This window comes from Shewanella insulae (genome assembly GCF_009831655.1).
GTDB classification, from domain to species: Bacteria; Pseudomonadota; Gammaproteobacteria; order Enterobacterales; family Shewanellaceae; genus Shewanella; species Shewanella insulae.
Map to the genome: position 1 here is coordinate 114,760 of NZ_WRPA01000011.1, position 57,671 is coordinate 172,430.

Sequence of the window (57,671 nt, forward strand, 5' to 3'; positions counted from 1 at the left end):
TCCTCGACCTGGGTTGGGACTCGAAATATATCTCAGAGGGGCGCAGCAACTTAGACAAGGGCGGCATCTACTGGGCGACGGCCGCCGTGCAGATAGACGATCTCACCCTGTTTACCACTGTAGGGCGTGGCGATAGCCAATACTATATCGAGTGGAACATGGGGCTGGAATATGGCTTCGAGCTGGGCGACAAGCTAAGCGCCGCACTAGGTTATCAGCGCATCGAGTCCTACGGCGATGAGCGCTGCGGCGACAACGAGCTGTTTGCCACCCTGGAATACACTGGCATCACCTGGTTAACCCCCTCGCTGAGCTACACCTACTCCACCGAGGCTGCGGGTTACTTTGTCGAGGCCAGCCTGCACAGCGAGTGGCCAGTCTCAGACAGACTGACACTGACACCCTATGTCACCCAGGCGTTTGACTTCCAGTATGTGACCGAAGCACACAACGGCCCTAACCATTTTCAGTTTGGTGTAGAGGCCCAATATCAACTGGCCAATCGCCTGGTACTCTCTGGCCACCTGAGCCGCACCCTGGCCCAGGAAGATATTAAGCAGGAAAACCCAGACGCCAAGGGTAGCCTCAACAACACCTATGCGGGCCTGCACCTCACCTTTAGCTTCTAGGCATTAGCTTCTAGGCTTTAGCCGACAGCCCAAACCGTGTCCTTCATTGAAAGCTGGCTCACCATGAACTAGCTTTACCTAAGGCTAGCAAGGAGTGCTAGCCCTGACTCGGAGGACACGGAATGTCTGGCCACTATCGAACGCTTACCTATTTCACCTTAAACGCCATCGCGCTCTCGCTGCTATTCAGCTGTACCGCAGAGGCCAAAGATAAGGACACGCCGCTCACGCAAGAGACTGTCCTCCACGAGACTATGACCCTGCCCGTCGACGGCGCGCTGGATAGCGAAGGCAATCCACTCGCCATCCCAGACAATCCCACCGGCGCCCTTAACTATCGCGCCAGCCATGCGCAGCCCAAGTCGCGCCGAGATAAGAAATCGCCCTCAAAATCCAAGAGCAAGCGCAGCAAAAAACAAAACCGCAAAACGCCGAGCCGCAAACAGCAGCTTGCCAGTCGCCAGCATGTGGCCGACGACCCCAGCTGCCGCTGGCTGGACAAACGCATGTCGCACCTGGAGAAGAGCCTCAAGCGGCAAGCGAAACGCCAGTACGGCTATCAGGACAAGGAGCTACGCGTCCGTCAGAGCGAATGGGTCTGCATGAAGTGCGGCGCCGAGGGCCCAAGCCAGAGCGATCACCACAGGTGCCAATACAGGCGCTAAACGCAAACTCATTTGAAAGTCATACGCCCTGGCGCGGGTCTAGTGCTAAAGGGCGCACACGCCTCTGGTTTGCTTGTCGCTTTACCCCTACAATGACCCCCATATGCAATCCTTCGAATTTGGAGAAAAAGATGGCTCAACATTTTGACTATATCTGTTTAGGCGCCGGCAGCGGCGGCATCGCCTCGGCCAACCGTGCGGCCATGCGCGGTGCCAAGGTACTGCTGATCGAAGCCAAGGCACTGGGCGGCACCTGCGTTAACGTCGGCTGCGTCCCTAAGAAAGTCATGTGGTATGGCGCTCAAGTCGCCGAGGCCATGCACCTGTACGCCAAAGACTATGGCTTCGACGTATCGGTCAATAAATTCGATTGGAGCAAGCTGGTCGAGAGCCGCGAGGCCTATATCGAGCGCATCCACGGCGCCTACGACAGAGGCCTGGACAGCAACGGCGTCACCCTGGTGCGCGGCTATGGCCGCTTCGTCGACAACAACACCATAGAGGTGAATGGCGAGCACTACAGCGCCGACCATATCCTGATCGCCACCGGCGGCATCCCGACCATTCCAAGTATTTCGGGCGCCGAATATGGTATCGACTCAGACGGCTTCTTCGCCCTCAACGAGCAGCCTAAGCGTGTGGCCGTAGTCGGCGCAGGCTATATCGCCGTCGAGCTGGCGGGTGTACTCCATGCCCTGGGCAGCGAGACTCACCTGTTTGTGCGTAAGCACGCACCGCTGCGCAGCTTCGACCCTATGCTGAGCGAGGCCCTGATGGAGTCTATGGCCACAGACGGCCCTAGCCTGCACACCCACAGCATTCCAGAGTCTGTCACCAAGAACGCCGACGGCTCACTGACCCTCAAGCTGGAAAATGGTGAGAGCTATGAGATCGATACCCTGATCTGGGCCATCGGCCGTCGTCCGTCCACCGACAAGATCGGCCTGGAAAACACAGACGTTAAGCTAAACGACAAGGGTTATGTGGTGGTCGATGCCCAGCAGAACACCACGGCCAAGGGCATCTACTGTGTCGGCGACATCATAGAAGGCGGCATAGAGCTGACCCCGGTTGCCGTGAAGGCGGGTCGCCTGTTGTCTGAGCGTCTGTTTAACGGCATGACAGATGCCAAGATGGATTACAGCCTGGTGCCAACCGTAGTATTCAGCCACCCGGCAATCGGCACCATGGGCCTCACCGAGCCAGAGGCGATCGCCCAATATGGCGAGGAGAACGTCAAAGTCTACAACTCGGGCTTCACCTCTATGTACACTGCGGTCACCGCACACCGTCAGGCCTGTAAGATGAAGCTGGTCTGCGCTGGTAAAGAAGAGAAGGTCGTGGGCATTCACGGCATCGGCTACGGCATGGATGAGATACTGCAAGGCTTCGGCGTCGCCATCAAGATGGGCGCCACCAAGGCCGACTTCGACGCCGTGGTCGCCATCCACCCCACAGGCGCCGAAGAGTTCGTTACCATGCGTTAATACGCTTATTGCTTGATTGAGAGAACAGCAAAAGGCCAGACAACTGTCTGGCCTTTTTAATGCTACCTCGATGAAAATTGGTACTCATCTTGTGGAGATATCGGCTAACGCCGCGTTAAGGGGCAGCCAACGCTGCTACCAAGCTTCAGCATAACATCGTAATCACACAAACCAACACATAATAAAAATGCCACGCGTTGGCTGTCCCTCTTGAATGGGGCAAGTGCTTTCCTACACTCTGCTCAGTGAAATGCCAGAGTTAGGAAAACTAAACCGAAAAGAAATTGCCGCCCTAGTTGGTGTGGCTCCTATGAACCGCGAAAGTGGCTCTTACAAGGGGAAACGCAGGATCCGTGGTGGTCTCCATAGAATACGCACAGTCATGTTTATGGCGATGATGTCAGCCATACCGTGTAATCGTGTTTTTAAGCGCTATTACCAGCGTCTCAAAGCGGCTGGCAAAATGCCGCAAGTAGCACTGATCGCCTGCATGCGAAAGCTCATCGTGATCTTGAATACCATACTTAAAAGCGAGGAACTGTGGTGCGTAAAAAACGGATAAATATATTGACTAAACACCACAGTCGCTTGTTATGTATTTTTTTTAAAAGAATACTCTTCTGTTTCACTTACAGACCGCAAGGTAATCTCCCCATCTTTATTTTCTAAAGATGAAGAACTTAGTCTCCATACATCTTCTTTTCCAACGCCTTTCATTAAACTAAAAACATGCATTAGATCATGTTTTCTTTCAGGCTCTATATTAAACCTAAAATTCAGCCTATCATTTACATCTCGATTTTCATCAACTAATAAAGCTATAAACTCTCTTCTATTTCGATGTTCTACAAGATGAACTTTTTTAGAATCTCTGTTAATTTCAATACTTTTAAACCAAGCATAAGAATTGAGGTTACTGAGTTCAAATTTAACAATTTTAGAATATTCATAACTTGGTGTATCGACTTTTTCTTCAGGGGGATAAGGCGCGTAGCATAAATGATTGCTCCACTCGTTAAAGCCCAAAAGAATAAGGGAGTCTTCAAATTGACTACAATCTATCGAGTTTTTATTAAAAATTGATTTAAAGTTTTTTTTATTCTTTATGTGATTGCTCTGAATGAAATCTTCCGCAGTTTTTTTTACGTCCAACAAATGGAGTTCGGCTAAAAGGTCTCGCTGCTGTACAAACTCAACTTCATCATTTAAAAGGTAGATTTCATAGGGTTCCAATAATAAAAATTGACCTCTATTTTCATCTTTCAATAAAAACTGAATTGCTGACTTAATTACATCTGATGCATAAACAGAAGAAACAATTTCATTAAAATAACAAATATTTTTTATTGCGGTTTCATAACTGATAGATAGTGCTAGAGGTTCATCTAAATCCCAGATTAAAGATTTACATTCCACAGCTTTCCCTCCTGAAAAAAGTATCTTATATAGAAGAGGGATTTCTGAGTTCCATTCGGACAAACCAGTTAATACTAGTGAGTTACTATCACTAGGTTTTCTATTAGATGAAAATAGATAAGAACGATTTGACAAATGATACTCCTAAATACATAACGCTTATTAGCGAGAATGCCGCCTATGTAAATCACCACCACCTAATACAGATCGCGGCAAAATTCTTTAACCATCTGAAATTTATATCAATAATGACACAGCATAACAAGGGAAAAGTGAGCTACCCAAGACAAAGCGGGACCCACTTATTTTAAGAAAAGGGCGAGATCTGCAATGCTTCCCATTAAATAGGCAACACGATAATCCAAATCCTTATATGCATCACAATACGCAAAGCGGGTTATCAAATTGACAGTGTACTAGGCAGATTTATCAGCCTCATCCTTCACTCCAGCCTTAGTCTACTCCTGGCGACGAGTCACTGAAAATCAGTCAAAAGTACGACTTGCGCGGCACTGCAAAGTGAGTCAAATCCAGCGTAGATGACACTCCTGCCATGGCTTGGCCTTTGCAACAAAATCCATTGTGGTGACGACAAAAAAAATTAGCTTTTCTCCGCTGGGGTTTATCAATAAGGTCGCGCCCTAAACAGGCGATGGAAATCCTCAGACAATCGAATGAAAACCAAGGAAAAAAGTCAGCGCCGCCACGGTGGTGGCCAATTATGACTATAGTTAAGCCAACTGAGCTTTTTCGCTGACAGCACGCCGCGCTTAGGTGATCTCACCCCCCACGCGGCGCCTGGCGTCGTCGCTCTCGATTGTTCGCCCTGAGGCCAACAATCACTTTGAATTTGAAAGCATTATTTTTAATTACTAAAGATTTACCACTAAGGAATGTAGAGATGCGTATTGCAATCTTATCTCGTAACGAAAACTTATACTCCACCCGACGCCTGAAAGAAGCCGGGGAGGCGCGCGGCCACGAGGTGGATATCATAGACACACTGCACTGCTACATGGATATCACCAGCAGCAACCCGACGGTGCGTTACATGGGTAATGTACTGCCTAAGTATGATGCTGTGATCCCTCGCATCGGCTCGTCGATCACCTTCTACGGCACGGCCGTGGTGCGCCAGTTTGAGATGATGGGCACCTTCTGTGTCAACGAGTCTGTGGCCATCAGCCGCTCTCGCGATAAGCTGAGATCCCTGCAGCTGCTGTCACGCAAGGGCATCGGCCTACCGCGTACCGGATTTGCCAGCAAGCCCGACAAGATCCAGGATTTGATCAAGAATGTGGGCGGTGCCCCCCTGGTGATCAAGCTATTGGAAGGCACCCAGGGCATAGGCGTGGTATTGGCCGAGACCAATAAGGCGGCCGAGAGCGTGATCGAGGCCTTCATGGGCCTCAAGGCCAACATATTGGTACAGGAGTTCATCAAGGAGGCGGGCGGCGCCGATATCCGCTGCTTCGTGGTGGGCGATAAAGTCGTCGCGGCCATGAAGCGTCAGGCGGCCGAGGGCGAGTTTCGCTCTAACCTACACCGTGGCGGTATGGCCCAGTTGGTTCGTCTCTCTAAGGAGGAGCGGGCGACGGCCCTCAACGCCGCCAAGGCAATGGGGCTCAACCTCTGTGGTGTGGATATCTTGCAATCGAACAACGGCCCCGTGGTGATGGAGGTGAACTCCTCGCCAGGACTGGAAGGGATAGAGCAGGCGACCGGCAAGGATGTGGCCGGGCTGATCTATGAGTTTATCGAGAAGAAGGCGAAACCCAACGCCAACAGAACCCGCGGAAAAGGCTAAATGAGCGAAGCACTAACCATTGCCGGAGTAGACATTCTGCCCGGCTCCGAGCATCAGCTCGAGCTCCCCGTGGCCAGCCTATATACGGACACTCAGGTCTCGATACCTGTGCATGTGATCCGTGCCAAGAAGGAAGGCCCCAGGGTATTTGTCAGCGCCGCGGTGCATGGCGACGAACTCAATGGCGTCGAGATCATCCGTCGGCTGATCCAGAGCAAGCTCAAGCTGCTCAATGGGACACTGATCCTGGTGCCCATGGTGAATGTCTATGGGGTGCTGAATCAGAGCCGTTACATGCCCGACAGACGCGACCTTAACCGCTGTTTTCCCGGCTCGCCCAAGGGCTCGCTAGCCGGGCGGGTGGCGCACACCTTCTTGAGCAGCATAGTGCAGCACTGCGACTATGGTATCGATCTGCACACCGGGGCGATTCACAGATCTAACCTGCCGCAGATCCGCGCCAACCTAGATGACGAGCAGACCCTGGCCCTGGCTCAAGCTTTCGGCGTGCCAGTGCTGCTTAACGCCAACGTGCGCGACGGCTCGCTAAGGGAATCCGCCGTAAACAAGGGGGCAAGGGTGCTGCTGTATGAGGCTGGTGAGGCGCTTAGGTTCGACGAGCTATCGATACAGACGGGCGAACGAGGTATTCGCAATGTGCTGTCGGCGCTTGGGCTGATCCGCAAGCGTCAGCAGCGCAAGAAGATAGCCCCCTTCATTGCCAACCGCAGCGACTGGACCCGCGCCTCGGCAAGCGGCTTCGTGTGCGAGTTTGCCAAACTGGGCAGCTATGTGGAGAAGGGCGAGGTGCTGGCGGAGATCAATAGCCCACTGGGCGAGCTGATTCAGAACGTGATATCGAACCGGGCGGGTATCGTCATCGGCAAGCAGAATATCCCCCTGGTACTGGAGGGAGACGCCATGTTTCACGTGGCCTACTTTGGCAGCGCCGCCGACGAGGTGGCGGAACATATTGAGATAATGAACGATCAGATAATGCCGCTGACCACACAGGCCATCTAGCAAGATTAAGGGATACAAGCGATGAATAAGATCATCATAGGCAACTTAGAGGCATGCGATCTGCCGGATCTAGGCATCAAGGATCTGCATGTGCGTATCGACACGGGCGCCAAGACCTCCGCCCTGCATGTGGACAACCTCAAGCGGATCAAGGTGGGCGGGCGCCCCTATGTCGCCTTCGACCTGCACCCGGATGTGTATGACCTGGAGCAGATAGTCCACTGCAAGGCGCCGGTACACGACTCACGCCGCATCAAGTCCTCCAACGGCGAGGTGGAGCAACGCTGCGTGATAGAAACCACCCTCAAGCTGGGGGAGCAAGAGTGGCCCATAGAGCTGACCCTGAGCAACCGCCAGGATATGACCTACCTGATGCTGCTGGGCCGTGAGGCGATGGGCGATCGCGTCCTGGTGGATCCTTCCGAGAGTTTTCTGATCAACGCCTAGCCAAGGAGTGCCTGTGAAGGCAGGCACTCGCGACACCCTGCCGACCAAGGGTCAGCGTTTCAATGGTTTAGTTAAGTTCTTTCCCTTACACTGTCCCCCAAGCGCAACCGAGGACATCCCCTATGACAATGCCAGAGCCCACACCACAAACCGATCAGACGGCCAGAGACGATTTACTCGCCCGCGTCATCGACATTGTCAGCCACCCCGAGGCAGAAGAACTCCCCTCCCTCGGCTTCATCAGCGATTATTCCGATGCCGACCTGGCGGACCTGCTGGAGTCGGTAAGCGACCAATATCGTTCGCCCATCTGCCGTAAGATCCCCATAGACAGAGGCTGGCCCATATTGCACCTGCTGCACTATGAGACCGCCCGTCATGTCTTAGATCTGCTCAGCCCGGAGCAGCTGCAGGGGCTGGCACGACGCATCTCTGAGATAGATATCCTCACCTTCGCCGAGATCTTGCCCGGCGATATCGTCGAAGACTATCTGGATCAGCAAGAAGCCCTCACCACGGAGCAGATGCAGCAGGCGCTGAGCTACCAGGATGAGGCCGTCGGCCGTTATCTCAACAACAATATCCTGCGCTCGCGCCCCACGGCCACTGTCAGTAGGGTGCTGGAACGCCTAGGCAAGCAGAAACAACGGGAATATGTGGCCGTCTATGGCGTCGATGCCGAGGGTCAGTTTCACGGCGGCTGCACATTGGAGCAGCTCTATCGCGAGGATCCCGCCAGGCCATTGTCTGAGTGTCTCACCGAAATGGAGGTCCTAGGCGACGAGCTGGACATCACCAAGGCGGCACAACTGTTTAATCCTGTGGCAGGCTTTGCCTGGGTGCCGGTAGAGATAGAGGGCAAGATCATCGGCGCCATCGCCCTGTCGACCCTGATGCACCGCCTCAAGGAGCGAAGCCTGGAGGTACTGGTGTCTGAGACCCCCCAGGATGAGGAAGACCTCTTTACCCCTGTGGGCGTGGCGGCGCGTATGCGGGCCATCTGGCTGACCACTAACCTGCTGACCGCCTTTCTCGCCTCCTGGGTGATCGGCCTGTTTGGCGACGCCCTGCAACAGGTAGTGGCTCTGGCGATCCTGATGCCTGTGGTGGCCAGCATGGGCGGCATCGCCGGCAGTCAGACATTAGCCGTGGCTCTGCGGGGGATTGCGTTGAACCACTTGAAGCGCAGCAACCTCACCCTGCTGCTGGACAAGGAGCTGAAGATCGCCGCCTTCAACGGCGTACTGCTGGGCGCCCTCATAGGTGTGGTGGTCAGTTGGTGGTTCTCCTCCCTGGCACTTGGGGGCATCATCTTCGTGGCGATCGTATTCAACAGCCTGGCGGCGGCCTCATCGGGCACTGTTATTCCCTTTGTGCTCAAGCAGATGCGTATCGACCCTGCGGTGGCGGGCTCGGTGATCCTCACCACAGTTACAGATGTGGTAGGCTTCTTCATCTTCCTCGGCCTGGGTAGCCTGCTCCTGCTTAGCTAGCGCCTGGCTGGGTGTTGATTTGAATTGAGGCGCGTGGCGTAGCAAAAGACGGCGCAGCGAAACCTGACACAGGTAAGGTTAATTAGAGCGAATCTGTGGTAAAACACCCGGCATTCGATAGCGGTGGGCAGGCCATATCCTGGCCACCCGGTTAAACAAGATATGAATTGATGAAAGCATTGTTTCAAAAGTGGCCCTCTCCCCCCGCTCAGGCGATCTTCTTTGTCGCCGGCGCCCTCTGTCTGACGCCGGTGATCTCCTCGCCCATCGCCCTGGTGATCGGCTTCACCCTGGCCAGCCTGGGCCTGGTGCCCCAACAACTGGATATCGGCGCCCTGACCAAGAAGCTGCTGGCCTACGCCATTATCGGCCTCGGCTTCGGCATTCAGCTCGATGCCGCCGTCAGTGCCAGCAGCCAAAATATCGGGCTGATCTTAGGCTCCATCGTCTTCACCCTACTGCTGGGAACGGCCCTAGGTAAATTGTTGAGCGTCGATGCCAAGCTGAGCCATATGATCGCCTCGGGCACCGCCATCTGCGGCGGCAGCGCCATCGCCGCCGTGGCCCCGGCCATCAAGGCCAACAGTCAAGATACGGCCATAGCGTTGGCGACCGTGTTCGTGCTCAATTCCATCGCCCTGTTTCTGTTTCCGGCATTGGGCCATCTGCTGCAGCTGAGCCAGTACCACTTTGGGGTCTGGAGTGCCATCGCCATCCACGACACCTCGTCGGTCGTGGGCGCCGCCTCGGCCTATGGCGATGAGGCGCTACGCACCGCCACCACGCTTAAGCTAGCCAGGGCCCTATGGATAGTGCCGGTGGCGCTGGTGAGTGCCATGGCGTTTGGGGGCAATCGACGCAAGGTCGCCGTGCCTTTCTTTATTATCTTCTACTGTCTCGCCATACTGCTGGCGCACTTGGTGCCCCAGGGACAGGTGCTGTATGACGGCATATTCGCCTTGTCTAAGCGGGTGTTGGTGCTGTGTCTGTTTATGATAGGCGCGGGGATCACCATAGGTAAGATGCGCCAGGCAGGAATGCGGCCGATGGCCCTTGGGTTACTGCTCTGGTTGATTATCGGCGCGGGATCTCTGCTCTACATCGTCAACTTTAGCTGAGGCGCTGTAGCGCCACACCAGGGTCACTATGGTGACAAAGGCCGCCAGCTCCACCAGGGAGCGGGAGAGCCCGGTAGTGAACCAAGACGCCAACAGGAAGGCGCAACATAAAAGCACTAGCCACTTCTTCATCTTTGCCTCCTTAATGTTTGACCAAATGGTCTGGCGAAATGATGGAGTGGCTATTATTTATTGCCGCCTAAATCTCAGCAAATATCCGTTTTTACTAACAAATAGCTGAATCGGCTAAGCACTAAATCGACTAACTTATGACGGCGTAAGGGTCCTTGTCGGCGTCGCTGTTCCATTGATATTCGGTGAGTGTCTCTATCTTCCTCGCCTGGGCCTCACCATAAGTTTGCGCAATAAAAAAGAGCGCCGCATCTATGCCCGCCGACACCCCAGAGGAGGTGAGGAAACGACCATCATCTACCCAGCGGGCGCTAGGCTGCCAGATCACCTTGTCGTTTAACCCTGTCACCCAGGAATAGGCCATCTTGTTGGTGGTGGCGCTCACGCCATCGAGCAGATCTGCCTTGGCCAGCAGGGCAGCGCCGGTGCAGACGGAAAATATCTTGTTAGAAACTTTGGCCTGACGCTTTAGCCAGTCCAGTAGGCGAGTATCGTCCACCAGCTTGCGCGTACCCATGCCGCCGGGGATCAGCAGGAGATCACACTCGACCACGGCATCGAGCAGGCGATCGGCCACCACTCTCGGCCCCTGATAGCTACGTACGGTTGGCTGAGGGCCTATCAGGGTGATCTCGACGCTAGGCAGATGCCCCAGCATCTCTAGCGGGCCGTGGAGATCTAAGGTTTCATAGTCGTCAAACACCAGGGCCAACACCTTGAGCGGCGCCTGAGTTTGCACACCAGTCTGGGCATGTGTGGCAGTAGGACTCGCGGCAAATAGCTTGGGGGAGAGACCGGCGGCGAACATGGCGCTACCGGCCAGGATAAATTCTCTTCTGTTCATCGATGACTTAAGCCAATTTCAGTAATAGATTGGCGCCAGTGTAACCGCCCACGGCGCGCCATACAGCACGGCACTGGACTTCTGCAAGCCAGCGCGCAAAACCCTTGAAACCTTGATGCCCGTTGCAGGCTGAGTCAGTAGAAGGGGCTTGGGTCCACATCCAGGCTGCTGGGCGACACGCCGCGCTCGATATGCAGATCCGATTTAAGCAGATCCACCATGGCCACCTCTGTGTAATGCTTGTGCTTCACCGAATAGAAGGTCTTGATCACCGGGTGCAAGGCATCTCTGTCTTTTGCCTCCCAGACGATTCCCACCCTGCCATCGGAGAGCTGCACCAGGGAGCCAACCGGATAGACACCGACACAGCGGATAAACTCATACACCAGCTTCTCGTCCAGATGAAAGGGGGTCAGGCTGAGCAAGATCTTAAAGGCCGCAGCCGGGCTCATCGCCTCCTTGTAGCAGCGGGTAGCAGTCAGGGCATCGAATATATCCACGATACAGCTCATGCGACCATGGAGGGAGAGTTCCTCCCCCTTGAGGCCATTGGGGTAGCCCTTACCGTCGAGCTTCTCATGGTGCATCAGGCAGACGTCGCGACTGATCTGCGACAGGCCCGTAGTTTCGGCCAGAATCTCCTCGGCATAGACCTGATGCAGCTTCATGTGCTCGAACTCTTCCGGCGTCAGGCGTCCGGGCTTATGCAAAATGCGGTTATTGACACGCACCTTGCCTATGTCATGCAAGATGCCACCGACCGCCAGCTCTCTGAGCACGCTGCGCTTGAGTTTGAGGTAGCGACCGAAGGTCACCAGGAGGAAGGCCACATTGATGGAGTGTTCCAGCAGATAGGCATCTTTGGAACGCAGGGCCGAGATACACTTGAAGGCGTCAGCATCTAGCATGACAGACTCGAGCATCTTGTCCGCCAGCGCCTCGAAGGGCTCAACCTTGACCGCCTTGCCCTCGAAGGTCTCGGACAAGACCTTCTTCACCAGATCTTTCGCCTCGTTCATCAGGCGTTTGGCCTTTTCCTGAGACTGAACCCGGGTCAGGCGTACTATCTTCTCTGCTTGCTGCTTCGGCCTGAGTCCGCACTCTGGCGCCGACCTTTCTACGTCGACCCAGACATACTCGATACCGTTGCGCACCAGTTTCTCTATGGCTTGTCGATCTTTAATCTTTCCCGGATTGGTAACATTGACTCTTCCCTGATGATCGATAGCCGCAACATACATACCCAGCGCCAGGTTTGGCACCGATACCTTCATGACATCCGCTTTTTCGTTCACGCTTTCGGTCATACCGCTTACCCAAAAAATCACCCGGTTTCCGCATCCGCTCCTTGTTAGCCTAGTCTAAATCCCTTAGCTTCGGTGCGATTGCCTGTGAAAACATTGTGATATAAAGGTTAATAGTATGCCTGTGTGCGGCAGATCACCAGAGGTCGATAAAGATTGTTTCGTGTGGCGCGGGCGAATTTCATTCGCCTTCAGCCCCACCAAATTAAGCAAGTCCTTGTGGAGCAAGGGCTAATACATTGCTACAAGAAGGTACATTCGATAGCGTCGATCAACCAACGACGCCGGGCACAATTGACGCAGGAACGCTCGATATCATCGACCTGTTCATCCTCATCGTCGGCGATGAAGCCGCCGCACTTGGCTGCCAATTGTCGCGAGGTGCCATAGTCTTCCCCATCTAGGGTCAATTGCCAGCGCCCCTGGAATAACTCAAATACTTGCTGCATGGATATTCTCGTCATTTTGGTAACACAGACCCCTATAACACTGGCCCCTAGTAATGCTTAAGCTGTTGCTTGAGGGCATTGCGCCAACGTCCCTGGTCGTCATACACCAGCAGGGAGACCTGATGATCCCGATAGACGGCCTTGACCTTACCCGACAGATAGAGGGGCGTCTTGAAGCAGAGCTGCTCGCCGCTATCGCTGAGTACACGGTCGACACCTGTTAGTTCTATCGCCTCGCCTACCGAGAACTGCACCTCGCCAGCCTCTAGCCCTGGCAGCTTAAACTGCCCCTTGATGCGACCATCGTTACCCTGGAGCCTCAGCCCCAAGCCCGCCAAGGCGCCTATGACTCCCTGCCCTGTGCCGCCATGTTCGCTCAGGTGTATGCCCAGCAGCTCGGCCAGGGCGTAGGCCTGCGCCTTGGTTTTCACCTCGACTTTTGCCTGCTCACCGAAGGCGATAAGCGCCTCACGATCACATGGATGGTGCAGATCCAGCAGGGCGATGCCGGGATCGGCCGCGGCGGCGCTCTGGCTGCGCAGATGTGCCACGGCGATCTGCAAGATCTCCTCTTGGGACTTGGTGGTGCGTACCTGAAAACACATAGCGCTGTTGTGGGAGGTATAGGGAATATCCGGATGCACATAGAGCTGATGCCTTGTCACGAAGGCGCAGCGACTCAGATGATTGTCGCTCAGCAGGCGCGCGATCTCCTCGGCGATTTCCCCGGTTCCCTTGGTACCAATATCATCGGTATCGTCGATACACACCAACCAAGATCTCAACCCAGATGCTCTCACCATGCTTATATCTCCTCTCTATCTATCAGATCGTGACTACGCAGCCGCTCCAACACAGGCGGCACTAACATGGCCGCCAACAGGGCGAACAGGCTGCCAAACAGCAGGCTCTTAGCAAACTGCAGCGCCACCACCTGCGCGCTAAGCCCTACCAGCAGCCCCTCTATCAGCCCCTTGCTGGCCCAGGCGATTGTGGCCACTAAGGCCAGGATGATGCAGCGCCACTTGAGCGCCAGCAGGCTGGGCAACAGCAGCAGACAAATATCCATGGCGATGGCCGGCAGACCAAACTTCAGAAGCAACAAGGGGCCTCCCTTGCCTATGCCTAGGGTCATTGCCATCATGCCGGCTAACAGACCACACAGGCTGATGGCGCCATTTTTGCCCACGGCGCCGTAACAGATCAGATAGAAGAAGCTCATCAGGAACATGGAGTGTCCCGACAGCCCCAGCTTGAGCCTCAGCATCCCCTTTAGCGCCACCAACAGGGTGGCACAGAAGCCGATAAACAGGGCATCATGTAGGTTGAATCCTTTATTATTCATAATGATATTTCTCACTAGAAGGGCCAGTGGGTCGGCTTGGGATGACGACCAAACTGACGCAGCCTGGCCGCGGTGGCCATCTGCTTGGATAGTTTTAACAGCTGAATAAGCAGCGGATAGAGCACGCAGTAGATCAGCTCATGCCAATGCCGGGGTCGCCACAGAGACTTGAGGCGAATGTTGGCGCCGCGCATCACTTGCATCTGATAGATCTCCCGCGTCTCTTGCCCCAGATAAGGCAAGATGCCGAAACAGGCGGCCAGCACGAAGGTCCACTTGTGAGGCAGGCAATGACTCAGCACCTCACCGATACGCTGGGGCGAGCAGGCTATCGACAGCCACCAGCCGGGGATCATGGCCATCAGGATGCGGCACACGGCGGTAATTCCCTCGGGCAGGCGCTCGACCCCGTGTAGCAGCAGATAGAGCAGGCTAGTGATCGCCAGCTGACTGGTGAAGATCACCAGCAGCCCCTTGAGCCGCCCACCAAGGTATCGCCCCTGCACCAGTAGAAGCAGGTTGATCAGTGCCAAATAGTGCAGCCAGGTCTGAGGTAGTAAGAAGGCGCCACTGGATAATCCCAGCACGAGCAGGAGCGCGAGCGCACACCATCGAACATCGTTGATGACAAAGTGGCGCTTGGGGCGACAGATGATGGGCGCACGCCCGCCGCGTCTAGCCCACACGAGAATACGCCTGTTTCTCGCAGGCCGTCGCCATGCCGAAACACTCGAGACGAGCATCTGCCACCCGCCATAGACGATCTATGGGCAGCTCGGCAATCGGTCTGTGACTGGCCACCACGATGGCAGTACCTTGGCGGCTAAGCTCGAGGAGCAGCGCGACTATCTTGCTGGTGAAATGCTCATCTAGCCCGGCAAAGGGGTCATCCAGCAGCAGAAGCTTGGGCCTGAAACAGGCCAGAGACGCCAGGGCAATCAGATGCTGCTGACCATAGGAGAGCGTATGGGGAGAGTGCCGTGCCAAGGTAGTCAGCCCAAGTTGCCCCAAGAGTTCGATGGCCCACTCCAGCGGCAGGCCGAATCGCCTGAGACTAAACTGTATCTCCTCGATAACCGTATTTTCAAACAGCTGCCGACTCGGCCTCTGATGCAGCAAGGCCAGATCGGCACCGAAGCGTCCCAGCTTAGGTTTCTTACCAAACACCTTGATGCCTAAGGGATCGATATCCGCCTGGATACCGGCTAGGCTCTTGAGCAGGGTACTCTTACCGCAGCCGTTGTCGCCTACCAGGGCCGCGATCTCACCGGGGAATAGCAGCAGAGACTCTGCGTCGAATAGCTTTTGTCGCTCATGAAATGCCAGGGTAAAGCCATGGCTGTCGATGACGGCTTCGCCCTGGGGCCAGGCAGGCGACTCGCGCCAACACTCCTGCGAAGGACTAGCCTCCGCCTGTGCAGGAGCGACCCCATGCAGCTTACCCTGACTCAGCTGCCATCTGTGGGTGACGAGATCCTTGAAGACGCCCCTGTGGTGCTCGACGATCAGCAGGGCCACCCCCTGCTGCTTGAGCTGGTTGAGCACGGCCGACAGCTCAGCCACGCCCTGGTCGTCCAGCTGTGCCCAAGGTTCGTCGAGCAGGAGCAGATCCGGCTCGAGCACCAGCTGGGCGGCGATCATCAGGCGATAGCGCTGCCCCAGGGATAGGCTGGCGATGGGGGTATCCAGGCTGATATAGAGACCGACCCGCCTCAGGGCGGAGCGCACCTGCAGCAGCATCTCATTGCTGGCGACCCCCAGGTTTTCCAGGGCGAAGGCCACCTCGGCCCCTAGGGTCTGGCGCAGCAACTGCACATTGGGATCTTGCATCACCACGCCCAGGGTAGCCCCCTCGGCGATCTCGCGTTCCCCTTCCCAGGGACGCTCGAGGATCCCCAGCAAGAGCTTGAGCAGGGTCGACTTACCACAGCCGGTATAGCCATGGATAAGATGGCACTCACCGGGAGCTATGGTCAGATTGAGATCCTCAAACAGCGGCTGCGCCGCTGTCTGGAAATTAAAATGGATCTGACTGAGTCGCACCAGGGCCATGGAGTATGCCTACAGCTGCCAGTTCACACCCAGGAACACCTGACGGCCCGCCTGAGGTAGCCCCTCGCTCTGATAGTAACGCTCATCGAGCAGGTTAGCGGCTCTGAGGTAGACTGACAGGGCGTCACCTGCGATAGGATGGCTCAGCTTGAGATCTACTAGTGTGTAGTCATCAAGCGACTTCTCCACCAGCTGTTTCTGACCGGCTACCTTCTCTTCGGTGTGGTATACCTGACCCATGATGTGCTCGATATTCAGGTTGATGCGGGTCGCAAAGCTAAACTCATAGTCCGCCTGCAACCTGAATTGATGACGGGGACGGTACTCTAAGGTATCCAGCCCAGGTACGGCATCCTTATCTTCGCTATCGAGGAAGCTGTAGCCGAAGCTTAGCGACAGATTATCTATGCTCTGATCGCGCAGCAGGAAGTCGACTCCCTTAAACTGATAACGCCCCATGTTCTGATAGATGCCATCGACATCCTTGGCGATATAGTTCTCTGCATCCGTATAGTAGGCAGCCAGACTCAGATCTGTATTGCTACCCAGCCCCTGTGCCAAGCTCAGCTCCAGATGCTTAGAGGTTTCAGACTCGAGATCCTGGTTGCCCGACGAGAGCGAGTAGAGGTTGCGCATCGACGGGAAACGTATCTTACGGGCCACACCTAGGTTGAGGCGCGTAGCCTCGGCGGCCTGCCAGTAGGCGGAAGCCTGGGCCGAGTAGTCGGACTCATCTTCACGCACACGCTGCTGCTCGTGCAGTGCACCACCCAGGCTGGCACCGATGCTGTCCTGCTGATACTGATATTCCGCCGCCAGGGTATAGAGCCAAGATGAATCGTCGAATGACTCGGCGCCGCCAGAACCATTACCTGAGCCGTTACCGCCGCCCGTTCCTGAACCAGAACCACCACCGCTACCCGAACCAGAACCCGAACCAGAACCCGAACCTGAGCCACCGCCCGATCCCGAGCCGCTGCCGCCCCCAGTACCTGAGCCCGAACCACCTCCAGTACCCGATCCTGAGCCGCTGCCAGAGCCAGATCCTGAACCACTTCCGGTGCCACTGTCGGTACCAGTAGTGTCGCTATCTATCCGATTGCTCTGTGACTCCCAGCTCTGATGCTCGGCGATCAGGGCGCCGGTCAGCAGGTGGCCGGCATCGAAATCGGCGATCAGCTGCAGGTTACCGCCGCTCACCACGGAGCGGCCATCCAGGCTCTGCTGCAGACCGGCGAAGCTGTCATCCAGATAACGGTTTTCCAGCACGTCCGACTGATTCTGATAGATGAAGCCCCTCAGGGTGAGCAGCTCGTTAAAGCTATGGGCCAGACCCAGTTGCACCGTATGGGCATCGTAGTCGTCGACACGTTCAAATTTTGCCTTGCGACTGCTGGTACCGTCGACGGCAGGCTTGCCCCACTCACCGCTACGCAGGCTGAGGTTGGCCATCAGCTGGGTATTGTCCGACAGTGAGTAGCTGCCCTGGGCAAACAGGTTGTTGATCGTCTTGTCGCTGTTAAAGCGGGTATCACCCTGCTGCACCTCGGTATCTGGCTGATCGCCAGATACGGGCCAGCCATCGGTCTGCTGACGAGACAGCGACACCAGTCCCTGCCAGCGATCGCCTGAGCCAGCCACGGTGACGTCGCCGTTGAAGGTGTCATTTTCGCCACCCTCGAGATGGCCGGAGAAACCTGGTACCTCGGCGCCCTGCTTGGTGCGGATGTTGATCACCCCGCCTGCACCGCCTGGTCCGTAAAGCACAGAGGTTGGCCCCATGGAGACGGTGAGCGAGGCAATCTGGCTGGCGGGCACTACGCTAGGATCGAACTGGCCATCTTCGGCACCATTGGCCGGTACACCGTTGATCAGATAGATGACGTGTCTGGCCTTAAAACCGCGCACATCCACTCTTGGCGTGCCCTGGCCACCTGTGCGCACATAGACGCCCGGCGCATTCTTTAACACCTGATCCAGACTCTGGGCGCCCATGGCCTGTATCTCGTCTGCACCTATGGTCCAGCTACTGGTGGTCTGTTGTAACGACGTCGGCTTCTCGCCGATCACCACTATGACCTCGGCCACATCTAAGATGGGGTCCTGTTTGACTTCCTCGGCCATGACCAGAGGACTGGCGGCAACCGCGGCTGCCACGAGTGATAATTTGAGACTGATTGCTTGGTTTTTCATGCTTACATCGCTATGTCATTTCCCTATGGCCGTCATTCTTCCGGCTTACACCTGTAGCAACAAGCGAACGAAAACCAAAAACAAACCCAGATCGACAAATTTGAACAAATGCCGCGTTGACAACTATGCACAAGGGACATTTTGTCCAACGTAAAGCCTTGATTAGACAAAAATACGCAGAATTGAAAAGCTTCCCCAAAATATGACAAATCTTACTTTTCTTGGGCTTGCTCACAGCTTAACTTCCTGTTGCTTGACAGCTAACAGTCGGCACATTAATTTGTGGTAAAGATTCTTATTACCAATTCAGATAAGTCTCAAATTCGTCGCGTTTGAAGTCCTTACCCGCCCTCAAACCCACGCACTTTTTACCAGGTTGGAGTATTTCTTGAGCGTTTCCTCGCTGCCACAGGCCATACAATCCTTATCCCGCAAACTCGAAAAACTCGACATACACCCCCATGGTGAGCCGATCATTCAGTTGTCGGTGACGGCCTGTGTTATGCCGATGATCGCCTGGCTCGCCAGCCAACCTTGCTACCCCAGGATCTATTGGCATGGCCGCGACACCCAGGAAGAGGTCGCCGCCCTGGGTTGCTGTAAAGATTTCATCTTCGAAGACGCGGTGGATGACAACCAACTTTCTCAGGCTTATCAGACGCAGAGAGCCTTATCCACCAATCAGGAGATACGCTACTACGGTGGCGTCGCCTTCGATCGTCATACCGAGTGTTGGCCCGAATATGGCCGCGCCCACTTCATCCTGCCCAGACTCGAGCTGAGACGTAGCGGCGATGAGTACAAGCTGCTGGTCAACCTCAATGTCGAATCCGGCGATATCGAACAGGAGCGGAACCTGGCGCTGCAGGCGCTCGCCGCCCTAGTGCCGCCCAAGCCATTAGCACCGCCGAACAAGATACAACTGCTGAGTCGCAGCGATCGTCCCAACAAACTGCGCTGGCACGAACTGGTCAATCAGGTCACCCAGGACAGGTTTATCCAGGACACGCCTAAGGTGGTGCTGTCGCGTCTGACCCAGCTTGAGGTGAACGAGAAGGTCGACCCCTGGATGCTGCTTGCCAGCTGGCAGGGGCGCAACCAGAACAGTTTTCAGTTTGGCTTTCAGTTCAGCCCGGAGAGTGCCTTTATCTCCTGCACGCCGGAGCGTCTCTACCGGCGCCGCCAGCGCGAGGTGTTTACCGAGGCCTTAGCGGGCACTACCACACGTGGGCTCAACGAGGCCGAAGATGCCCTGCTGGCGCAACAGCTGCTGGACGACACCAAGAACAGCCATGAAAACCAGCTGGTGCGTGAACATATCGTCGATGCCCTGACGCCATTGAGCAATTATGTGGGCGCCGATGAGCTGGCCAAGGTGTTTAAGCTGAGCCATATTCAGCACCTGCACAGGGCCATTCGCGCCGAACTCAAGCCCGGTGTAAACGATTTTCAGATCCTCCAGGCCCTGCATCCCACCCCTGCCGTGGGTGGTCTGCCCAAGGCCTCGGCCATCAACTTTATTCGCCAGCGCGAAGGCTACACCCGTGGCTGGTATGCCGGTGCCTGTGGCTATTTCAACAAGTATGAGAGTGAGTTTGCGGTGGCGATTCGCAGCGCACTGCTCGAGCCCGGACGCATCAATCTATTTGCCGGCGCGGGGATCGTCTCAGGCTCAGAGGCCGAGGCGGAATGGCACGAACTGGAGAACAAGCTCAAGACCATAATGTCGATCCTGACCGAGGTCTAGGTTAGTTAGCTGTCGGCACCCGGGCGCGATAACTGATGTTGGCCCGAAACAGACGATCCAGCTCGCCACTCTCGGCCATGCGCGCCATAGCACGGTTAAAGATCGCCTTCAGACGCTTGCCCTTCTGTGTCTGAGGGAATACGAAGAACACCTCTGGATTCAACACATTTTCCTTGATCACATATTGCTGAGGTCGGTTTAACTGACTGGCAAGCCCCGCCAGGGAACGCTTGTAATCGAGCACTGCGTCTATCTTGCCGTTATTGACATGGTTAAGCATCTGCAGCAGGTCGCTGCCTTCCTCGTAATACATAGGCACCTTGATAAAGGTATCGTAGCGATACTCCAGCAGCGCCTTCACCTTCTTCTTCTTCAGGCTATTGATATCCTGCCAGATGGCGGCCAGCTCGGGCGTGAGCGCGACATCCACCTGATCAACCTCTACGGGGATATCGCAGTAGTAATCGGCTTCGACTTCATCGATATAGAAGCCCAGCCCTACATCCACCTTCTTCTGCTTCACCATATAAAGGGCGCGGGAGAAAGGCACGAAATCTATCGAGAGTTTCCACTTGGAGACAGGAAAGGCGCTTTGCAAGAGCGCGAGGTAATACCCCTTGCCGTCGGGCGTGCTGAAACCGGGCCAGTTACCTGTTGCCACAGTGATCTCTTCCGCCTCCTCGGACACGGCAGCCCAAGGCGTACCCAGTAACATGCAGGCGCACAAGATGACCATAAGATAACGCCAGGATCTCATCACACCTCCCCGAAAACATGGTGGTTATCAACCAAGTGTAGTCCCTATAATTCACTCCAGCGGGACACAGGCAGAGAAAACGACTTAAAATCCTTGCTCATTGAGTCTTAATGACTATAATTTGCCGCCCTGTCTTCCAGGTCAATCCCTGGCGACGGCTAACCGAGGCATAAGCCTTATCCTATTTCCAAGCGGGTTCCCTCACCCCGCGTTAACCCACTAAAAAGGCCACAAGATGTTAATGTTATCCCCAGCGCAGATTCAGCGTGCGCTCCTGCTGCTCGTCAGCTTTCATATTGCCATTATCACCGCAAGTAACTACTTGGTTCAGCTACCCTTCCAGCTATTTGGTTTTCATACCACATGGGGCGCCTTTAGCTTTCCCTTCGTCTATCTGGCCACAGATCTGACGGTGAGGATCTTCGGCCAACAGGCGGCGCGTAAGATCATCCTCAGGGCCATGTTACCCGCGCTGCTGATCTCCTATCTGATCGGCGTGCTCTTCCACCAGGGCAGCTTCAAGGGTGGCGACGCCTTAGCGCAGTTCAACAGCTTCGTGTTTCGCATCGCCTTCGCCAGCTTCGCCGCCTATCTGGTGGGCCAGTTGATGGATATTACCGTGTTCGCCCGCCTAAGACAGGCCAAGGCCTGGTGGGTAGCACCGGCCGCCTCGACTGTGGTGGGTAACCTGATCGATACCCTGGTGTTCTTCAGCGTCGCCTTCTACGCCTCTAGCGATCCCTTCATGGCCGAGCACTGGATGGAAATCGCCAGCGTCGACTATGGCTTCAAGTTAATCGTCAGTCTGGGGCTCTTTCTGCCCGCCTATGGCGTATTGCTCAGGGTGCTACAGGAGCGAATTTTGCGAGAAGGCCAGACAAAATCGCAGACCAAACTGGCCTGACCAGTTGATTTGTACTATCATCGCGGCACTCAATTTTTCACCAGTGCCGCGATGGTAGCGAGCAAGTTTGGAGAGCCAAGATGTACACCACAAGTATCGAGCATCACACCCACCTGAGCGATGAGCTCATCGACACCCTCATCGGCCTAAGCCAAGAGGTGCCGGAATTTGACGGCCGTCATCAGGCTGAAGACTATCGTACTCGCCTAAACGGCAAGTCGTTTCTGGTGCAGCTGATCCGCATCGAGGGCGAGCTGGCGGGCTATAAGATAGGTTATGGCGAGACCAATGGTGAATTTTACAGCTGGCTGGGTGCCATATTGCCTGAGTTCCGTCAGCTTGGGCTGGCCAAGGCCTTGATGCAAGATCAGGAGCGCTGGGCCAAGGCACAGGGCTTCAACAGCCTGGCCGTGAAGACCTATAACCGCTTCGCCAGCATGTTACAGCTGCTGATTCAGCAGGGTTACAAGATAGCCGGCTTAGAGAATACCGCAGAAAATATCGATGATAACAAATTGGTTTTAAACAAGTTATTAAGCTAAACCCTGTTGATCGTGAATCTTTACACGATAAAAGCTTGCAAACCTAAATGATAATTATTACTATTTGGGTGCGTTCCAAAACTCAGTCTGTTTTAAGCACTTCATCTCTGCTTACTATGATGAGTTTGCAAGCACAACATTGCTCACACACACTCTTTGTGGCCGGAATATTAGTATTCCGGCTCTTTTTTTATCTGGCACCAGAGCAAGCCCAAGCTTCCCCTTCAGGGAAGCTCAAACTAACCCTTAGGCCTCTCGCGCCTTCTTATCCAGGGCACTGGAGAAGTGTAGCCCCTCGTACGGCGGATTGAACTGATCGTCTATCGCCTTATGATACAGGCCTATGGTGAACAGGGTTCCCTTACCGACCGTTGAGCTGACCTCTATGGTACCGCCGATCCGCTTGATGATGCCGTAGCTCAGCGACAGCCCAAGCCCCGTACCATCCTGACGTGTGGTATAGAAAGGATCGAAGATGCGCCCCAGCTGTTCCTCGGGGATCCCCTTACCCTCATCTTCCACCTCTATCTTGACCCCTATGGGCTCGCCGCCTTGCACCCAGTCATAGGTACGGATCCAGATGCGTCCCTGTCCATCCATGGCATGGGCGGCATTGACCACCAGGTTGATTAGCACCTGCAGCAGCTGAGGACGATTGACCTCGATAGGATAACTGGCGTTAAGATCCTGGATCAGTACCACCTCCTGCTTCTTGATGGAATGGCGCACCAAGATGGCCATCTCCTCGACGATAGGCGTTAGCTGATGCATCTCCAGTGGCGCGTTAAACTCACCGGGACGACTGTATTGCAGCAGGCTGCGAATGATGGTGCTGATGCGACCCACCTGCTCGATGACGATGTCGATCTCCTCCTCGACATCCTCGGCCTTGTCGCCTAACTCAAACTTGAGCAGCTCCATGTTACCCAGTATCACCGCCGTCGGATTGTTGATCTCATGGGCGATACCCGCCGTTAGCTCACCCAAGGCGGTCAGTTTCTCGTTGGTCACCAGCTGCTGACGAGTCTCGTTGAGCAGGGCCACGTTACGCTGTAGCTCCTCCGTCTTCTCCTGCAGGCTACGGGTGCGCTCCTCAACCTTGACCTCTAGCTGCTCGGCTGCGGCCTGGATCTGCGAGTTGCGTCGCTGCAACAGATCCAGCATACGGTCGAACTGCTCTGCCAGATTCGCCAGCTCGTTGTCGCGCTCCAGTCCAAGAGAACCGATACGCAGGTTACGACCCGACTGCACCGCCTTGACCACATGGTGAATGCGCTCGATCGGCTGCAACAGGCTATAGGCACCCCGGTAAACCAGCAGGCCAGAGACCAACAGCACCAGCATGAGGATAGTGCCCAGCTCTATGATGTTCAGCAGGTAGTTGTGGATGAAGGGGGACTCGGAAAATCCCGTGTAGATCATACCTATACGCTCGCCGCGAATATCTTTCAGCGGGGCATAGGCCGAGATAAACCAGTCGTTATACACGAAGGCGCGGTCGACCCAGAGCAGCCCCTGTACCAGTACCTTCTGCCGCACCTCCTCCGACACCAGACTACCCAGCGCGCGGCCGCGCTTCTCGCTGTCCTGGGGGAAGAAGTTCAGCGGTACGTTAGTGCTGATGCGAGTGTTATCGAGGAAGATAGTTACCGTGCCTATGGAACGCTCTGGCAGGGTGCCCTTGTCGTAAACCAGGTCACGAATATGGTCTACGATACGAATGTCGCGATTAAGCAAGATACCGCCATCCAGATACCAGCCCACGGAGCCGTCGCTGCCCAGAATAGGCAGCAGGCTGCGGCTAAGCATGCCCCGCTTCTCCACATCCTTGTTCGGTTTCTGGGATCTTGGGGTATCCACCAGGGTGATCACCGCCTCCTGCTCCAGGTTGGGCGCCAAACGGGCCAGACGCTGGGGCTGCAACACCATCAGGCCGGAGAAGGGCTGATTGTCCTGTATCTTGGGCAACATCACCCTCAAATCTGGGTCCTGGGCCGCCTCGGCAACACTGACCAAGCGCAGAAAATCCAGATCTAGCTCGGCCTGCTTCTGCTTGAGCAGCTCCACCAGCCTGGCCCTGGCGGCCTTGCTGTCTGTCTCTATGTCACGAAACTCGTTTTGAAATTCCCAGGAGGCACGCACCAGCTCGAGCTGGTCTTCCTGCTTCTCCTGCACCGAGATCATTGTGTTACTGGCCACGGTCAGGTCGGCCTTCACCTTCATGAAGAGCTGCTTGCCCGTGTAGCTGATGTTCCAATAGATGGTGATAAAAACCAGGCTCACCAGGGTCAAAAGGATAGGTAACAGAGTCAGGATCAGGATGCGATAGCGCACCTTAGCCTGTAGTTGCTGCCAATTGACACCAAAAATACGCGAGAAAAAAGACACGATTATTCTTCCTCGAGATGATTGAGCTCAAACCACTCTTTATATTTACGATCCAATGTCTTGCGAGAAACACCAAGATCGCGCGCGGCGGCAGACTTATTCCCCTGATGCTGATCCACCACAGAGGTGACATGGTGTTTCTCCACCTCTTTGAGCGACCAGTCCAGCGGATAACCCAGCTCACCCGTTACCTCAGACTTAGGCTGTTGCTTCCAGTACTCGGCCGGCGGCTTGCCCAGCAAGATGCAGCGTTCAATCATGTTGCGCAGCTCGCGGATGTTACCCGGCCACTCATGCTGCTGCAGTTTAAGCATGTCCTCGTGGCTCCACACCACCTCTTTAACGCCAAGCTCAGCCGCGAGCAAGCGAGTAAAGTGATGGGTCAACTCCACTACATCTTCCGGCCGCTCACGCAGCGGCGGGATCACTATGTCCAGCACGTTGAGTCGATAAAAGAGATCGCGCCTGAAGTTGCCGGCCTCCACCTCGTCCGCTAGCTTGCGGTTGGTGGCCGCCAGCACCCGAACATCGATGTTGATCTCTTTCTCACTGCCCACGGGACGTATGGTGCGCTGTTCCAGCACCCTAAGCAGGGCCGTCTGCATCTTCAGCGGCATCTCGCCTATCTCGTCGAGGAAGATGGTACCGCCCGAGGCGAAGCTAAACAGGCCCTCCCGATTGCCCTTGGCGCCGGTAAAGGAGCCGGCCGCATGACCGAAGAGCTCACTCTCCAGCAGCTCGGGGGCGATGGCACCACAGTTGACGGGCACAAATGGGCCCTGACGACCGCTTAGCAGATGCAGCTGTCTGGCCACCAGCTCTTTACCCGTGCCCGATTCACCTTCGATAAGGATCACCGCATTGGTGGGCGCCACTCGCTCGATCACATGCTTCACCTCCATCATGGCATCGCTGCTGCCTATGATGGTGGAGGATTGGCCGATGGAGACCTCACGACGCAGCATGAGGTTTTCGCGCTTGAGCAGGCGACGTTCGATGCAGCGGTCAACCGCTTTCATCATCTGCTCCAGGTGGAAGGGCTTCATAATAAAGTCGGAGGCGCCGGCACGCAGCGCCTTGATGGCCACGTCCATATCGGCGTAGCCCGTCATGAAGATGATGTCTGAGCGCCGCTCCTGATCGCTCAGCGCCTCGTCCCATTCGATACCGGAACGGCCCGGCAGGCGAATATCGACGATCAACAGATCGAAGTGACAGCGGCTCCTGAGTTGCTCGGCGTCTTCGACACTGCCTGCGGTTTCCACCAGGGCGAACTTCTTCGACAGCGCCTTCTTCAGGAAGCTGCGCATGCCTGGCTCATCGTCGACGATCAGCACAGATACGGCAGAAGGTAGGGGCTTCATCTCTTTATTGGGCTGGCTCATATTGTCTTCTTTTGGACATTTTGACTCATATTCAACAGATTCTAGCATCAAACCTCGGCCAATTGGTCACCCTGAACCAGTAGAATCGCGCTCTGGGACATTATGTCTGGCGATAATTTGCCGAGCTTGCGATCTGCTTCACACTTTGTCGGCAACTTGTGAGCTTTTTTTGCGGATAATAGTTTTGGCATTGATTTTGCTGAAACAGTTTCGTTATTTACACACAATCGGCGTGATGCCGGCAATATCACGCACTCAAGCAGATGCCAAGGAGCAAAAATGCTAAAGCTAAAATCGATACTCAGCCTAGCGATCGTCGCCAGTGCCCTTACGTTAACCTCTGCCCAGGCAGAAGAGGTCATTAAACTGGCCACCACTACCAGCACAGAAAACTCTGGTCTACTCAAGCACCTGCTGCCTAAATTTGAGCAGGAGTCTGGTTATAAGGTGCAGGTTATCGCTACTGGTACGGGTAAGGCCCTCAAGCTGGGCCGTCAGGGCGATGTAGACGTGGTAATGACTCACGCCCCAGCTGCCGAAGCCAAATTCGTTAACGAAGGCTATGGCATGCTGCCACGCGGCATCATGGAAAACGATTTTGTGATCTTGGGCCCGAAAAATGACCCAGCGAAGATCCGTAGCAGTAAGACAGCCGAAGAGGCCTTTGCTAAAATAGCCGACTCAGGCGTGGGCTTCGTCTCTCGTGGTGACAACTCAGGCACCAACATGAAAGAGTTGATCATCTGGAAAGGCGCTAAGGTTGAGCCGAAATTTAACGGCTACCGTGCAGTAGGCCAAGGCATGGGTAAGACGCTGCTGATGGCAAACGAACTACAGGCCTACACACTGTCTGACCGCGGCACATTCGTTGCCTACAAGGCGAAGCTAGATCTAGCGGTTGACTATGATGGCGGTAAAGCACTGGCTAATCCTTATCAAATCATGTTGATCAACCCGAAGAAATACCCAGATCTGAACCACAAAGGTGCTAAGGCCCTGAGTGACTGGCTGATCGGCAACGAAGCCCAAGGCATGATTAACAGCTACACCGTACAGGGTGAGCAACTATTTAAGGCAACATATAGCGAATGAGTGAAGGCTGGTTAGCCCTAATACAGCAGGCGTTGAGCCTGCTGTTTTCATTAGACCCCGATGTTTGGTCTATCGTCAGTGTCTCGTTTGCAGTCTCTTTTGCGGCGCTGGCGATCACCCTAATCCCCTCTATGGTGCTGGGCTTCGTGCTGGCCTTCGCCCGTTTTCCAGGACGTTGGTTTGCCACTAACCTGGTACAGACGACACAATCTATCCCAACAGTAGTGATCGGCCTCTTGGTCTATCTGTTGCTGACCCGCATGGGCCCACTGGGGGATCTAAAATGGCTATTTACTCAGAAAGGCATGATACTGGGACAGATGATGATCTGCGCCCCAGTGTTAATCGCCATGAGTCAGGCCGCCTTTACCAGCGTGGATAAGCGTGCCTGGGAAACCTCTCGCACCCTGGGTGCCTCCTGGCTACGATCCGTCTGGCTGGTGTGCCGGGAGCTCAAGGTGCCCTTGTTGATGGCCATAGTCGCGGCCTTTAGCCGCATCCTCACCGAGGTGGGTTGTTCCATGATGGTGGGCGGCAATATTGCCGGCGTCACCCGTAATATCCCCACCGCCATCGCCCTGGAAACCAGTAAGGGCGACTTCGCCCAGGCTATCGCCCTGGGACTGGTACTGCTTATACTGGCCTTGGTGCTTAACTTCACTCTGGGCACCCTCAGAGGCAGAGCCGAACCGAGGAGCCTATAGTCATGGTCAAGATCATCGCCAACAACATAGAGATGCGCTTCGGCAGCCGCCTGCTGTACCGTTTCGATAGTCTCAGCCTGGCTCAGCACCAGACCATACACCTGCAGGGCGACAACGGCAGCGGCAAGACCACACTGATGAAGATGCTGGCAGGCCTGCAGGCACCAAGCCGTGGCGAAATCCAAACCGAAGGCTTTGCCCCGACACCTTGGTGGCGCCGCAATCCCTTGCTGGGCAAGGCTGTGTATCTGCATCAACACCCCTATCTGTTTGACGGCAGCGTGGCGTACAACCTCAACTATGTGCAGCCGTTTTGCGACATGACGGAGCAGGAGATAGCCTCGCGCACCCAGACGGCGATCGAGATGGCCCAGCTGGGTTCATTACTTAACCAGAGAGCCGCTAGCCTCTCCGGCGGTGAGCGCCAACGCCTGGCCATCGCCCGCGCCTGGATCATGCGCCCACGCCTGCTGATGCTGGATGAGCCCACCTCCAACATGGACAAGCTGTCCCAGCAACTGGTGCTGACCATGGTCAGCCATCTGAAACAACAAGGCACAGGCATGCTGATCAGCAGCCATCAGAGCTGTTCGCTCACAGGCCTGTGCGAGCAGACCTGGCAGATCCAGGAACAAGCTATTCAGGTAAGCCCATCGACCCTAGATGAGCGCCCCTTCACCCCATCACAGCAGGAGCTGAGATATGTCACCGCAAATTGATGCCGTGATCCTTGCCGGTGGCATGGCCAGACGCATGGGCGGCAACGATAAGGGGTTGGTCGAGTTAAACGATCAGCCGATGATAAAACACGCAATCGACCGGATAAAACCTCAGGTTAAGCAGATCCTGATCAACGCAAACCGCAACCAAGATCGCTATGCTGAGTTTGGTTACCCAGTATTGAGCGACGAAGATTCGGGTTATCTTGGGCCGCTGGCCGGCATGATCACCGCCATGGGACAGACCCAGGCCGACTACCTCATGGTGGTGCCCTGTGACTGCCCGCTACTGCCGACAGATCTGGTGCAGCGTATGCTTAAGGCCATTGCAGCCGAAGACGCCGAGATGGCAGTGGCCAGCGACGGCAAGCGGGAGCAACCTGTGGTGTTGCTGATGAAGCCTGAGCTGCGAGAATCGATGAAGGCCTTCTTAGATGCCGGCGAACGTAAGATCGATTTCTGGTATGCCAAACACCACTGTGTCGTATGTGACTTTTCCGATCAGCCCAACGCCTTCGTAAACGTCAACACGCCAGAACAAAAACAACAACTTTCCGAGGCAATTGCCCACTAAAAATAGAGGTGTACATGAGCATACCGTTTAACAATCCACTGCCTATCCCCGTCCTCGGGTTTTGCGCCTACAGTGGCACAGGCAAGACGACCCTGTTGAAGAAGCTGATCCCCGAACTCAATCGTCGAGGCCTGCGGCTAGCCGTTGTCAAACATGCTCATCACAACTTCGATGTGGATATTCCTGGCAAGGACAGCTACGAGATGCGCAAGGCGGGTGCCCGCCAGATGCTGGTCGCCTCACACGTGCGTTGGGCGCTGATGACAGAAGATCCGGTAGAAGAAGCCCCAGAGCTGCCTCACCTGCTGGCCCAAATCGAGGCCGACAAGGTGGATATCGTCCTAGTGGAAGGCTTCAAGAAGCTGGCGCTACCTAAGGTGGAGCTACACCGCGCCGCCCACGGTAAGCCCTTTATCCATACCCATGATGAGCACATTCAGGCCATCGCCTGCTGCGACGATACTCAGCTGCCCTCGGATCTCAGACGCTTAGATATTAACGATGTGGGCCAGATCGCCGACTTCGTCATCGAGTACGCCAATAACTGGCGCCCCTGCACGCCATCGCTCCCCCTCGCCCCCGAATGCGGCTGCGAGCTGGACACCAGCAAGACGCTGTCGGTAAGACAGGGGATAGACAAGATCCTCTCCTACGTCACGCCTGTGTCGGTCACGGAAGAGGTCGCCATAGACGACAGCACAGACAGGGTACTTGCTCAAGATGCCATCTCGCCGGTCGACGTGCCCCAGCACACTAATTCGGCGATGGACGGCTTCGCCTTTGCCTATTCAGACCCCATGTTAGACAGCTATAAGCTTGTAGGCGATGTGATGGCCGGTCATAGCTACCAGGGCACTCTTAATCCCGGTGAGGCGGTGCGCATCATGACGGGGGCCCCCATGCCGGACGGCGCCGATACGGTACAGATGAAGGAGATAGCGGAAGATCGCGGCGACACTGTCAGCTTCCGGGGCAATATCAGCCTGGGGCAACACGTGCGTCAGGCAGGTGAAGACATTGCCAAGGACCACACAGCCCTGAGCGCCGGGCACAGACTCAAGGCGGCCCACCAAGGCATGCTGGCGTCACTGGGCTTCGGCAAACTGCCCGTGTATCGCCGCCCCAAGGTCGCCGTCTTCTCTACCGGCGACGAGGTGTGCCAGCCTGGCGAACCGTTGAAACCCAACTGCATCTACGACTCCAACCGCTTCACCATCAAGTCCATGGTGAAGCAGCTAGGCTGCGAGGTGATCGACCTCGGCATCCTGGAAGATAACGAGGCCGCCCTGGTCGACGCCCTACAAGGCGCGGCGCAGCAGGCCGATGTGGTGATCAGCTCTGGCGGTGTCTCGGTAGGCGATGCCGACTTTATCAAGTTGGCGCTCGCCAAGGTGGGACAGATCAACTTTTGGCGCATCAACATGCGCCCGGGTCGCCCACTGGCCTTCGGTCAGATAGGCGACAGCCTCTTCTTCGGCCTGCCGGGTAACCCGGTAGCCGTAATGGTCTCCTTCATGCAGTTCGTTCAGCCTGCACTGCGCAAGCTAGCGGGCGAACAGGAGTGGACACCGACCTTAGTGCCAGCCATCGCCGACTGCACCCTGCGCAGCCGCACGGGCCGCACCGAATTTACCCGCGGCGTCTATCATCTAGGCTCTGACGGCCGTCTGCATGTCACCAGCACAGGGGCCCAGGGCTCGGGCATGTTGAGCTCCATGGTAAAGGGCAACTGTCTTATCGTGATCGCCGAGAAAGACGAGCAGCTCAACGTGGGTGATACCGTTTATATTCAACCCTTTGCCGATCTCTTATAGTCGACAATGGATTAGCCAGGCGGGCGAGGCGAACTCCCCCGCCGTCGTAGGTGATTCTGTATGAGTTTAATCGTCGATACCTTTGGCCGCACCGTGGAATACCTTCGTCTCTCGGTGACCGACAGATGCGATTTTCGCTGTGTCTACTGTATGAGTGAAGACCCCTGTTTTCTCGACAGAGAGCAGGTACTCAGCCTGGAGGAGCTGGCTTGGATAGGCCAGGCCTTTACCGAGCTAGGGGTCAAGAAGATCCGCCTCACCGGCGGCGAGCCTCTGGTGCGTACCGATTGCGACCAATTGGTCAAGCTGCTGGGGAGGCTGCCCGGCCTCAAAGAGCTGTCCATGACCACCAATGGCTCGCGCCTGAGTAAGTTTGCCGGCAAGATGCATGATGCGGGGCTGAGCCGTCTCAACATCAGCCTGGATACCCTGAAACCCGAGCTATTTACCCAGCTAACCCGCAACGGCAACCTGGAGCGGGTGATCCAAGGAATAGATGCCGCCAAGGCAGCGGGCTTCAGCCGTATCAAGATCAACGCCGTGATCCTGCGTGGTCAGAATGACGACGAGGTGCTGGATCTCATCGAATTTTGCCGCGGGCGCGAACTGGATATCGCCTTCATCGAAGAGATGCCACTAGGGATCATCGACGAGCGCAAGAAGAGCCGCCACTGCAGCAGCGACGAGGTTAAGGCCATCATCACTCAGCGCTATCCCCTGAGTGTCTCCGACAAGCGTACCGGTGGCCCGGCCCGCTACTACACCATGCCCGGCAGCAAGATACATGTGGGCTTCATATCGCCCCACAGCAACAACTTCTGCCACGAATGTAATCGGGTGAGGGTCACTGTGGAGGGACGTTTGCTCCTCTGTCTGGGCAACGAAAACTCGGTGGATCTCAAGGCAATCGTTAGGCAGTATCCCGGCGATATCGAGCGCCTGAAACGGGCGATTCTTGAGGCGATCAAGCTCAAGCCCAAGGAGCATCACTTCAGCCCCGAAGGCGAAACCCAGATCCTGCGTTTCATGAATGCCACCGGCGGCTGATGCCCTGGGCCATTTTCGATGATAGACTCTGACATATCTGATCTTGAATGAGTCTGACTCGAGATGGCCCTGACCCGAAGAAAATGGAATAACATCATCATCTTCGCCTCCATCGCCATGGTGGCGATACTCACCTTCTTGGATCGTGAGCGTCAGGCGATCCCGGAAGATGCCCAGCCCCTCTTCGATCAACAGGCGCCCCTGTTTCAGCTGCAATATGACGATCTCTGGCTCGCCCAGCAGGGCTTCGGTTGGCAATGTGACCCTAAGGTGCTCAACTGTCGCCAGTGGGCCGAGGCCTGGGGTGGCATCCTGGTTTCGCCTATCGCCAAACCCACAGGCATAGCCTCGTCCCCCCACGAGCTGGTGATCCAGATCCGCGACATAGAGACAACCCAGCTCTGGCTTTTCTATCCCGAAGAGGGACTGCTAAGCTCACCGGCCGGTAACTGGTATCGGATCCCGCCAAGTCTGCGTCCGTCATTGCTGCCGATCCTCAGACTCGATAACCCCTAAACCAGCAAAACGAAGAGACACCTATGCCCGAACTCCCCGAAGTCGAAGTGACCCGCCAAGGGATCTCCCCTCATCTGCTCGATCAGCAGGTCACAGGGTTAACCGTGCGCAATGCTTCCCTGCGCTGGCCCGTGCCCGAGGTCGCCCAGCTGATAGTGGGGCAGACTATCAGAGGCGTACGCCGCCGCGCCAAATACCTACTGCTGGATACCGATGCCGGCACCACCATAGTTCACCTGGGCATGTCGGGCAGCCTGAGGATCCTGCCCAAGTCGACGCCGGTAGAGAAGCATGACCATATCGATCTTGAGCTTGCCAGCGGCAAGGTACTCAGGTTTAACGATCCCAGACGCTTCGGCGCCTGGCTCTGGTGCGAGCTACCCGAAGCCGCCCACCCCCTGCTGGCCAAGCTAGGCCCCGAGCCCCTACAATCGGGCTTCAATGTCGACTATTTGACCAAGGCACTGGAAGGTAAGAAGAAGGCAGTCAAACTCTGCCTGATGGACAACCATATCGTGGTGGGCGTAGGGAATATCTATGCCAACGAGGCCCTGTTTGCCGCAGGCATACATCCACAGGCCGAGGCGGGAAGAATAGATAGGGAACGGCTCACCGTGCTGGTTGCCGAGGTCAAACAGATCCTGGCTCAGGCGATCAAACAGGGCGGCACCACACTCAAAGATTTCACCAACGCCGAGGGCAAACCCGGTTATTTTGCCCAGAAGCTGCATGTCTATGGCCGCGGCGGTGAGACCTGCACCCAATGCGGCAACCTGCTGAGCGAGATAAAACTCGGCCAAAGAGCCACCGTCTTCTGCGGTCTGTGCCAGCCACGCTAAGCCCGGCGTGGATAACCCAGCCTGAGCAATTCCTGTTTCCGTAAACGCAAAAAAGGCTGACAAGATGTCAGCCTTTTTCTTTACTTGTTTTCAGTTAAAGCCTTAACTAAACAAGTATTCTAAATATTAGAAGCGATACTCATAGCTGCCGAACAGGGTCGCATTGGTATCCTTGTCATCCTTCTCAAATTCAGACTGAGACACAGTGCCGCCCAGGCTCATCATCCCCTTCCAAACTGGCAAGCGATAGCTAAGCTCCAACATCAGCAGATCTTCCTTTCGCGGCTTGGGAGCCCAACCATTATTGACTGTCTTACCATCCTTGTTCAGTTGAGCGAAACGCAGCAGGGAGGTGAAGCCATGGCTGTTGGCAAACTGACCGATAAGCCCAAGCACATAGACGTTGGCGTCGCTGTCATAGGTGCTGCCGAGCGAGCGACCATAGTAGCGTGAACCACTCTTGTAGGTGCCGTGCTCATAGAAGCAGTTGAAGGCATTCTGATCCTCGCCACAGGCCACCATGGTATCAGAATACTCGAAGAAGAGCTTGTACTGCTGAGAGTCGAACTCGAAACGGGTATCGGCGCCGAACAGCTTGGCGCAGTCGGCCAGATCCCAGGGCATGGGGCCACTCGAGTCTTCACAGGTGCGCTCTAAGTAGAGGCCTACCGGAATGTCGAACCAGGTATCGGCATAACGAATATCGAAGCCTGCCATCTGGTTACCTATCTTAGACTGCAGCGCCGGGTCACAGCTGGCCTCACCGTTTACACAGGTGGTATTACCGGCTATGGCATCAAGCAGGGTCGATAGGCCGCACTCCTCTCCCTCACCACAGAACATGGTGGTCCAGGAGATCCCCATCTCCAGCTGTCTCAACGGGCGTATGGTGCCGCGAAAGTTCCACAGCAGCGGATTGGCGACGGCGCGCTCCTCTTCCAGATAACTGATGCCTGTGGTCAACGTCCAGGGACCGATCCAGGAGAGCCAGGGCGTCTCGAACGCGGCGGCATTATTGCGGCTCAGCATCAGGCTAGGCAAGGGGCGAGCGTTGTTTGAGCGATGCAGCGCGGTATCGAATCCCGGTCCCCACCATTGCTCCACGGCGCCGGCGGTGACCATCCAGTTACCCAGGGCGACTGCAAAGTAGGAGTCATCCAGGCGCACCTCTTTCTCATCCATGGGGTCGTAGTGGGCCGATGCCGCGACTTTGAAGGCAAACCTGTCACCCATATACTCGTGGGACGCCTTCACCTCAGCCTTCTCGCGATAGTCAGAACCAAAGTGCTGGAATCGGGCTGGATCGCTGCCGCCAGCCGCCTTGATGCGGCTGTTACCACGATTCTCGACCGCATTACGGTAGTAGAAGTTCACCCGGGCAAACGCCGTGGCGAGACCTGGCGAAAGCACTGAGGGCTCCACCTTGCTCAGATCACTGCCTATGCCCGACCACATCAGTGGATAGGTATTGACGGGCACAGTGATCACCCCAGCATCGGCGAGGGCCTGAATATCGGCTCTGAGATAGATATCGGAAACATCGACCCAGGGGGCCGCATGAGCTAAGGAGGTGATCATCAGGCCTAAAGCCGCGACGCCTCCAACAACATAAGCGCGAATTTTTTCCATCATAATGGGCAAACTAATCCTTTTTCTGCAGCGCATTGGCTACTTCTTCATGCACAAATTGGCTGACATCACCACCATGTAATGCCACCTCTTTCACCAGGGTCGAAGAGATAAACGAATTCTCCTCGGCCGGGGTTAAAAATACGCTCTCCAGATCGGCGCTCAGGCGCCTGTTCATATTGGCGAGCTGAAACTCGTATTCAAAATCTGATACCGCCCGCAGGCCACGCACCAGGACGCTGGCATTCTGCTCCTTGGCAAAGTCCACCAACAGACCGCTAAAGCCAACCACCTCGACGTTGTCCAGGTGCTCAGTCACCCTTTTGACCAACTTTACCCGCTCCTCCAGGCTGAATCGCGGCTGCTTTGAAGGGTTGGCAGCTATACCTATCACCACCTGCTTGAACAATTTCGCCGCACGTTCGATAAGGTCGGTATGACCGTTAGTGACGGGGTCGAATGTTCCGGGATAAATCGCTTTCGTGTGCATGGCTCTCAGCCCTTACTTTGGCTTGGTATAAGTTGATGGCGGAATTGCGCCTAGTTTAACGAGTTTCCCACTCGGATTGAACCACCGGCATCGAATTGTTTATTGGCGAAAAAATCGCTAGAAGCTACAGTTTGTATCAATAGTGTAAAAATGCCATGGAAGAATGTTTGGTAAATAGTCGCCGATGCTAAGATAGGCAGAATGAAGCGTCATTAATGCACGCTCGCATTAAGCATTCGGTCATAGGCGATCCGCCTAAAACAGCCTCCATAAAATAAATTTCCTATGATAAAACGCATACTAGTCATTCGTAATGATAAAATTGGCGATTTCGTCAACACCTGGCCCGCGCTCTACGAGCTAAAAATGGCACAGCCCAATGCCAGCATAGAGGTCTTCGTCGCTCCTGTATTAGAAGAGTTCGCCAAAATCTGCCCCTTCGTCGATCATGTCATCTTCGACAATGGTGACGACCCGGCGATCCGGCAGGCATTTGCCAGCAGACAGTACGACGCTGTTATCGTGTCACGCTCACAGATCCGTACCTACCGACTGGTTCGCCAGCTGGATATTCCCTACAAGCTAGCCCCTAAGCTCAATTGGTACCAGTATCTGTATCGACACAGAGCCAGTATAGAGGTGCCTAAGGGGCTGGGCGGCTGGCGTAAGAGCTGTATGTTGGTAGAGCACTTCTTGAACGACCATGGCATTCCAGTACCTCCACTGCCGACCCAATACTGGGATCTCTCCCACGAGCGGCGCAAATGGCAGGATCACTATGGTCAACAAGGTGAGGAGCGACTGATCTTCGCCCATCCGGGAACGGGTGGCTCAGCCACCAGCATCTCGCCCAGGGATTTTGCCAACCTGCTGATACAGGTAGACAGGCAGACCGACATAGCCTGCAAGTTTGTATTGACCTACAGCGGCCAGGAGATATCACTGGCACAGCAGATGTATGATCTTCTGATTGCTCAAGGGATAAATGTTGTCATGGCCAAACCGCTCAGCAACCTCGCCGATTTTGCCAGGTCACTGGTGGCCGCCGACATGTTTATGGCCGGCTCAACGGGGCCCCTGCATATCGCCGGATTACACAATATCCCCACAGTGGGTTTCTATGCGGGCAGACGCTCAGCCCCCAAGGTGCGCTGGCAGACTCTGACCCAGAGCGATAAGCGTCTGGCATTTACCCCGCCCATAGGCAAGAAGACGGGCAGGAATATGGCGCTCATAGACTTCGATCTGGCCAGCAAGGAGATCGCCAGCTTTCTTAATACCCAGTATGCGTGGCAGCAGGCTGTCGGTTAAGCTAGCAGAGTGGTAACAGGTTATTAGTCTACCAAAGCCATGCCTAAGTCTAGGTAAGACATATGTATCCCTAGGTGATCAAAAAGCCCCAGTAATTTGACTGGGGCTTTGATTATTTAATTTCCCTTACCACCTCAATCAGTTGAGTGGTCGAAATTGCCGGAGTCCGCGGCAGATAGACCACTTGGCACAAGGGCTTTAAATGGTCGAATTTGCCTTGCCAGTCATCCCCCATCACCAGGATATCGGCCTTATGCGCCTGAATATATTCCGCCTTTAACTCCAGCGACTCCTCCAGAAACACTTCATCGACGCAGGCTAGCGCCTTGACGATACGCATTCTGTCGCGTTCGTTACAGATAGGGTAGCGCTGTTTCTTGGAGAAATTCAGCGCATCCGATGAGACGCCTACCGTCAGGTGCTGCCCTAACTCTCTGGCGCGCTCGATAATGTTGAGATGTCCGATATGAAACATATCGAAGGTCCCGAAAGTAATAATTCTCATGAAGCCTCTTCGGACAAAAGGTAATCGACGATGCGCTGACTAGAGTGGCCATCAACCCGACCGGCCAACTCTAAGGTATACTGCGCTCGCTTGGCGGCATATGACTCGGGCTGGGCTATCTGTTGATCCACCACGACTTTGAGCTCCTTGTACGACGCCGCGTGAGCGGCCACACCGGCATAGCGGTAGAGATCTTCATCCATGCGATTCTTGAAACGGAAACTTAAGATGCCGCGATAACTCCAGCGCAGGTGATAGAAATCACACCAGACTACTGGCTTATCCAGGGCCGCAAACTCAAATAAAGCCGATGAGGCGTCGCTGATCAAGAGATCGGCACTGGCCATGAAAGGCAAAAGGTTTGCCTGCTCCACAGGGGCCAAATAGACATTGTCAAAAGATCCCCAATGCTCCAGCAGTCGCTTCTGCTTGTTATAGCTGGGCTTGCTCAAGGAAAAATAATGCGGCTTTAGCAATATGTTGTATTCGCTAAAGGCGCTTGGCCAATCTTTAGCCATCTTCTCAATACTGCTGGGATAGAAGGTGGGGGCATAGAGCAAGGTCGGCTTAGCAGGATCTAAACCTAGTGACGCCAGATCCAACCCGGCCTCGCTGCCCTGCACGATAGGATCCAGCTTGGCATAGCCGGTATCGATAAAGGTCTTATGGGGATAGAGCTGTTGCAGGCGCTTGAGGCGGTATTCCCCCTCGACGAAACGCACATCCATATCCGATTCAGACACAGTATAATAACAGGCCTTAGGGCCTATACCATGCTGCATCAGAGCTGTCTTACAGATCCCCTTGAGCTTGGCCGCCGCTTCGAAGCTGTTGCCAAATATAACCCAGCTGGGTTTCTCCTTCAGGTAATAGGCGAGCGCCTCCTCCTGAGAGTCGACCCAATGGGTCTCCAGACCATTCTGCGCCACCAGGGCGTCGAGCGCCGCCTGTTGATCCTGACTGCGATAGATCACGAAACGCACCACCTGCCCCCGAGCCTGCAGCTCCTGCATGACGGGCAAATATTGCGGCAAATAGTATGGATGCAGAACATCAAAACAGATCACAATCAATCTTCTCGCTGGTTATCGAAACCTTTGACCCGGCGCGAGGGGCAGCAGATCGCCGCCAAGCACTCACCCTAGCCTCAGTCTATCAATGGGCATACTGGCGCAGATTGTAACACATTCCATTAATACTACAGCCAATTTGTCACCTCGCCAGGCGAAAGCCTGACCAGTGAGCCCGGCGCAGTTGGCGCCGAGTCACAAATGAGCAAACTCATAGTCCCGAGTCACTGGCAAATAGCCATTGGCCAAGGTTTTCTCTGTCATCAAAGCCATGTATCCTTAAGCCACTTTAATTTTATCGGCTAGGGCACAATGTCTCTTATTCCAAGTGAACGATTAGCACAGGCAAAACGCCTCCTCTTTGTTTCCCCTTTGGCACTGGGCGATTTTCTCTATATCAAGACCTTTCTGGCCGCGCTCAAACAGCAGCATCCAACTCTAGAGGTGGATATCTGGCTCGACGATAATCGCAACAATCAGGACGGCTGGCGCCTTTCTCGCAGCAAGATCATGCAGCAGTGGATCGCCGCCGAACCCGCCTTCAGCCGCAGCTATGGCTGCAGCGACAGCAAGGCGATGCAGGACAGACAGGTCGAGGCCGCCAAGGCCCTGAATTATGACTTGGTGATCACTCACTCCGGCAGCAAGAGCGAGCAATTCTCAGCCCTGGCCAGACGCATCAGCCCCAAGGGTTTTATCGTTACCAGCCTGGCCAAGTCCAAATTTGGCGGGCTGCTCGACTCTTGGTTTTTCCGTCACAGCGACAAGACCTTTAAGATAGATGTAGCGGCCCTCGGCGAGCAGCACCATATTACCGATCGCTACTATCAGTTGCTGCACAGAATTGCCGGGCTGACACTGGAGGAGTCGGCCTTCATGCCGTCGCTGACCATTGCCCCAGAGGTTTCCGAGACGGCGAAGGCCTGGCTAAACAAGAAGTTTCCCGGTCAGGCTCAGGGCAGGCTCTATTTTCTGAACCATCTGTCGACCAATAAGAAGCGCGACTGGCATCAGTCTCAGCTATTCGAGTTGATCGCCCGTCTCACCGAGCTGGCACCAGACAGCCGCTTCATCATCAACAGCACCCCGGAAAACTTTAGCGCCCTCGAGCAGGCCATCACCGATGAGCCCAGGCTGGCAAACAGCCAGGTCGCGGTCTTTACCGTGCAAGACAATTTCTTCGAGCTGCCGGCCATGATCGCCGCCGCCGATATGGTGATCACGGTCGAGACCGCCATCATGCACTTTGCCACCGCCAGTCAGCGTCCACTGATCGCCATGATGCGGCAGAAGAAGCCCTACTGGGCGCCGCCGGAAACCGCCAGTTCCAAGGTGCTATACGCCTCGACCGGCAAGGGCTATGTCAGCGATATCGGCGTCGACGAGGTGACGTCCACCCTTGCCCAGATGTCCGAGAACGAGAAGCCAGCCACCCATTCACAGTTAAGTTCATAACAGCCAAGGCCCCATTATGAAAAAAGCCATCTTCACCCTCGCCATTGGCGACAACCCTATGTACCGCGCGGCGCTGAAAAGCTTCGAGCGCTATGCCGAAAGGGTCGGTGCCGATCTCGTGGTATCGGATCGCCTGCACTACAAAATCCATATCGAGAACCCTAAATACTCGGCCAGTCCGGCCTGGCCCGAAAAGCTCTATACCGCCGAATTATTGAAGCAATACGACAGGGTGCTCTATCTGGATGCAGACATAATGGTGACACCATGGGCTCGAGATATTTTCGAAGAGTATCAAGATCTTGAAACTGTCTACATGTTCGATGAGGGCCCATACACTGACCGTACCATTCCGGTCGGCGAGATCAATGCCGCCTTCGACGCCGTCGAGAACTGGCCGCAAACTGATGGCCACTACAGTTACTACAACTTTGGCATGTTCCTGATCTCTAAAGAGTGTCCCCTGTTTGAACTCGCCACCCTGGAAGGGATGCAGCAGGTATGTAACACGGTTAAGTTCTACGATCAGACCTATGTGAACTACGTCATTCAGAAGAACAAGATCAAGAACCAAGGCGTCGATGCCGCATTCAATCGCATGGATCTGCTGGGCAACGAAGATTATCGCAAGGCCGACTTTATTCACTACGCCGGCCGCGGCTACCGCATCAAGTGTCCGAGCCGCGAGATCCGCTATGTCGACGACTACTGCCAGATGTATGGCGATACCCTGACGCCGACGGAGATAAAGCAGCTCAAGCTCGATGCCTGGAATCTCTATACCGCCAACCTAAAGCGTAAGAGTGGCGTGCCCCAGGGACTGCTGAACTTTATCGGCAAGCCGACCCTGGGACGCAAATGGCTTAAATAAAAAGTGGCTTAAATAAAAACGGCTTAAATAGCGGTTAATATAAATAAGCAATTACTTAAGTTTCAGGGCTGCAAACACTAACAGTTGCAGCCCTTTTCATGCCACAGTCCACCAGCCTTTCGTTCACCTTTGCAACTCAAGATTTACCCCGGAGTTACAGCGACATCCGCGCATTAACACAAAACCAGCTAATAGATTGAAAAGATAAAACTTATCGCCTCTAACGAGTAAAATTTCGCCCAAGATTATCACTCGTTAAGGCACCATGAAGACCTCACTCATCATCACCACCTATAACTGGCCTGCGGCGCTAAGTAGCGTGCTCGCCAGCGTCCAGAGGCAATCTCGCCTTCCCGACGAGGTGATCATCGCCGACGATGGCTCAGGCCCAGCGACTCGCGAGCTTATCGACACACTCAAGGCCAGCTTTCCCGTCCCGCTGATCCACAGCTGGCATGAAGATAGGGGCTTTCGTCTGTCTACCAGTCGCAATCGCGCCATAGGGCTCGCTCTCTTCGACTACATCATAATGATCGACGGCGATCTCGTGCTGCACCCAGACTTTATCGCCGATCACCTTGCCGTCGCCGAACCCGATTGCCTGGTGACGGGCAAACGAGTGAAGCTGGGACCGGCCTTAAGTCAGCGAATCTTGGCTGGCGGTACGCGTCCGGGTCTCTTCTCACCTGGTATCGCAAGAGGTAGAGAGCTGGCGCTTCGCAGCCGTTGGCTGTGTGAGAAAAGCGGCTGGGGCGTGCCGGACTCGATAGAGGGCATACACGGTTGTAACCTGGGATTCTGGCGGCGAGATGCCCTGGCCATCAACGGCTTTAATCAGGCGTTCGAGGGCTGGGGCCCTGAAGATAAGGAGTTTGCCCTGCGCATGTACCACAACGATAAATGGCGCAAGCGGGTAAAGTTTTATGCCGTCGCCTTTCATCTGCATCACAAGGAGAGCTGCCGCCAGCAGTTGGCCAGCAACAATCTCTTGTTTCAGCACACGCTTACCCAGAGACCGATTCGCTGCGCCCAGGGCATTAGCGAACTCGGCTCCTAAGGTGACTGGCAGAGGCTCAGATAGTCGGCGATTATCTTATCGATTGCCACCTGCGTGAGGATCTCACTGTCTGCAAGGCTAGGATAATGCTCCAAGGCCTGATCTAGCTTACGACTCAAGGCCTCACTATCCCGCCTCGGCACCAGATATTCGGCAAGCTCATTTGTCATGATCTCATCCGGCCCATGTGGACAGAGGGTACTGACCACGGGCGTGCCACAGATCAAGGACTCGATTAGCACGGTGGGCAGGCCTTCATAATCTGAACTCAGCACTAATAGGCGCGCCGCCTTAATCCAGGGAAAGGGATTGGCCTGAAAGCCGGGGCAGATGATGTGATCGGCCACGCCATGCTTCTTGGCCAGCTTCATCGCCTTCTTGGGGTTGTTGCAGAGCAGCACCAGTGGCAGCGGCTTATTCATCTTGGCAAGTGCCTGAAATAGTATGTCATGGCGTTTCTGGCGCGCGACCCGGCCAACATGGATAAGATACTCCCCCTTAGGGATATCCGGGTTCACCTCGGCGGCCTTTGCCCTGATGGCCTCGACATCGAAAGGGTTGTAGATGGTGCGCATGCTGCGGGGCGCAATTCGCCCGGTCTGACTAATCTCCCTCGCGATCCCTTTGGAGACGGTGATCAACGCCTGACCATTCAATGCCCGCTTGGCCCTAAGCATAGTGAGATAGGAGATAGGCCCGAGTTTACGCTCGCGCCTTAACTCCTCTTCGATAGAATTATGCACCACAATATGCAGTGGCGACACGCCCGCACGGGTCAGCAACAGATTGCTCTTGTCCAGGTTGGACAGGATAAGGTCGAACTTGCCATGAGTCTGCTCTAGCCTGTCGACCCACTGTTTCACCCTTGCTGCCGAACGGCCTAGTCGCCACCAGGCGATGACATGACGATCGCGTTTATCGAAACAGACATGCAGGGGAATATCCGCTGGCACGGCATAGTCATAATGTGGGGAAAGCACCAGAAGATGCGGTTCATGGCCGAGGCGTTTCAGCTCGGCGGCCAGGGTCAGAACTATCTTCTCGGCCCCGCCACCAGCCAGGCTATCTATGGCCAAGCCGATACGTTTAGCGCTCACCGGTTAGCCCCAATAGTCTTTCTATCTCTGCCATGCAGATATCCAGCCCCTTGGCCTCAGCCTCTCTATCCATATTGGCACCTAGCTGCTGAACTGTCTTCGGCTCCAGCAGGCTCTGCACCTGAGCGCACATGGCATCGAGCTCGATATCACAGCTCAGCGCCAGACCTCGCTGCACGCAGCGCTGAATCCGCTTGGGCTGATCCTTGGAGACGGCCACCGCCAGTGTCGGCACCTTGAGGGCGATCGCCTGCAGCAGGGTGTCGCCACCGCTCAGCACGGCGCCCGCGGCGCTATCGAGCAGATTGATAAACTCCAGGCTGGAGAGTCTCTCTATGGCCACCACGCCCTCTAGCTGAGGTAAATCTTTGGGATAATTAGGGCCAAACACCATGACACTGGGGATCCCCGTCTTTCGATAACAGGCCTGCGCCACCTGGGCGAAGCGCTCGGCGGCCAAGGTCGAGCCGATATAATGTCCGCCAGAGCCGGCGCTATAGAGAAGATAACCTTTCGGCTCCAGGCCATACGCTTTCTGTAAGGCTTGCTGCAAGGCGCTATCTGGCCGCGCAAAAATAGAGCCGGTAAAGATAGGCTCTGCGCGGTTAATCAGGTTTAACTTGAAGCGGTCGAAACGGCTGATATCGCCAATCACAAACTCGGGTTGCACCACCCAATGGCTGTCGGTGACCAAGGCACGTTCGAGCTTCATGCCGCGGGCACGCTTGCGTTTATGCTGGCTGATGAAGACCACCTTGGCGCCGCTACGGTTGGCGTGTTTAAGCTGGGCCTTGCGACCGGCGGCATCGAAGATCACTAAGTCCGGCTTGAGCTGCGATACCAGCTGGTTGACCTCTTTCACTCGCTTGGTGGGGGTATCGTTAACCAGATGTGTCGGATAGGGACAATGCTTGGCATAGGGCGCACGGCTATTGAGCACGAATTCGACCTGCGCCTGCGGCCAACGCTGCATGATCTCGTCGGCCACTATGGTGGAACGCATATATTCACCTATCCCCTCTTCGCAGGAGACAGGTACAAACAGAAATTTTGGCGCCACTGACATCGACGATATCCCTAAAAATGAATGGGAAAACCCCATCTTCCCTCATTGCATGACTCAACTGACGGGGGCCAGATGAGTCAATCAAACCTGAAGTCTACCATTAATCGACGACTCCTTGCTATTAACCAGCCCCCGACACCAAGCGATCAAACTCCGCAATCACGGGCGTCACCTGAATCATCTCCATCAGGTGTGCCCCCTTGGCGCGGGTTCCCCAAGGCACCTCGCCCGTATGTTGCTGGGCGATCGCCTGCTCATAGACGCTGACCACACTGTCTAAGCAAGTATAGGGGCCGGTGCGCCCAGGGTTAGAGTGGGCATAGAGGCCGATCACAGGCGTACCCTGAGTCACCGCCATATGGGCTGGCCCAGTATCCGGTGCCAGGACGATACTCGCCTGTTTCAAAAGCGCAAGAAGCTGAGTCAGCGAGGTCTTACCCACTTGATTCTCGATACGGGCATCGCCATGGGTGAGGATAGCCTCGGCCAGCTGACGCTCCATAGGTACCGGCCCACCGCAAAGCAGCACGCGATAGCCCTTCTCAAGTGCATGGTCGGCCACCTGAGCATAACGCTCGGGCAGCCAGTTGCGCTCGGCCTTACTGGCGGCGGCGCAGATCACTAAGGTCTTATCCCCATCTGGGATCAGCTGGCGTGCAAACTCGGTATCGGCGGCGGGCACAGGAATCTCCCACTTAGGCTGAAGATCCGTGACGCCCACGGCCTTGGCAAAACCCATAAACCCCTCGAGCACATGGGGCGTCGCCAAGGGCTCCACCCGGCGATTGGTCACCAACCACTGTCCCTCCTTGGCGCGGGCACGATCGAAGCCCAGGCGCACCTTGGCCGAGATAGCCAAGGATGCGATGGTCGCCCTCAGCGCCACCTGCATATGCAGCAGCAGATCGAAACGACGCCCCTTAAGCGCCTTGCGCAGATTGAGATAGCTTCGCCAGCCCTGGGATTTGTCGAAGATCACAAACTCGACGCCGGGCAGATGCTTGAGCAGCTGATACTCCACCTTGCCGATCACCCAGGTGATCTTAAGATCTGGATACTGACGCTGAATCGCCTGCACCATGGCCACCGCATGACACACGTCGCCGATGGCAGATAAACGTAAGAGACACAAAGAGTGGGCAGTCTGCAAATTCAAGCTCATATAGGGGCCGTTGAGAAATAGTAAGGGAGTAAGGATCCGCAACGAGTTTAATGTAGAATGTCGCTAGGTTCCATGATTAGGCCGCCATAGGACCAACTTTCTTTAGAACCTGTGGCCCTGTATACCGGCCGGAAGACACGATGAAGATTCACGATACCAGCATTCCAGACGTTAAGTTGCTCGAGCCTCAGGTGTTCGGCGATGAGCGCGGCTGCTTTTTCGAGACATTTCGTCAGCAGTGGTTTAGGGAGCACCTGGTGGATCTCGACTTCGTTCAGGAAAATCAGAGCCATTCGCTGCAGGGCACGCTACGTGGGCTGCACTATCAGCTCAGGCAACCTCAGGGGAAGCTGATCCGCGTGGTCAGTGGTGAGATCTTCGATGTGTGTGTCGATCTGCGCCGCAGCAGCCCGAGCTTCGGCCAATGGACGGGACATCACCTGTCGGCAGACAACAAGCACCAGCTCTGGGTGCCACCGGGGTTCGCCCACGGCTTCTATGTCATCTCGCACGAGGCCCACTGCCTCTATAAGTGCACCGACTATTATGCCCCGAGTGACGAACACAGCATCCGCTGGGACGATGCCAGCCTCGCCATCGATTGGCCACTACTAAGCACACGGTCGCCAATCCTGTCGCCCAAGGACAGAGCGGCGGGCACCTTTGCCGAGGCCAATTACTATGAATAGTAGAAAGCATCACTCATTAGTCGGGCGCAATATCTTGATCACCGGCGGCGCCGGCTTTATCGGCTCGGCCTTGATTCGCCACCTCATCGAGCTAGGCGGTTGCCGCGTGGTAAACTATGACAAGCTCACCTATGCCGGCAATCTGTTGTCCCTCGAATCCATAGCACAAGATCCCAGCTACCATTTCATCCAGGGCGATATCAATGATGGCGATACCCTGGGTAAAGCCCTCAGGCAATATGAGATAGACCTGGTGATCCACCTGGCGGCAGAAACCCATGTGGACCGCTCTATCGAGGGGCCGAGAGCCTTTATCGACACCAATATTGTCGGCACCTTCGAGCTGCTACAGCAATGCCTGCAATATTACCGCAACCTGCCGACTGAGATGGCGACACGCTTTCGCCTGCACCATGTCTCGACCGACGAGGTATTTGGCGACCTAGGCTCAGACGAGGCGGGATACTTTAGCGAGCAGTCCCCCTACGCCCCCAGCTCCCCCTATTCCGCCAGTAAGGCCGCGGCGGATCATCTGGTTAGGGCCTGGCACCGAACCTATGGCCTGCCTGTAGTGCTGTCGAACTGCTCCAACAACTATGGCCCCTATCAGTATCCGGAGAAGCTAATCCCCGTGACCCTGCTCAACGCCCTGCAGGGAAAATCGATCCCCATCTATGGCGATGGCAAACAGATCCGCGACTGGCTCTATGTGGATGACCACGCTCACGCCCTGTGTCAGGTAGCCGCTCGGGGCAAATTAGGTGAGAGCTACAACATAGGCGGCATGAATGAGATGACGAATCTCGAAGTCGTCGGCCTGATCTGCGAGCTGTTAAATCAAAAGGTCACCGAGAAACCCTGCGGCATAAGTGATTTCAGGCAACTTATCGTCTTCGTCAAAGACAGGCCGGGACACGACACTCGCTACGCCATAGACGCCAGCAAGCTGAACCACACCTTGGGCTGGCAGCCTAATGAAAGCTTCGCCAGCGGTCTGGAGAAGACGGTGGACTGGTATCTGACGCACCTGGATTGGTGCCATCAGGTGGCGAGCCAGTCGTAATGGGTCAAGCACGATGAAACCGATATTGGTGATCGGTCGCCATGGGCAGGTTTCCCACGCGCTCAAGGCGACTCAGCCTGACTGCTACCAGGTGGACTATCTGGGCCGCGAGGCGCTTGATATCAGAAGCAGCCTGAAGATCGCGCAGGTATTGGATCAGCGGGACTATAGACTGGTCATTAATGCCAGCGGCTATACCCAGGTCGACGCCGCCGAGACAGACAGCCAGGCCGCCTTTGCCCTCAACCACCTGGCGGTTAAGGCATTAGCCGGGCACTGCGGTAAACGGGGTATCAGGCTTATCCACCTCTCCAGCGACTATGTGTTCGATGGTCGGCAAAACAAACCCTATCGCCCTGAGGATACGCCTAACCCGCTAAGTCGCTATGGCGAGTCAAAGTGGCGCGGCGAGCTGGCGGCGCTGGAATACGGCCAGGGTCATACCTGCATAGTGCGCACCTCATGGCTCTACTCCCCCTTCGGGCATAACTTTGTTAAGACAATGCTGACCCTGATGCGCCAGTGCAAGCCGCTTAAGGTGGTCGACGATCAGTGGGGCACGCCGACATCTGCTTTGGCGCTGGGACAATTTATCTGGCAACTAATTCAAGTGATAAAGCCAGAGCCCATCTATCACTGGAGCGATCTCGGCGTCACCAGCTGGTATGAGTTTGCTCGGCAGGTATCAGATAGCGCCAATGCCTTGGGTTTACTCGATGAGCCGGCGAACCTCAGTCCCATTAGCACCCAGGAATATGGCGCCGCGGCGCCTCGCCCGCATTACAGCGCGCTGGATAACAGTGGCTCCAAGGGGATATTGCCCGCCAAGCGCTGGCAAGATAACCTGATCCAGGTGCTGCAACTACTGGCGAAAGAGGGCTGACAGGACGCCAATATCGGGTACAATTCCCCATAACGACCACCTAAGCCCCTTGAGCCAGTAAATCTATGCAAATAAAACCTACCGATGCCGGTTGCATCGTCTTTAGCCAAGCTTCGCTCAAGGCGATCACCCCAGATTGGTTTACCTTCGATTACTGGCAAGACCTAGGAGCCATCACAGGCTCTTCGACGGGCCGCTACACCACCTGGTTTATCAATCCCCATCCCCTGAGCCAGGTGCCTGGGGAGGAGTGGGTGCTTAGACACTATTATCGTGGTGGCATGATGGAGAAGTTCAGCCGCGATGCCTATCTCTATACCGGGCTCAAGCGTTGCCGGGCGATCGCCGAATTCAACCTGCTGGAGCTGCTGTTTAAGGAAGGATTTGCGGTACCGGAACCTGTGGCGGCGCAGATCCAGCGCAGCGGCCCCTATTATCGCGGCGATATCATCATCAAGCGGATCCCGGGCGCTCGCGATCTGGTGGCTGAGCTGAACCAGGCGCCTATGTCAAATGACAAATGGCAAGCCTTGGGTGCCTGTATCGCCAAGTTCCATCGCCGCGGCGTCTATCACGCCGATCTTAACGCCAAAAACATACTGCTGGCCGGTGAGACCTTTACCCTGATCGATTTCGACCGCGGCGCGTTGAAGAAGCTTGACAGCAAGTGGCAACAGGCCAACCTGGCTCGCCTGCTGCGCTCCTTCAACAAGGAGAAGGGCAAGGCGCCCGAGCTGCACTTTACTCAGGAAAACTGGCAGCAGCTATTGGCGGGCTATACTCAGGCCTAGCCAAGCCTGCCTATTAGCGACTATGCCTTAATCAACTCGCTAGCCAAGGCGAACTGAGCTGCCAGTGCGCCCTTATTAGCCTCGACCACCTCAAGTCCGGCCTCTCTGGCGGCCAGATAGGCCGCCTTATCGTCAAACTTATGCACCAGCTGCTCGGCCAACTCTTCTGCGTCCTGCACTAAGGCGAGGGAGCCCGACTCGTTAAGCAAGCCTGTGATCTCGGTAAAATCCCAATGGTGGGGCCCCACATAGACGGGCAAACCGATGGCCGCCGGCTCCAGAGGATTATGGCCACCATTCTCGATCAGCGTACCACCAACGAAGGCCTGATCCGCCGCGCCATAGAAGCTAAGCAGCTCCCCCATGGTGTCGCCGAGCAGCACCTGAGTCTGGTCGTCCACCCTATCTTGTTTACTGCGGCGCGCCAGCGTGAGCCCGGCGGCCTTCACCCGACTGGCCGCCGCGTCAAACTGCTCCGGATGCCTAGGCACCAATACCAGCAAGGCGTGGGGGAAACGCATCAACAGGCTCTTGTGCGCCGCCAGCATGATGTCGAACTCCCCCGGATGCACGCTGCCCGCTACCCAGACAGGGGTCTCCATCCGCTGCCAGGTCTGACGCAGCCCCTTGGCCTTCTCTAGCAGTTCAGGCGCTATGGAGAGGTCGAACTTAAGACTGCCTGTGACCTTCACCCGCTCGGCATCGACACCCAGGTCGATGAAACGCTGCGCCGCCTGAGGCGACTGGGCAGCAATAGTATCCAGTGATCTCAGCATGGGCAGCGACAGTTTAGGCCGGCCGCGGTACTGGTTAGCCGACTTCTCCGACAGGCGGGCATTGGCCAGCATCAGCTTGATGCCCCGCCGCTTGGCCTGATGAATCAGGTTTGGCCACAGCTCTGTCTCCATAATGATGATCTCTTTAGGCTGTAGCTGACTCAGGAAACGCGCCACACACAAGGGAAGATCGAAGGGCAGATAGCAATGCTGTACCGACTCTCCAAAAGCCTTAACCACCTCGGCCGAGCCGGTGGGGCTCGTGGTAGTAATGGTAATGCTGAGCTCTGGGTAGGCGGCCTGGAGCTGTTTGATCAGCGGAATCGCCGCCAGGGTTTCTCCCATGGAGACCGAATGGATCAGCAGATCTGCGCGCGACAGTTTCGATAAACCGAAGCGCTCGCCCCAGCGACCCCGATAATCCGGGCTCTTAAGCGCCCGAATCGCCAGATAGAGGATGAGCAGAGGGCTTAGCAGATACAGCAACGCAGAATAGAGGGAACGATTCATAGGATTATGACAGGGTTAATTTACTCATATGCCTTATATAGTAACATATGCCAGAGGCCGACGGACGGCAAACAGCCTCCGGTCCTGGAAGCATCCGGCGCATTTGTAAAACAGCCTAAAAACAGGCTGTTAATCTTAACTGGTCTGAGTAGCCATAGATTGACTTTTACCCGCTGGCTGATAACTTTCAACTGGAGCCTTTACTCGAATATAGCCAAATAATCCCGTTCCGCATGTTAACTCAAGCGCACTGGTAATTAACCGACCTACTTAGGATCAAGATGAAGACCCGCGATAAAATCGTCCACGCCGCCCTGGCCCTGTTTAACGAACATGGTGAGCGCAGCATCACTACCAACCATATTGCCGCGCATCTGGGGATCAGCCCGGGTAACCTCTACTATCATTTTCGTAATAAAGAAGACATCATTCGCTCCATCTTCAGCCTCTATGAACAACACCTGGAGACTGGCTTTCAACCCTATGAAGGCAAGAAGGTGGATGTCGACCTCTTGATCGGCTATTTCGATGCCCTCTTCTACACCCTTTGGCAATTCCGCTTCATGTACGCCAACCTGGTGATCATCCTCAGCCGCGACGATGTGCTCAATAAACGCTATACGGTCACCCATGAGCAGGTACTCAAGCGAGCCACCAGCATTCTCACCCAGCTGAAAAAAGATGGTGTAGTGGTACTGGAAGATGCTGAAATCACGCCGCTGGCCGACACCATCCGCATGGTCGCCTGCTTCTGGATCAGCAACCAGCTCACCCACTCGGAAGCCACCCAGATCACTAAGACCTCACTCTACGAGGGTCTGTTAAGGGTATTGATGATCTTCAAGGCCTACGCCAGCGAGTCCGCTAAACCCACCTTCATCAGGCTGGAACAACACTACCATGCCCTGGCGAGGGCAGAACAAGAGGAAGACTAAGTCACATCGGCCGCCCGTCTGAACAGTTGGCCGTTAGCTTAGGCCAGTTGAGACGGGTCAGTTGTGACATTTCGCATTATTTTTTGTTATGCGAAAGTTGCACATGCACTAACTTAGTTAATAGCGCAAAAAAAAATGTGGCACAGGCCGGGTTTAAGGTTAGAATTCGGCCAGCCTAGCGCGATCCATATCCCAGGCGTCCCCTTTTCCAGCAAGCTTGCTGGCAACAATAGATGGTCGAAACTGAACTAGACTTAATCATTCATCGACGGGACGAAACCTGGCTATGACAAGCCTGACTTATGCGTTAAAGATGGTTCCTAACTTATCGCCTTTCCTCGAGCCTATCTGCCAAGCGTGCAGGCTCGAGCAAAGCATACAAAAATAAAACGAGACAGAAAGAAGGAGACTACAGGTGGCAACGACCTCATTCTACGATCAAATCAATCAGCAGCTGGCTGAAGTGAAAGCGGAAGGCTTATACAAGAGCGAGCGCGTTATTGCCTCTCCTCAGAAGACTGAAATCGAAGTCAACGGCCACGAAGTGATGAACTTCTGCGCCAACAACTACCTTGGCCTGGCGAATCATCCAGAGCTGATCGCCGCGGCACAACAGGGCCTGAGCGATCACGGCTTCGGCATGGCGTCTGTTCGCTTCATCTGTGGTACTCAGGATATTCATAAGCAACTCGAAGCCAGCCTGAGTGAATTCCTAGGCATGGAAGACACCATTCTCTACTCTTCATGCTTCGATGCGAACGCCGGCCTGTTCGAGACCCTACTGGGCGCCGAAGACGCCATCGTCTCAGATGCCCTGAACCACGCCTCTATTATCGACGGTGTACGTCTGTGTAAGGCCAAGCGTTTCCGCTACGCCAACAACGACATGGCCGATCTTGAGACCCAGCTGCAGGCGGCAAAGGCTGCCGGTGCGCGCCACATACTGATCGCCACCGACGGTGTATTCTCCATGGACGGCGTAATCGCCAACCTCAAAGGTGTCTGCGACCTGGCCGATAAATATGGCGCCCTGGTCATGGTGGACGACTCACACGCAGTAGGCTTCATAGGTCAGAATGGCCGCGGTACCCACGAGTATTGCGACGTGATGGACAGAGTCGACATCATCACAGGTACCCTGGGCAAGGCCCTGGGCGGCGCTTCGGGTGGATTCACCTCGGCGAAGAAAGAGGTGATCGACTGGCTGCGTCAACGCTCGCGTCCTTACCTCTTCTCTAACTCGCTGGCCCCTTCTATCGTTACCGCCTCTATTCATGTGCTAGAGATGCTAAAGTCTGGCCAGGCACTGCGCGAAGCCGTATGGGAAAACAGCCGTTACTTCCGCGAGAAGATGACTGCGGCAGGCTTTACCCTGGGCGGCGCCGACCACGCCATCATCCCTGTGATGATTGGCGATGCCAAGCTCGCCAGCGACTTTGCTAACCGTTTGCTGGAAGAGAATATCTATGTGATCGGCTTCTCCTTCCCTGTGGTACCTAAGGGCCAGGCGCGTATTCGTACCCAGATGTCGGCCGCTCATACCCGCGAGCAGCTAGATCGCGCCATCGATGCCTTCACCCGCATCGCTAAAGAGATGGGAATTATCTAGGAGTCTATCGATGAAAGCCTTAAGCAAACTCAAGCCTGAAGAAGGCATCTGGATGGTTGATGCGCCAAAACCTGAAGTTGGCCACAACGATCTGCTGATCAAGATCCGCAAGACCGCCATCTGCGGCACCGACGTGCATATCTACAACTGGGACGAGTGGTCGCAAAATACCATTCCCGTCCCCATGGTGGTTGGCCACGAATATGTGGGCGAAGTGGTCGGAATTGGTCAAGAAGTCCGAGGCTTCCAGATTGGCGATCGCGTCTCTGGCGAAGGTCATATCACCTGTGGTCACTGTCGCAACTGCCGCGCGGGCCGTACTCACTTATGCCGCAACACCTCTGGTGTCGGTGTTAACCGCGAAGGCGCATTTGCCGAATACCTGGTGATCCCGGCCTTCAACGCCTTTAAGATCCCTGACGATATCTCAGACGATCTGGCCTCTATCTTCGATCCGTTCGGCAATGCGGTGCACACGGCACTATCGTTCGATCTCGTGGGCGAAGATGTGCTGATCACTGGTGCGGGGCCTATCGGCATCATGGCCGCCGCGGTTTGTCGCCACGTCGGTGCGCGCCATGTGGTGATCACAGATGTGAACGAGTACCGCCTCGAGCTGGCCAAGAAGATGGGCGCCACCCGCGCCATTAATGTGGCCAAGGAGAAGCTGGAAGATGTAATGCAAGATCTCGGCATGACCGAAGGCTTCGATGTGGGCCTAGAGATGTCGGGCGTACCGGCCGCCTTCCACTCCATGCTAGATACCATGAACCACGGCGGCAAGATCGCCATGCTGGGCATTCCTGGCGGCGACATGGCCATCGACTGGAGCAAGGTGATCTTCAAGGGACTCATCATCAAGGGGATCTACGGCCGAGAGATGTTCGAGACCTGGTATAAGATGGCCAGCCTGATCCAATCGGGTCTGGATATCTCGCCAATCATCACACATCACTACAATGTCGATGATTTCCAAGCCGGTTTCGACGCCATGCGCTCGGGCCAATCGGGCAAGGTGATCCTCAGCTGGGATTAATCCCCCGCCCCCTTCGCAACCGGGGCTGTACTCTCACGGCCCCATGTTGCACACTTAACTTATCCCTCTTTTTCATTACAGGTTGACTATGTCTGCTTTTCAACACCTGAGTGTCAATCAACTCATCCATATGCTGGAAGACAATGCCGAAATACAGGTGGTCGATATCCGCGACGGCGCCAGCTTCGAGGCGGGACAGATCCCCGGTTCGACCAACCTCAACAACGAAAACCTGGCACGTTATATTGCCGAGGCCGACATGGACAGCCCCTTAGTGGTCGTCTGTTATCATGGCATCAGCAGCCAGAATGCCGCGCAATACCTGCATGAGCAGGGTTTCGATGACGTCTATAGCCTGGACGGTGGTTTCCAGGCCTGGCGCGAAGCCCATTAATCACCCGAGGTGAATATGTTGGAACTTGGTCGTCTCCCCAATGAACGCGCCGCCCAGGCGCTGATCGATTACCTCAAGGGTCAGGGCATAGATTGCCAGCTGCAACATGCCGAACTCGGGGTAACCCTCTGTGTCACCCGAGAACAAGACTATGCCAAGGCGCGCCGCGAATATGAGCACTTCGTACGCAATCCCTATGACGACAAGTACCTTCAGGCCTCCTGGGAGAATGGCAACACGGGCACCAAGCTAGACTATGGAGCGCCTGGACTCCAACTGGTGACTCAGTTCCTGTCCGGTGCCGGCCCCTTGACCCTTGTCGTCATGCTCAGCTGCACACTAATCTATCTCGGCTTCATCTTCGGCTTCGCCAACCCTATCTTCGAGGCTCTCTCCTTCTTCGGCGCCGTACCCGATAGTGATAGTACGCAGATATGGCGAGTATTTACCCCGAGCCTGATGCACTTCTCCGCCATGCATATCATCTTCAACCTGCTCTGGTGGTGGTATCTGGGAGGTAAGATAGAGAACATGCTGGGTGTCACACCACTGGCGACTCTGCTGCTGATCGCCGGCACCCTGCCGAATCTGCTGCAGTATGCCATCGGCGGCCCCAACTTCGGCGGCCTATCGGGCGTGGTCTATGCCGTGGTGGGCTACACCTGGATTATGGGAGTCAAGCGTCCCGAGAAAGGAATCGGCCTGCCCCCTGCCTATATAGGCTTTATGTTGATCTGGCTGGTATTCGGCTTTACCGATATGTTCGGCCTCTCCATCGCTAACGGTGCCCATATCGGCGGCTTAATGGTGGGCCTGGCCCAGGGCTTTATCGACAGTCGCCGACGGCATTGATGCAAAGCCGAGATCAAAAAGGGCCCGGCAACATGCGGGCCCTAATTTAATTAACTCAGATCACGCCAGCTCGATCACCTTCTTCACCAGCTTATCTATGCCGATATGAGCCTGGGCAATATTCTCGGCCAACATATAGGCCGGCGTGCTCACCAGTTTGCGCGCCTCATCGACGACGATCTGCTCGACATTGGCCTCCACATGCTCGCCCCCCATCAGATTAAATGCATGAGCCGTGTCGCTGTCGTGGCCTATGGTGCCCTTGGGCTTCTCGCCATAGAGCTTAGGGATCATCACGGGCGAGATGCAGATGAAACCCACCGGCTTGTTTGCCTCGACAAACTCGCTGATGAAGGCCTTAACGCTGGGCGCTACCTCACACTCGCTGCCGACCACGGCAAAGTTACACAGGTTCTTCGCGGCACCAAAGCCGCCAGGGATCACCAGACCATCGAAGGCCTGGATATCTAACTCATCGGTAGCCTTGATGTCACCACGGGCGATGCGCGCCGACTCCACCAGCACGTTGCGATGTTCACCCACGGCCACCTCACCAGTGAGGTGATTCACCACGTGCATCTGCTCTATGTTTGGTGCGAAACATTGATAACTCGCTCCGGCCTGGGTCAGCGACAGCAGAGTCAATACCGCCTCATGAAGTTCGCTGCCATCGAACACTCCCGCGCCGCTTAATAAAACAGCAAATTTTTTCATTAAAAACTCCTTTAATAGACCGAATGGTTTTAACAACCAGATAACAAAAGGGTTGATCTGATTATTTTTCATGCTAAGTTAGTTCATCGACTCTAACAAGGCAGAACTATTTCGCCAAGTCAGAGCATAAATATGGATGACAAAATAAAAAATCCACAAATTAGGAATTTTTACTCGGAAGTAATACCTAGTTCACATAAAAATATAATACAAAAACAAATCAACAAGTTACATCACCCGCTTATGTTCGTCGTCGTGATCCCTACTCGCTGAAACTTTTTTAGCTCACAGACTTATCCACAGGCTGCTGAGTAATTTGCCGTGGCCGAAATCGCCCTAATATGGCATGCTAGCGCCATCATCGCATACCGAAAAAATAGATAAAATTATGCCTAATATCGCTGAAAACCCACTCATTCTTGTGGATGGTTCCTCCTATCTTTACCGCGCCTACTATGCGCCGCCCCATCTGACCAACTCCAAGGGTGAGGCCACGGGGGCCGTGTATGGCGTGATCAACATGCTACGCAGCCTGCTCAACCAATATAAGCCGACCCAGATGGCGGTGGTGTTCGATGCCAAGGGAAAAACCTTCCGCAATGAGATGTATGCCGAATATAAGGCACACCGCCCCCCCATGCCGGACGATCTCAGGACGCAAATCGAGCCGCTGCATCGCATCATTCGCGCCCTGGGGCTTCCCCTGGTCTGTATCCCAGGCGTCGAGGCCGACGATGTCATAGGCACCATCGCCAGACAGGCGAGCCAAGAAGGACGTTCTGTGCTGATCAGTACCGGCGATAAAGATATGGCGCAGTTGGTGGATGACAAGATCACCCTGATCAACACCATGACTAATACCATCCTGGGTCCCCAAGAGGTGAGCAAGAAGTTTGGCGTCGGCCCCGAGCTGATCATAGATCTCTTGGCGCTACAAGGCGATAAGGCAGATAATATTCCCGGCCTGCCCGGCGTCGGAGAGAAGACGGCGCTGGCTATGCTACAAGGTGTCGGAGGCGTCGAAGCCATTCTCGCCAACCCAGACAAGATGCCTGAGCTTGGCTTTCGGGGTTCCAAGACCATGCCCGCCAAGATCGCCGAATATGGCGACATGCTCAAACTTTCCTATGAACTGGCGACCATCAAATGCGACGTCGAGCTGGAACAGGACTGGCACCAGCTCAACATTCAAGACGCGGATCGCGACGAACTGATTAAATGCTACGGCGAGATGGAGTTTAAGCGTTGGCTGGCCGAGGTGTTAGACAACAAGTCGAGCGGCGGTAATCAAGAAGAAGCCGAAGAAGAAGCGGCGCCTCAGACAATCGAAAACCAGTACGACACCATTTTGACCTGGGAAGCCTTAGATGAATGGCTCAAGGCGCTGGCCGCCGCACCACTGTTTGCCCTGGATACCGAAACCACCAGCCTCAACTACATGGAGGCCAAGCTAGTCGGCCTATCTTTTGCCATCGAACCAGGCAAGGCCGCCTATTTGCCGTTGGCGCATGACTATGCCGATGCCCCAGAGCAGCTCGACAGCGAGCAGGTACTTGCCAAGCTCAAGCCACTGCTGGAAGACGCCAACCTTCTCAAGGTCGGGCAAAACCTCAAATATGATATGAGCATACTGGCCAATGTCGGCATCGCCCTCAAAGGGGTCGCCTTCGATACCATGCTCGAGTCCTATGTATTTAACTCGGTCGCCTCCAAGCACAACATGGACGACCTGGCACTGAAGTACCTGGGCCATAAGAATATCAGCTTCGAGGAGATCGCCGGCAAGGGCGTCAAGCAGCTGACCTTCAACCAGATCCCGTTGGAGACTGCGGCGCCTTACGCCGCCGAAGATGCCGATATCACACTCAGACTGCATCAGCACCTCTGGCCAAGACTGCAAAAAGCCAGCGAGCTTGCCAGCGTCTTTAGCGATATAGAGCTGCCCTTGGTCAGTATCCTGTCTCAGATCGAACGTCAGGGCGTATTGATCGACAGCATGCTCCTAGGCCAGCAGAGCGAAGAGCTGGCGCGCAAGATAGACGAACTGGAACAAAAGGCCTACGAGATCGCCGGTGAGCCCTTTAACCTGGGCTCGCCCAAACAGCTGCAGGCCCTCTTCTTCGAGAAGCTTGGCTATCCGGTATTGAAGAAGACCCCTAAGGGTGCACCGTCCACCGCCGAAGAGGTGCTGGTCGAGTTGGCACTGGACTATCCACTGCCTAAGATCATCCTGGAGCACAGGAGTCTGTCTAAGCTTAAGAGCACCTACACAGA

General features: G+C 55.3%; 55 protein-coding genes and 1 pseudogene (2 of these 56 only partly in view). 34 read left to right on the forward strand and 22 right to left on the reverse strand.

The window, feature by feature from the left end; translation table 11 throughout:
• The 4 genes and pseudogenes from GNT65_RS13055 to GNT65_RS13070 form a co-directional block, all read left to right on the forward strand.
• A protein-coding gene (locus GNT65_RS13055; protein ID WP_160796882.1) for a hypothetical protein crosses the window boundary here: on the forward strand, positions 1-629 show its 3' portion. The gene continues 148 nt to the left of window position 1, outside the view; the window shows 629 of its 777 coding nt (coding positions 149-777); its start codon lies beyond the left edge, outside the window; the stop codon is at positions 627-629.
• Positions 630-751: 122 nt separating this feature from the next.
• Positions 752-1,294 carry a hypothetical protein gene (locus GNT65_RS13060; protein ID WP_160796884.1) on the forward strand — a complete coding sequence of 181 codons (543 nt, stop codon included), beginning with the start codon at positions 752-754 and terminating at the stop codon, positions 1,292-1,294.
• A 131-nt stretch (positions 1,295-1,425) separates the two neighbouring features.
• Entirely contained in the window at positions 1,426-2,781 is a 1,356-nt protein-coding gene (gene gorA / locus GNT65_RS13065; RefSeq protein WP_160796886.1) for a glutathione-disulfide reductase, read from the forward strand.
• Between the two features lie 214 nt (positions 2,782-2,995).
• Positions 2,996-3,343, forward strand: a pseudogene (locus tag GNT65_RS13070) (transposase); the annotation flags it as partial.
• A gap of 29 nt (positions 3,344-3,372) precedes the next feature.
• Here GNT65_RS13070 and GNT65_RS13075 read toward each other — a convergent pair.
• Positions 3,373-4,332, reverse strand: a complete 960-nt coding sequence (locus GNT65_RS13075) for a DUF7822 domain-containing protein (protein ID WP_160796888.1) — start codon at positions 4,330-4,332, stop codon at positions 3,373-3,375.
• A 766-nt stretch (positions 4,333-5,098) separates the two neighbouring features.
• Between GNT65_RS13075 and rimK the strand changes: the two genes are divergently transcribed.
• The 5 genes from rimK to GNT65_RS13100 all read left to right on the forward strand — a co-directional run bounded on the left by rimK (position 5,099) and on the right by GNT65_RS13100 (position 10,085).
• Entirely contained in the window at positions 5,099-6,004 is a 906-nt protein-coding gene (rimK, locus tag GNT65_RS13080; RefSeq protein WP_160796890.1) for a 30S ribosomal protein S6--L-glutamate ligase, read from the forward strand.
• Positions 6,005-7,027 carry a succinylglutamate desuccinylase/aspartoacylase family protein gene (locus tag GNT65_RS13085; protein ID WP_160796892.1) on the forward strand — a complete coding sequence of 341 codons (1,023 nt, stop codon included), beginning with the start codon at positions 6,005-6,007 and terminating at the stop codon, positions 7,025-7,027. It begins immediately after the preceding gene.
• Between the two features lie 21 nt (positions 7,028-7,048).
• On the forward strand, positions 7,049-7,474 hold the full coding sequence (locus tag GNT65_RS13090) for an ATP-dependent zinc protease family protein (protein WP_160796894.1): 426 nt from the start codon (positions 7,049-7,051) through the stop codon (positions 7,472-7,474).
• Positions 7,475-7,596: 122 nt separating this feature from the next.
• A complete protein-coding gene (locus tag GNT65_RS13095) occupies positions 7,597-8,967 on the forward strand; it encodes a magnesium transporter (RefSeq protein ID WP_160796896.1) in 1,371 nt (456 codons plus the stop codon).
• A gap of 170 nt (positions 8,968-9,137) precedes the next feature.
• Positions 9,138-10,085: a YeiH family protein gene (locus tag GNT65_RS13100; protein WP_160796898.1), complete on the forward strand. Its 948-nt coding sequence runs from the start codon at positions 9,138-9,140 to the stop codon at positions 10,083-10,085.
• Here the strand turns inward: GNT65_RS13100 and GNT65_RS13105 are convergent.
• The 9 genes from GNT65_RS13105 to GNT65_RS13145 all read right to left on the reverse strand — a co-directional run bounded on the left by GNT65_RS13105 (position 10,026) and on the right by GNT65_RS13145 (position 18,404).
• The gene (locus tag GNT65_RS13105; RefSeq protein ID WP_160796899.1) at positions 10,026-10,217 is read right to left on the reverse strand and encodes a hypothetical protein; all 192 of its coding nucleotides are present in this window, start codon (positions 10,215-10,217) and stop codon (positions 10,026-10,028) included. The genes GNT65_RS13100 and GNT65_RS13105 overlap by 60 nt on opposite strands.
• 130 nt (positions 10,218-10,347) lie before the next feature.
• A complete protein-coding gene (locus GNT65_RS13110) occupies positions 10,348-11,061 on the reverse strand; it encodes a DJ-1/PfpI family protein (RefSeq protein WP_160796901.1) in 714 nt (237 codons plus the stop codon).
• 134 nt (positions 11,062-11,195) lie between these two features.
• Complete coding sequence (locus tag GNT65_RS13115; RefSeq protein WP_160796903.1) at positions 11,196-12,368, reverse strand: HD-GYP domain-containing protein; 1,173 nt, start codon at positions 12,366-12,368, stop codon at positions 11,196-11,198.
• Between the two features lie 239 nt (positions 12,369-12,607).
• A complete protein-coding gene (locus tag GNT65_RS13120) occupies positions 12,608-12,814 on the reverse strand; it encodes a hypothetical protein (RefSeq protein ID WP_160796905.1) in 207 nt (68 codons plus the stop codon).
• A gap of 47 nt (positions 12,815-12,861) precedes the next feature.
• Positions 12,862-13,599 (reverse strand): DNA-binding protein, encoded by a 738-nt coding sequence (locus GNT65_RS13125; protein ID WP_160797014.1) that lies wholly within the window; start codon positions 13,597-13,599, stop codon positions 12,862-12,864.
• A gap of 20 nt (positions 13,600-13,619) precedes the next feature.
• A complete protein-coding gene (locus tag GNT65_RS13130; protein ID WP_160796907.1) occupies positions 13,620-14,159 on the reverse strand; it encodes a core component of ECF transporter in 540 nt (179 codons plus the stop codon).
• A gap of 14 nt (positions 14,160-14,173) precedes the next feature.
• A complete protein-coding gene (locus tag GNT65_RS13135; protein ID WP_338091778.1) occupies positions 14,174-14,845 on the reverse strand; it encodes a CbiQ family ECF transporter T component in 672 nt (223 codons plus the stop codon).
• The gene (locus GNT65_RS13140; RefSeq protein ID WP_160796911.1) at positions 14,835-16,211 is read right to left on the reverse strand and encodes an ATP-binding cassette domain-containing protein; all 1,377 of its coding nucleotides are present in this window, start codon (positions 16,209-16,211) and stop codon (positions 14,835-14,837) included. The genes GNT65_RS13135 and GNT65_RS13140 overlap by 11 nt, the downstream gene beginning before the upstream one ends.
• Before the next feature lie 9 nt (positions 16,212-16,220).
• Complete coding sequence (locus GNT65_RS13145; protein ID WP_160796913.1) at positions 16,221-18,404, reverse strand: TonB-dependent receptor; 2,184 nt, start codon at positions 18,402-18,404, stop codon at positions 16,221-16,223.
• Between the two features lie 388 nt (positions 18,405-18,792).
• On the opposite strand from GNT65_RS13145, the gene GNT65_RS13150 reads away from it, so the two are divergent.
• A complete protein-coding gene (locus tag GNT65_RS13150) occupies positions 18,793-20,151 on the forward strand; it encodes an isochorismate synthase (RefSeq protein ID WP_160796915.1) in 1,359 nt (452 codons plus the stop codon).
• A gap of 1 nt (position 20,152) precedes the next feature.
• Here GNT65_RS13150 and GNT65_RS13155 read toward each other — a convergent pair whose 3' ends face one another.
• Positions 20,153-20,908: a substrate-binding periplasmic protein gene (locus GNT65_RS13155; RefSeq protein WP_160796917.1), complete on the reverse strand. Its 756-nt coding sequence runs from the start codon at positions 20,906-20,908 to the stop codon at positions 20,153-20,155.
• 235 nt (positions 20,909-21,143) lie between these two features.
• On the opposite strand from GNT65_RS13155, the gene GNT65_RS13160 reads away from it, so the two are divergent.
• Positions 21,144-21,812: a 7-cyano-7-deazaguanine/7-aminomethyl-7-deazaguanine transporter gene (locus GNT65_RS13160; protein ID WP_160796919.1), complete on the forward strand. Its 669-nt coding sequence runs from the start codon at positions 21,144-21,146 to the stop codon at positions 21,810-21,812.
• A gap of 80 nt (positions 21,813-21,892) precedes the next feature.
• Positions 21,893-22,354: a GNAT family N-acetyltransferase gene (locus tag GNT65_RS13165; protein WP_160796921.1), complete on the forward strand. Its 462-nt coding sequence runs from the start codon at positions 21,893-21,895 to the stop codon at positions 22,352-22,354.
• 246 nt (positions 22,355-22,600) lie between these two features.
• Here the strand turns inward: GNT65_RS13165 and GNT65_RS13170 are convergent, their stop codons facing one another.
• Both GNT65_RS13170 and GNT65_RS13175 read right to left on the reverse strand, forming a co-directional pair.
• Positions 22,601-24,742, reverse strand: a complete 2,142-nt coding sequence (locus GNT65_RS13170; protein ID WP_160796922.1) for a sensor histidine kinase — start codon at positions 24,740-24,742, stop codon at positions 22,601-22,603.
• A gap of 2 nt (positions 24,743-24,744) precedes the next feature.
• Positions 24,745-26,175, reverse strand: a complete 1,431-nt coding sequence (locus tag GNT65_RS13175) for a sigma-54-dependent transcriptional regulator (protein ID WP_160796924.1) — start codon at positions 26,173-26,175, stop codon at positions 24,745-24,747.
• 231 nt (positions 26,176-26,406) lie between these two features.
• Between GNT65_RS13175 and GNT65_RS13180 the strand changes: the two genes are divergently transcribed.
• The 8 genes from GNT65_RS13180 (at position 26,407) to mutM (ending at position 33,432) form a co-directional block, all read left to right on the forward strand.
• Positions 26,407-27,219 (forward strand): ABC transporter substrate-binding protein, encoded by an 813-nt coding sequence (locus tag GNT65_RS13180; RefSeq protein WP_160796926.1) that lies wholly within the window; start codon positions 26,407-26,409, stop codon positions 27,217-27,219.
• On the forward strand, positions 27,216-27,923 hold the full coding sequence (locus GNT65_RS13185) for an ABC transporter permease (protein ID WP_160796928.1): 708 nt from the start codon (positions 27,216-27,218) through the stop codon (positions 27,921-27,923). Before GNT65_RS13180 ends, GNT65_RS13185 begins: the two co-directional genes overlap by 4 nt.
• The gene (locus GNT65_RS13190) at positions 27,920-28,642 is read left to right on the forward strand and encodes an ATP-binding cassette domain-containing protein (protein WP_160797016.1); all 723 of its coding nucleotides are present in this window, start codon (positions 27,920-27,922) and stop codon (positions 28,640-28,642) included. Before GNT65_RS13185 ends, GNT65_RS13190 begins: the two co-directional genes overlap by 4 nt.
• On the forward strand, positions 28,626-29,216 hold the full coding sequence (gene mobA / locus GNT65_RS13195) for a molybdenum cofactor guanylyltransferase MobA (protein ID WP_160796930.1): 591 nt from the start codon (positions 28,626-28,628) through the stop codon (positions 29,214-29,216). Before GNT65_RS13190 ends, mobA begins: the two co-directional genes overlap by 17 nt.
• 14 nt (positions 29,217-29,230) lie before the next feature.
• Complete coding sequence (locus tag GNT65_RS13200; RefSeq protein WP_160796932.1) at positions 29,231-31,030, forward strand: bifunctional molybdopterin-guanine dinucleotide biosynthesis adaptor protein MobB/molybdopterin molybdotransferase MoeA; 1,800 nt, start codon at positions 29,231-29,233, stop codon at positions 31,028-31,030.
• A 60-nt stretch (positions 31,031-31,090) separates the two neighbouring features.
• On the forward strand, positions 31,091-32,077 hold the full coding sequence (gene moaA / locus GNT65_RS13205; RefSeq protein WP_160796934.1) for a GTP 3',8-cyclase MoaA: 987 nt from the start codon (positions 31,091-31,093) through the stop codon (positions 32,075-32,077).
• Between the two features lie 63 nt (positions 32,078-32,140).
• Entirely contained in the window at positions 32,141-32,593 is a 453-nt protein-coding gene (locus GNT65_RS13210) for a hypothetical protein (RefSeq protein WP_160796936.1), read from the forward strand.
• 23 nt (positions 32,594-32,616) lie between these two features.
• Positions 32,617-33,432 carry a bifunctional DNA-formamidopyrimidine glycosylase/DNA-(apurinic or apyrimidinic site) lyase gene (gene mutM, locus GNT65_RS13215; protein ID WP_160796938.1) on the forward strand — a complete coding sequence of 272 codons (816 nt, stop codon included), beginning with the start codon at positions 32,617-32,619 and terminating at the stop codon, positions 33,430-33,432.
• A gap of 126 nt (positions 33,433-33,558) precedes the next feature.
• Here mutM and GNT65_RS13220 read toward each other — a convergent pair whose 3' ends face one another.
• Together GNT65_RS13220 and coaD are read right to left on the reverse strand one after the other, a co-directional pair.
• On the reverse strand, positions 33,559-35,064 hold the full coding sequence (locus GNT65_RS13220) for a capsule assembly Wzi family protein (RefSeq protein WP_160796940.1): 1,506 nt from the start codon (positions 35,062-35,064) through the stop codon (positions 33,559-33,561).
• A 10-nt stretch (positions 35,065-35,074) separates the two neighbouring features.
• On the reverse strand, positions 35,075-35,551 hold the full coding sequence (coaD, locus tag GNT65_RS13225) for a pantetheine-phosphate adenylyltransferase (RefSeq protein ID WP_160796942.1): 477 nt from the start codon (positions 35,549-35,551) through the stop codon (positions 35,075-35,077).
• A 285-nt stretch (positions 35,552-35,836) separates the two neighbouring features.
• On the opposite strand from coaD, the gene GNT65_RS13230 reads away from it, so the two are divergent.
• On the forward strand, positions 35,837-36,862 hold the full coding sequence (locus GNT65_RS13230) for a glycosyltransferase family 9 protein (protein WP_160796943.1): 1,026 nt from the start codon (positions 35,837-35,839) through the stop codon (positions 36,860-36,862).
• A gap of 112 nt (positions 36,863-36,974) precedes the next feature.
• On the opposite strand, the gene GNT65_RS13235 is transcribed toward GNT65_RS13230, so the two are convergent.
• Complete coding sequence (locus tag GNT65_RS13235) at positions 36,975-37,367, reverse strand: FAD synthase family protein (RefSeq protein WP_160796944.1); 393 nt, start codon at positions 37,365-37,367, stop codon at positions 36,975-36,977.
• Entirely contained in the window at positions 37,364-38,434 is a 1,071-nt protein-coding gene (locus GNT65_RS13240; RefSeq protein ID WP_338091779.1) for a CDP-glycerol glycerophosphotransferase family protein, read from the reverse strand. The genes GNT65_RS13235 and GNT65_RS13240 overlap by 4 nt, the downstream gene beginning before the upstream one ends.
• A 315-nt stretch (positions 38,435-38,749) precedes the next feature.
• On the opposite strand from GNT65_RS13240, the gene GNT65_RS13245 reads away from it, so the two are divergent.
• The 3 genes from GNT65_RS13245 (at position 38,750) to GNT65_RS13255 (ending at position 41,820) form a co-directional block, all read left to right on the forward strand.
• Positions 38,750-39,892: a glycosyltransferase family 9 protein gene (locus GNT65_RS13245; protein WP_160796946.1), complete on the forward strand. Its 1,143-nt coding sequence runs from the start codon at positions 38,750-38,752 to the stop codon at positions 39,890-39,892.
• A 16-nt stretch (positions 39,893-39,908) separates the two neighbouring features.
• Positions 39,909-40,763, forward strand: coding sequence for a glycosyltransferase (locus tag GNT65_RS13250; protein ID WP_160796955.1), 855 nt, complete (start codon positions 39,909-39,911; stop codon positions 40,761-40,763).
• A 265-nt stretch (positions 40,764-41,028) separates the two neighbouring features.
• A complete protein-coding gene (locus GNT65_RS13255; RefSeq protein ID WP_160796957.1) occupies positions 41,029-41,820 on the forward strand; it encodes a glycosyltransferase family 2 protein in 792 nt (263 codons plus the stop codon).
• Here GNT65_RS13255 and GNT65_RS13260 read toward each other — a convergent pair.
• From GNT65_RS13260 to GNT65_RS13270, 3 genes are all read right to left on the reverse strand, one after another.
• Positions 41,817-42,917, reverse strand: a complete 1,101-nt coding sequence (locus tag GNT65_RS13260; protein ID WP_160796959.1) for a glycosyltransferase — start codon at positions 42,915-42,917, stop codon at positions 41,817-41,819. The genes GNT65_RS13255 and GNT65_RS13260 overlap by 4 nt on opposite strands.
• A complete protein-coding gene (locus GNT65_RS13265) occupies positions 42,907-43,983 on the reverse strand; it encodes a glycosyltransferase family 9 protein (protein WP_160796961.1) in 1,077 nt (358 codons plus the stop codon). The genes GNT65_RS13260 and GNT65_RS13265 overlap by 11 nt, the downstream gene beginning before the upstream one ends.
• 121 nt (positions 43,984-44,104) lie before the next feature.
• Positions 44,105-45,145 (reverse strand): glycosyltransferase family 9 protein, encoded by a 1,041-nt coding sequence (locus GNT65_RS13270; protein ID WP_160796963.1) that lies wholly within the window; start codon positions 45,143-45,145, stop codon positions 44,105-44,107.
• A gap of 140 nt (positions 45,146-45,285) precedes the next feature.
• Between GNT65_RS13270 and rfbC the strand changes: the two genes are divergently transcribed.
• The 4 genes from rfbC (at position 45,286) to GNT65_RS13290 (ending at position 48,571) form a co-directional block, all read left to right on the forward strand.
• On the forward strand, positions 45,286-45,834 hold the full coding sequence (gene rfbC / locus GNT65_RS13275) for a dTDP-4-dehydrorhamnose 3,5-epimerase (protein ID WP_160796965.1): 549 nt from the start codon (positions 45,286-45,288) through the stop codon (positions 45,832-45,834).
• Complete coding sequence (rfbB, locus tag GNT65_RS13280) at positions 45,827-46,897, forward strand: dTDP-glucose 4,6-dehydratase (RefSeq protein WP_160796967.1); 1,071 nt, start codon at positions 45,827-45,829, stop codon at positions 46,895-46,897. The genes rfbC and rfbB overlap by 8 nt, the downstream gene beginning before the upstream one ends.
• A gap of 13 nt (positions 46,898-46,910) precedes the next feature.
• On the forward strand, positions 46,911-47,780 hold the full coding sequence (gene rfbD, locus GNT65_RS13285) for a dTDP-4-dehydrorhamnose reductase (RefSeq protein WP_160796969.1): 870 nt from the start codon (positions 46,911-46,913) through the stop codon (positions 47,778-47,780).
• A 65-nt stretch (positions 47,781-47,845) separates the two neighbouring features.
• A complete protein-coding gene (locus GNT65_RS13290) occupies positions 47,846-48,571 on the forward strand; it encodes a 3-deoxy-D-manno-octulosonic acid kinase (protein ID WP_160796971.1) in 726 nt (241 codons plus the stop codon).
• 20 nt (positions 48,572-48,591) lie between these two features.
• Here GNT65_RS13290 and waaA read toward each other — a convergent pair whose 3' ends face one another.
• The gene (gene waaA / locus GNT65_RS13295; RefSeq protein ID WP_160796973.1) at positions 48,592-49,857 is read right to left on the reverse strand and encodes a lipid IV(A) 3-deoxy-D-manno-octulosonic acid transferase; all 1,266 of its coding nucleotides are present in this window, start codon (positions 49,855-49,857) and stop codon (positions 48,592-48,594) included.
• Between the two features lie 281 nt (positions 49,858-50,138).
• Between waaA and GNT65_RS13300 the strand changes: the two genes are divergently transcribed.
• From GNT65_RS13300 to glpG, 5 genes are all read left to right on the forward strand, one after another.
• Complete coding sequence (locus GNT65_RS13300; protein ID WP_160796975.1) at positions 50,139-50,792, forward strand: TetR/AcrR family transcriptional regulator; 654 nt, start codon at positions 50,139-50,141, stop codon at positions 50,790-50,792.
• Positions 50,793-51,207: 415 nt separating this feature from the next.
• Entirely contained in the window at positions 51,208-52,401 is a 1,194-nt protein-coding gene (locus GNT65_RS13305; protein ID WP_160796977.1) for a glycine C-acetyltransferase, read from the forward strand.
• Positions 52,402-52,411: 10 nt separating this feature from the next.
• Positions 52,412-53,437 carry an L-threonine 3-dehydrogenase gene (tdh, locus tag GNT65_RS13310; RefSeq protein ID WP_160796979.1) on the forward strand — a complete coding sequence of 342 codons (1,026 nt, stop codon included), beginning with the start codon at positions 52,412-52,414 and terminating at the stop codon, positions 53,435-53,437.
• An 88-nt stretch (positions 53,438-53,525) separates the two neighbouring features.
• Complete coding sequence (glpE, locus tag GNT65_RS13315) at positions 53,526-53,831, forward strand: thiosulfate sulfurtransferase GlpE (protein WP_160796981.1); 306 nt, start codon at positions 53,526-53,528, stop codon at positions 53,829-53,831.
• Between the two features lie 15 nt (positions 53,832-53,846).
• Positions 53,847-54,683, forward strand: coding sequence for a rhomboid family intramembrane serine protease GlpG (glpG, locus tag GNT65_RS13320; RefSeq protein ID WP_160796983.1), 837 nt, complete (start codon positions 53,847-53,849; stop codon positions 54,681-54,683).
• 60 nt (positions 54,684-54,743) lie between these two features.
• Here glpG and elbB read toward each other — a convergent pair whose 3' ends face one another.
• Positions 54,744-55,397, reverse strand: a complete 654-nt coding sequence (gene elbB / locus GNT65_RS13325; protein ID WP_160796985.1) for an isoprenoid biosynthesis glyoxalase ElbB — start codon at positions 55,395-55,397, stop codon at positions 54,744-54,746.
• A 388-nt stretch (positions 55,398-55,785) separates the two neighbouring features.
• Between elbB and polA the strand changes: the two genes are divergently transcribed.
• On the forward strand, positions 55,786-57,671 hold the 5' portion of the coding sequence (gene polA, locus GNT65_RS13330; RefSeq protein WP_160796987.1) for a DNA polymerase I. Its footprint extends 865 nt past the window's final position; only the first 1,886 of its 2,751 coding nucleotides appear in the window; its start codon is at positions 55,786-55,788; its stop codon lies off the right edge, out of view.

Bases quoted from the DNA above. Each gene is read 5' to 3' on its own strand.
- GNT65_RS13060 (WP_160796884.1), top strand. From the start codon at position 752: ATGTCTGGCCACTATCGAACGCTTACCTATTTCACCTTAAACGCCATC.
- gorA (WP_160796886.1), top strand. From the start codon at position 1,426: ATGGCTCAACATTTTGACTATATCTGTTTAGGCGCCGGCAGCGGCGGC.
- rimK (WP_160796890.1), top strand. From the start codon at position 5,099: ATGCGTATTGCAATCTTATCTCGTAACGAAAACTTATACTCCACCCGA.
- GNT65_RS13085 (WP_160796892.1), top strand. From the start codon at position 6,005: ATGAGCGAAGCACTAACCATTGCCGGAGTAGACATTCTGCCCGGCTCC.
- GNT65_RS13090 (WP_160796894.1), top strand. From the start codon at position 7,049: ATGAATAAGATCATCATAGGCAACTTAGAGGCATGCGATCTGCCGGAT.
- GNT65_RS13095 (WP_160796896.1), top strand. From the start codon at position 7,597: ATGACAATGCCAGAGCCCACACCACAAACCGATCAGACGGCCAGAGAC.
- GNT65_RS13100 (WP_160796898.1), top strand. From the start codon at position 9,138: ATGAAAGCATTGTTTCAAAAGTGGCCCTCTCCCCCCGCTCAGGCGATC.
- GNT65_RS13105 (WP_160796899.1), bottom strand. From the start codon at position 10,217: ATGAAGAAGTGGCTAGTGCTTTTATGTTGCGCCTTCCTGTTGGCGTCT.
- GNT65_RS13110 (WP_160796901.1), bottom strand. From the start codon at position 11,061: ATGAACAGAAGAGAATTTATCCTGGCCGGTAGCGCCATGTTCGCCGCC.
- GNT65_RS13115 (WP_160796903.1), bottom strand. From the start codon at position 12,368: ATGACCGAAAGCGTGAACGAAAAAGCGGATGTCATGAAGGTATCGGTG.
- GNT65_RS13120 (WP_160796905.1), bottom strand. From the start codon at position 12,814: ATGCAGCAAGTATTTGAGTTATTCCAGGGGCGCTGGCAATTGACCCTA.
- GNT65_RS13130 (WP_160796907.1), bottom strand. From the start codon at position 14,159: ATGAATAATAAAGGATTCAACCTACATGATGCCCTGTTTATCGGCTTC.
- GNT65_RS13140 (WP_160796911.1), bottom strand. From the start codon at position 16,211: ATGGCCCTGGTGCGACTCAGTCAGATCCATTTTAATTTCCAGACAGCG.
- GNT65_RS13145 (WP_160796913.1), bottom strand. From the start codon at position 18,404: ATGAAAAACCAAGCAATCAGTCTCAAATTATCACTCGTGGCAGCCGCG.
- GNT65_RS13155 (WP_160796917.1), bottom strand. From the start codon at position 20,908: ATGAGATCCTGGCGTTATCTTATGGTCATCTTGTGCGCCTGCATGTTA.
- GNT65_RS13160 (WP_160796919.1), top strand. From the start codon at position 21,144: ATGTTAATGTTATCCCCAGCGCAGATTCAGCGTGCGCTCCTGCTGCTC.
- GNT65_RS13165 (WP_160796921.1), top strand. From the start codon at position 21,893: ATGTACACCACAAGTATCGAGCATCACACCCACCTGAGCGATGAGCTC.
- GNT65_RS13175 (WP_160796924.1), bottom strand. From the start codon at position 26,175: ATGCTAGAATCTGTTGAATATGAGTCAAAATGTCCAAAAGAAGACAAT.
- GNT65_RS13180 (WP_160796926.1), top strand. From the start codon at position 26,407: ATGCTAAAGCTAAAATCGATACTCAGCCTAGCGATCGTCGCCAGTGCC.
- GNT65_RS13185 (WP_160796928.1), top strand. From the start codon at position 27,216: ATGAGTGAAGGCTGGTTAGCCCTAATACAGCAGGCGTTGAGCCTGCTG.
- mobA (WP_160796930.1), top strand. From the start codon at position 28,626: ATGTCACCGCAAATTGATGCCGTGATCCTTGCCGGTGGCATGGCCAGA.
- GNT65_RS13200 (WP_160796932.1), top strand. From the start codon at position 29,231: ATGAGCATACCGTTTAACAATCCACTGCCTATCCCCGTCCTCGGGTTT.
- moaA (WP_160796934.1), top strand. From the start codon at position 31,091: ATGAGTTTAATCGTCGATACCTTTGGCCGCACCGTGGAATACCTTCGT.
- GNT65_RS13210 (WP_160796936.1), top strand. From the start codon at position 32,141: ATGGCCCTGACCCGAAGAAAATGGAATAACATCATCATCTTCGCCTCC.
- mutM (WP_160796938.1), top strand. From the start codon at position 32,617: ATGCCCGAACTCCCCGAAGTCGAAGTGACCCGCCAAGGGATCTCCCCT.
- GNT65_RS13220 (WP_160796940.1), bottom strand. From the start codon at position 35,064: ATGATGGAAAAAATTCGCGCTTATGTTGTTGGAGGCGTCGCGGCTTTA.
- coaD (WP_160796942.1), bottom strand. From the start codon at position 35,551: ATGCACACGAAAGCGATTTATCCCGGAACATTCGACCCCGTCACTAAC.
- GNT65_RS13230 (WP_160796943.1), top strand. From the start codon at position 35,837: ATGATAAAACGCATACTAGTCATTCGTAATGATAAAATTGGCGATTTC.
- GNT65_RS13235 (WP_160796944.1), bottom strand. From the start codon at position 37,367: ATGAGAATTATTACTTTCGGGACCTTCGATATGTTTCATATCGGACAT.
- GNT65_RS13245 (WP_160796946.1), top strand. From the start codon at position 38,750: ATGTCTCTTATTCCAAGTGAACGATTAGCACAGGCAAAACGCCTCCTC.
- GNT65_RS13250 (WP_160796955.1), top strand. From the start codon at position 39,909: ATGAAAAAAGCCATCTTCACCCTCGCCATTGGCGACAACCCTATGTAC.
- GNT65_RS13255 (WP_160796957.1), top strand. From the start codon at position 41,029: ATGAAGACCTCACTCATCATCACCACCTATAACTGGCCTGCGGCGCTA.
- GNT65_RS13265 (WP_160796961.1), bottom strand. From the start codon at position 43,983: ATGTCAGTGGCGCCAAAATTTCTGTTTGTACCTGTCTCCTGCGAAGAG.
- GNT65_RS13270 (WP_160796963.1), bottom strand. From the start codon at position 45,145: ATGAGCTTGAATTTGCAGACTGCCCACTCTTTGTGTCTCTTACGTTTA.
- rfbC (WP_160796965.1), top strand. From the start codon at position 45,286: ATGAAGATTCACGATACCAGCATTCCAGACGTTAAGTTGCTCGAGCCT.
- rfbB (WP_160796967.1), top strand. From the start codon at position 45,827: ATGAATAGTAGAAAGCATCACTCATTAGTCGGGCGCAATATCTTGATC.
- rfbD (WP_160796969.1), top strand. From the start codon at position 46,911: ATGAAACCGATATTGGTGATCGGTCGCCATGGGCAGGTTTCCCACGCG.
- GNT65_RS13290 (WP_160796971.1), top strand. From the start codon at position 47,846: ATGCAAATAAAACCTACCGATGCCGGTTGCATCGTCTTTAGCCAAGCT.
- waaA (WP_160796973.1), bottom strand. From the start codon at position 49,857: ATGAATCGTTCCCTCTATTCTGCGTTGCTGTATCTGCTAAGCCCTCTG.
- GNT65_RS13300 (WP_160796975.1), top strand. From the start codon at position 50,139: ATGAAGACCCGCGATAAAATCGTCCACGCCGCCCTGGCCCTGTTTAAC.
- tdh (WP_160796979.1), top strand. From the start codon at position 52,412: ATGAAAGCCTTAAGCAAACTCAAGCCTGAAGAAGGCATCTGGATGGTT.
- glpE (WP_160796981.1), top strand. From the start codon at position 53,526: ATGTCTGCTTTTCAACACCTGAGTGTCAATCAACTCATCCATATGCTG.
- glpG (WP_160796983.1), top strand. From the start codon at position 53,847: ATGTTGGAACTTGGTCGTCTCCCCAATGAACGCGCCGCCCAGGCGCTG.
- elbB (WP_160796985.1), bottom strand. From the start codon at position 55,397: ATGAAAAAATTTGCTGTTTTATTAAGCGGCGCGGGAGTGTTCGATGGC.